The following is a 57362-nucleotide window of genomic DNA, read 5'->3' on the forward strand; positions in this document are numbered from 1 at the left end:
GGTTTCAGTAGATGTTTAGCATCTATCCCTTGGCGCATCGACGCCGTAGAAGGGAGAGGGAGGAGACCATCTCATCGGGTTACACCCGGCCAGCGATGGTGCGGCTGACGCCCTTGGTCGAGATGTAACGCGACCGCCCAGCCGGCCGCTGTCTCTGCGCTAACCCTCAGCGCTGCATGGCGGCCGCCAAACCCTGCGTCAGCGCCAGCGCAGCGGTTTCGCCGCCCTTGTGCATCGCCTCAACCAGCGCCGAGCCCACCACCACGCCATTGGCTGTACGAGCAAACGCCGCCGCCTGCTCGGGCGTACGTACGCCAAAGCCCACACAGATCGGCAGCGTGCTTTGCTGACGAATGGCAGCCAGCGCAGCATCTACCACGGCGTTGTCCGCCTGCCCCACACCGGTCACCCCATTGAGCGATACGTAGTAGAGAAAGCCGCTGGCCTGGGCCAGCACCCGGGGCAGGCGCTGGGTATCGGTGGTCGGGCTGGCCATGCGGATCATCTCGATACCCAGGTCACGCGCCATCGGGCCCAGCTCGTTGTCGTGCTCGGCCGGCAGGTCGACGATCAGCAAGCCGTCGACACCGGCGGCGTGGGCATCATTCAGAAAGGCTTCAGCGCCGTAACGGTGAATGGGGTTGTAGTAACCCATCAGCACCAGCGGCGTGGTCTGATCACCAGCGCGAAACGCGCGCACCATCTCCAGCGTCTTGCGCTGCGTCTGGCCGGCATCCAGTGCGCGCACCGCGGCCGCCTGGATGGTCGGGCCGTCGGCCATCGGGTCGCTGAAGGGCATGCCCAGCTCGATAATGTCGGCGCCCGCGCCCGGCAATTGCTGCAGCAGCGAGAGGCTGGCGTCATAGCCCGGGTCGCCGCCGCAGATGTAGGTCACCAGAGCGGCGCGATTCTGCTCGGCGCAGGTGGCAAAGCGTTGTTGCAGACGGTTGCTCATGCTTGTTCCTCCATCAGGCGCAGCACGGTGGGCATGTCCTTGTCGCCACGGCCGGACAGGCAGACCACCATCAGGTGATCACTGGGCAGGGTCGGCGCGCGGCGCGCTACTTCCGCCAGCGCGTGGGCAGTCTCCAGCGCAGGGATAATGCCTTCCATACGGCAGCAGTTGTGGAAGGCGTCGAGTGCCTCTTGGTCGGTCACGGCCACATATTCCACGCGGTTCACCTCATGCAACCAGGCGTGCTCTGGCCCGATGCCGGGGTAATCCAGGCCAGCGGAGACCGAATGCGCATCGGTAATCTGGCCATCTTCATCCTGCAGCAGATAGGTGCGGTTGCCGTGCAGTACGCCGGGTACGCCGCCCTTCAGGCTGGCCGCGTGCTTGCCGCTGTCCAGGCCGTGGCCGGCGGCTTCCACACCGACCATCTGCACCTCGGGGTAGTCGAGGAAATGATGGAACAGCCCTATGGCATTGGAGCCGCCACCGATGCAGGCCACCAGGCTGTCGGGCAGGCGGCCTTCGCGCTCCAGCATCTGGCCGTGCGTCTCGCGGCCGATGATCGCCTGAAAGTCTCGCACCAGCGTCGGATAGGGATGCGGGCCGGCCACAGTGCCAATCATGTAGAAGGTGTTGTCGACATTGGTCACCCAGTCGCGCAGCGCCTCATTCATCGCATCCTTGAGGGTGCCGGTCCCCGAGGTGACGGGCACGATCTCGGCGCCCAGCAAGCGCATGCGGGCCACGTTGTCACGCTGGCGCTCAATGTCGGTGGCGCCCATGTAGACCACACACTGCAGGCCAAAGCGCGCGCACACGGTGGCCGTGGCCACGCCGTGCATGCCGGCGCCGGTCTCGGCGATGATGCGGCTCTTGCCCATGCGCCGGGCCAGCAGGGCCTGGCCGATGCAATTGTTGATCTTGTGCGCGCCGGTGTGGTTCAGCTCTTCGCGCTTGAAGAAGATCTTCGCCCCGCCGTACTGCTCGGTCAGGCGCTCGGCGAAATACAGCGGGCTGGGCCGGCCGACAAACTCGGCGTTGAAGCGGTCCAGCTCGGCGATAAAGGCCGGCTCGCTGCGCGCAGTGTTATAAGCCTGCTCCAGCTCCAGAATCAGCGGCATCAGGGTTTCGGCAACAAAGCGCCCGCCGAACTGGCCAAACTGGCCCAGGGCGTCGGCATCGCGGCGGTATTTCTCTTGGCTAAGGGACATTTGCACCTCCAGATTGATGTCGCCACATTAGGGCAGGCGCGCGCCGAAAAAAATCGATATGATGGCCGCAACCTGTGAGAAAAAGTGACATGTCAATGGCCCGAGACCTGCCCTCGCTTAACGCCCTCAAAGCCTTTGAAGTCGCCGCCCGGCTGGAAAGTGTGAGCCAGGCGGCGGACGAACTGAGCGTGACCCACGGCGCAGTCAGCCGCCAGATACGGCAGCTCGAAGAGGAGCTGGGCGTGGCCCTGTTCGACAAACAGGGGCGCGGCATACAGCTCACCGCCGCCGGGCGACAGCTGCGTGACGCCTGCCGCGATGCCTTTGGCAGCTTGCGTGAGGTTTGCGCCAATATACGCCAGACCGAGCAGCAGGCGCCCTTTCTGCTCGCCTGCCCCGGCAGCCTGCTGGCGCGCTGGTTTATCCCACGGCTGGATCGGCTGAACCGTGAGTTGCCGGCACTTAACCTGCACCTGTCGGCCAGCGAGGGTGAGCTGGACCCTCGGCGTGCCGGCGTGAGCGCCACGCTGCTGTTCGCCGCGCCGCCCTGGCCGGCCGACATGCAGGTGTACCCACTGCGCCGCGAGCGCATTGGCCCGGTATTCAGCCCCAACTACCGTAGCGCGGCGAACTTGCAGGGCCAGCCGCCGAGCGCCCTGCTGGACGAGAGCCTGCTGCATACGCACTCGCGCACCCAGGCCTGGAGTGACTGGGCCCGGCTGCAGCAGCTCGATCCCGCACAATTATGCCAGGGCCAGGGCTTCGAGCATCTGTACTACCTGCTGGAAGCTGCGCTCTCGGGCCTGGGCGTAGCCATAGCGCCGCAGCTGCTGGTGGCCGATGACATTGCTGCCGGCCGCTTGCTGGCACCCTGGGGTTTTGTCGAGACGCAGCACCAGCTCGGCCTCTGGGTGCCGGCGCGCCAGCCGCAAGGCCCGGCGCAGCAACTGGCCGAGTGGCTGAGCGTGCAGATGCGCGAGCCAAGCGCATGAGAGCCCTCGCCTTGCTGTTGCTGATCGGACTCACCACCGGCTGCAGCTCGCTGAGCTATCTGCACCACAGCTGGCAGGGCCAGCGCGATCTGCTGGCGCGCGCCAAGCCGCTCGAGCAGGTGCTGCAGGACCCGGCCACCGACCCGCAGTTGGCCACGCGGCTGCGTCACGCGCAGCAGATCAGAGCCTTTGCCAGCGCCCATCTGCTGCTGCCGGATAACGCCAGCTACACCCGTTATGCCGACCTGCAGCGGCCCTATGCCCTGTGGAATCTGTTTGTCGCCGAGCCGCTGTCGATGGAGGCCGTGCCCCATTGTTATCCCTTCTTTGGTTGCATCGCCTACAAAGGTTACTTCGACCAGGCCAGTGCTGAGACCGCCGCCGAGCACTGGCGCGCCAAGGGCATGGAGGTGTATGTCGCCGGCATCCCCGCCTACTCGACGCTCGGCTGGTACGACGACCCGCTGCTCAACTCCATGCTGCACTGGAATGACGACTACCTCGCCGAGTTGCTGTTTCACGAGCTGGCGCATCAGCAGTACTACGTAAAGGACGACACCGCCTTCAATGAGTCCTTCGCCAGCTTCGTGGGCCAGCAGGGCCTGCGCCAATGGCGTGCCGCGCAGGGGCTGGGTGCGCTGCAAAGCGATCCGCGTGCGCTGGAGCGCGAGTTTGTGCAACTGCTGATGCAGGCGCGCGAACAGCTGGTGCAGTTGTACGCCAGTGATCTGGCCGATGCAGACAAGCTCGCCGGCAAGGCGGCGGTCTTTGCGCAGCTGCGTGATGATTATCAAGCCTGGCGCAATGCCCACTGGCAGGGCGCCGGCCCCTACGATCATTGGTTTGCTGGCGAGCTTAACAACGCTCGATTGCTGCCCTTTGGCCTTTACGATCAGTGGGTGCCGGCCTTCGCGCAGCTGTACGCGCAAAGCAGCGGCTGGGCCGACTTTTACCGCCGGGTGGCAGAACTGGGTGAGCTGGCGCCGGCCCAGCGCAGCGCGGCCTTGCGGCAGCTGCTGGCCGCGCCGCCACTCTGAGCCGCGCGCCCCGGCCGCAGCCCGCGCTACCGAATGGTTGTATTTTCACCGCCAGGCAAAACTGTTTAGCTAATACCCCGGTATTTCTGTGGTCACAGGCAGACAAGCTGTCTTGCAGCCATAACCTCTTTCCAGAATCAGGAGACGCATATGAAAGCAGTTGCCTACACCGAGGCCGGCGGCCTTGAGCGCGATAACGCGCTGATCGATATCGAACTGGACAAGCCCCAACCCGGCCCGCGCGACCTGCTGGTAAAAGTCGCGGCCATCTCGGTGAATCCGGTGGATACCAAGATCCGCAAGAAGCGCCCGGCCAGCGCCGACGAGCCGCAGGTAATCGGCTGGGACGCGGTGGGTGAGGTGGTTGAAGCCGGCGCCGAGGTGCAAGGCTTCAGCGTGGGCGATCGGGTGTTCTATGCTGGCGCCCTGGACCGTCCCGGCAGCAACGCCGAATACCAACTGGTGGACGAGCGCCTGGTCGGCATCGCCCCGACCGAACTCAGCGATGCCGAGGCGGCAGCCCTGCCACTCACGGCCATCACCGCCTGGGAGCTGTTGTTCGACCGACTCGGCGTTTCCGAGGGCGGTGGCGCCGGGCAGACGCTGCTGGTGGTTGGCGCTGCCGGCGGCGTCGGCTCGATGCTGGTGCAACTGGCGCGGCACCTCACCGACCTCACCGTGGTGGGCACCGCCTCGCGCGAAGAAAGCGTGGAATGGGCCAAGAGCCTGGGCGCACAGCATGTGATCGACCACAGCAAACCCCTGCTGGCGCAGTTGCAGGCCCTGGGCATTGAGAGCGTCGAGCTGATCGCCTCCCTCACCCACACCAAGGAGCACTACCCGCAGCACATCGAGTGCATCGCGCCGCAGGGCAAGCTGGCGGTGATCGACGACTTCGACGCGCTGGACATCACCCAACTGAAAAGCAAGAGCGCCTCCTTCCACTGGGAGTTCATGTTTGCCCGCAGTCTGTACCAGACGGCCGACATGGCCGAGCAGGGCAAGCTGCTGAACCGGGTTGCCGAGCTCATGGATGCCAGTGCGTTGCGCACCACTCTGGGGGAGCATTTTGGCACCATCAATGCGGCCAATCTGATGCGGGCGCATGCGTTGCTGGAGAGTGGTAAGTCGCGGGGCAAGTTGGTGCTGGAAGGGTTCTGAGCCCGGCCCGATAGGCTCGCACCGCCATTACCAGATTGTTCCCACGCTCCGCGTGGGAATGCAGCTCTGGACGCTCCGCGTCCATCACGTGCGCATGCTCAACCACGCAGCAGATTGGCATGATCCGCCTTTCGCCCTGATGGCGAGTCAGGGGAAATGCTTGGCCATTTCCCCCGACACCCCCTAGGCCACCCCAACTGCACGGCCCTTCGGGTTCGCTGCGTTGCTCGGTCTGGCGGGGACACTTGCAAACTCGCTTCGCTCAGACACCGCAAGCGTCTATTTCCCGCCAGCTCTGCGCTACTCGCCCGCGCAGACGGGGATTCGTAAGTCCGTGCAATGGTCATGTCCTGCGTCTGACCTACTCACGCTCAGCCCGATCGTTCCCACGCTCCAGCGTGGGAACGCAGCCTCGGACGCTCTGCGTCCATCTCACCCGCCTCAGCACAGCCACCCGCAGCTAGCAGCTTGCGCCCATCCCGCCCGACTGCTAGCCTTCCCTACGTTGCAACCACTCTTCACATGAGTCGCATGATGAACCATCACTTGAGCACCGCTGTTGTTGCCTGCGCCCCTCCCGGCGTGGTGTTCGCGTGCTCGCAGGCGGTGGTTCTGTCACCTCCAGGCGCCCCGCCGCGGGTTGCTGCTGTTGCTGCAGCGCCACCACGCGCGCGCTGAAACACCAAAACATCCTTTTTCCGTTCTTCGGCTGGTCTCCCTCTAACGGGCATTCACGCCGGGAACCTGTGTTTTGACAGGTGATTGTCATGCTATTCAAACAACTGAACTGGGCCGCTATCGGCCCGACCGTGCTCTTTGTGCTGCTCTGGAGTGCGGGCGCGATCTTCTCCAAATGGGGGCTGGAACACGCCTCGGCCTTTGCCTTTCTGCTGCTGCGCTTTGCGCTTGCCTGCGTGGCCCTGGGCCTGCTGGCGCTGTACCGTCGGCGCTGGTGGCCGCAATCCGGCACCCGCCGGCAGGTGGCGCTGGTGGGTGTGCTGATGACCGGCGGCTACACCATCTTCTACCTGCTCTCCCTCGATGCCGGCCTCACGCCGGGCGTGCTGGCGACCGTGCTGGGTGTGCAGCCGATCCTCACCTTGATGCTGCTGGAGCGGCGCGCCAGCTTGCTGCGTGTGCTTGGGTTGGTGATAGCCCTGGGCGGGCTGACGCTGGTGGTGCTCGATAGTTTGCTGGCGGCGCGCTTTACCCTGCTGGGCATTGGTCTGTCGCTGGCAGCGCTGCTGTGCATCACTCTGGGTTCGATCTTCCAGAAGGGCATTCAGCAATCGCCCATGGATGTGCTGCCGTTGCAATACGCCATCGGTCTGTTGATGTGCGCACTGGTTGCTCCCTTTCAGCCGTTCGAGGTGGGGTGGACGGTGGGCTTTGTTGTGCCGCTGCTCTACATGGGCGTGTTGATTTCAGTCGGTGCGACCCTGCTGCTGTATCGGCTGATTCGGATGGGCAATCTGGTGAATGTGACCAGTCTGTTTTATCTGATGCCGGGGTGTACGGCGTTGTTGGATTATCTGTTTTTGGGTAATCGGATGGCAGCGTTGAGTCTGTGGGGGATGGGGGCGATTGTGTTGGGGTTGGTGTTGGTGTTTCGGCAGAAGGCCTGAGCCTTCCTCTGATCGTTCCCACGCTCCGCGTGGGAATGTAGCCCCGGACGCTCCGCGTCCATCACGTGCGCATGCTCAACCACGCAGCAGGTTGGCATGATTCGTCTTTCGCCTTGATGGCGAGTCAGGGGAAATGCTTGGCCATTTCCCCCGACACCCCCTAGGCCACCCCAACTGCACGGCCCTTCGGGTTCGCTGCGTTGCTCGGTCTGGCGGGGCCCTGCGGAACTCGCTTCGCTCAGACAGTCCTCGAGCTTTTTCCCGCCCGCCCTGCGCTACTCGCCCGTGCAGAAGGGGATTGGGTCCGTGCATTCTGCTATTTGTACGCCCCCCCCTGAAGCAGCCGATACCTCTTTGCGGGCCGCAAATACCGCCAGTGGAACAAGGTTGGCAGCGCAAAAACTGTAGCAGTATGCTATCAACTACACTCTGGATAGCGCCTCACTACCACCAGCTGCGGGCTTGAATACCTAATGCATTCGATATAACACGTAGACATGAGCAGAGATAGAACATGGAAGGCATTGATATGTACGAGACGTCTTGTTAGACGTGCATCAATCCCAAAGCGTGCGATGTAGAAGCTTTCGATTTAATCAATGTTAGGCCTACCAAGCTTTGAGCTGAGTTAAAAGGAACGTATGGCGACAAACAAAAACCAGCACTATGTCCCAAGATGCTACTTGAAGGCGTTTACGTATAATTCGGAAGGTAAAGCTATTAATGTTTTTAATCTTGATAGAAGCAAATGCATACCCATGGCACCAGTTAAGAACCAATGCTCTAGAGACTATTTTTATGGGAATAATGAAAAATTAGAAAGTGCCATTCAGTTTGTCGAGCAAGCCTATGCATCTACATCAAGTGAATTGCTGGAATTCCCCCAAGCATTTAATAAAAAGCATGAGATTGTTTTAAAACGATTTTGGCTTCTTCAATACTTAAGAACCGAAGCATCGTCTAGGCGGTCAGTCGAAATGTCAAATGGCATTGGTGAGGCAGCAGGTATTAGTGCGGAAGAGTATAACCTCGGCATCAAAGAAGCCGTTCTAATAGCAATGAAAACCTATGCCGAATGTATGAGCATCATTGATGATTTAAAAGTATGCTTGGTGCTTAATAAAACAGAGTGCCCTTTCATATCTTCAGATGACCCTGCTGTTCTATCAAATAAATGGCATTTAAATGATCCGAGAACTAAATTTAAATCATTTGGTTTGAGATCGTCGGGGAATCTATTATTTCTACCCCTCAGTCCAAAGTTATTATGCCTGCTATATGATGGCGGCGTTTATAGTGTCAGCCATAAAAATGGCCTAGCGAGTATTTCAAAAAAAGATGATGTAAAGAGTTTCAATGAACATCAAATTCTAAATTGTAGGGCTAATGTTTATCTCAAAGACATAGAGCACGAAGTATTTGTTGTTGAATCTATAGCTGAATGTAGAGACAATAGACTTGTCGAAAGGCATCGAACGACCTATGCAGTTCTGGAGTCTTCAAATGGGGATTATTCACGCTATGTCGTAATTGATCCCACGGTTGCAGAAGAGCATGAAAAAGCAATAATACACTCGGAAACGATGCATTATCATCCTACATCGTGGCCTATTGTCATTAAATGGCGCAATAAAGGCACTGTATACACTAACGGAACAGGCGTAGGTTACGTAAGGAAGCATCATGCAGTCAGCGAGTTAGAGCGCTTCTATAAGGAGCCTGTAAGGCAAAATAGGCCGCGAGCCTAACAAGCGCATGTTCTCGGACTGGCTATCCGCTGCGCTCCAATCCAGCCGTAAATTCGGGCGTTAGCTACCAGTATGAAAACGAAAGACTTTAAAGCCGCTCACACAATTGACTCACTCACTGGAGAAGTAAGTCGTACTTATACGCACAAAGGAAAACAGTGTAAAGCCATCCCGCTGTCATCCAAGCTGTGCAATCAACTTGCTGGATATACACTCATAGAAAAGGACTTGAGAAGCGCACTAATCTGGCTAGATGAAATAGAAAAGCGCCACAATGAGTCTCCAAAAGACCCAAGTCATAGATTTGGGTACGGAACCAACAGAGAAAATTACACCATTATTAAAGGGCTTTTTGTTGCACTTCTAACATTTTATGGAAAGTGCTTCACAAAATGTGAGGGCCGCCCTGTTAAGCTTGAAAAGCACAACTAGACGCCAGCAACCATGAGACTCACGACGAGCTAATTACCTATCGACACAACTTTGCCGCGCATAGTGGTTCCGAAAGGGTGGAGCAAGTAGAAGTTGTACTCGTACACCCGCAAAAATTGACCTCTGAACTTCCGCTAATGATATTCATAGAACTTCAACAGCCAGATTTACTAGTCTCTGAAGATTCAGGTGCAAGTATCAGAGGAACCATAGAAAACGCGAGAGCAGTCGCAAATAAAAAAATTGAAAAACTATCAAAAAAAATCCTCAATGAGGAAGTCATACCAAACGCCAAATCACTTATTCTGGGCGAAATTGGGGTCATATGAGCATTTAATCGTGGTTTTCCACCGATTTTTACTCACTACAGATCACACTGATCGCTTCCCGCTTCCCGCTTCCCGCTTCCCGCTTCCCGCTTCCCGCTTCCCGCTTGACTCTCCAGCGTCTTCCGGCTTACCTTTACGTTAACGTAAAGCAGTCACAAAAGACGACCCATGACCCAGACCTACAGCATTTCTGACCTGGCCCGCGAGCTGGATATCACCACGCGGGCGATTCGTTTTTATGAGGAGCAGGACATGCTCTGCCCTGAGCGGCGTGGGCTGGAGCGGGTTTATAGCGCGCGGGACAAGGTCACGCTGAAGCTGATTTTGCGTGGTAAGCGCATTGGCTTTTCGCTGGCGGAGTGCAAGGAGTTGATCGAGCTGTACGACCCCTCTCACGGCAACCGCAAGCAGCTGGAAACCTTTATGGACAAGATTGCCCAGCGCCGTGCGCAGCTGGCGCAGCAGTTGCTCGATATTGAACAGATGCAGATTGAACTGGATACCGCCGAGGAGCGGTGCCGCACGGCGTTGGCGCAGACGCTCTGATCCGCTGCCAACCAAACGTCTACTGAATAAAAATAACTAGCAGGTGGAATCATGCATTATCCGTCGCTCAACTTCGGTCTTGGCGAGACCATCGAGATGCTTCGTGATCAGACGCGCAATCTGGTCAACGCCGAGCTGGCGCCGCGTGCGGCGGAGATCGACCGGGACAACCAGTTCCCGCAGGACATGTGGCGGCGCTTTGGCGACATGGGGCTGCTGGGCATTACCGTGCCGGAGGAGTATGGCGGCTCGGGGCTGGGGTATCTGGCGCATGTGGTGGCGATGGAGGAGATCAGCCGGGGTTCTGCTTCGGTGGGGCTATCTTACGGGGCGCATTCCAACCTCTGTGTGAATCAGATCAACCGCAACGGCACGCCGGAGCAGAAGGCCAAATACCTGCCCAAACTGATCAGCGGTGAGCATATCGGTGCGCTGGCGATGAGTGAGCCGAATGCGGGCTCGGATGTGGTCAGCATGAAGCTGCGCGCCGATAAGCGCGGCGATCATTACCTGCTCAACGGCAGCAAGATGTGGATCACCAACGGGCCAGACGCCAACGTCTACGTGATCTACGCCAAGACCGAGCCGGACAAGGGCGCGCACGGCATGACGGCCTTTATCGTCGAGCGCGACTGGGCCGGGTTCTCACGCAGCCCCAAGCTCGACAAGCTGGGCATGCGCGGTTCCAACACCTGCGAGCTGGTGTTCGATAACGTCGAGGTGCCGGCGGAGAACATCCTCGGGCAGTACAACGGCGGCGTGAAGGTGCTGATGAGCGGGCTGGATTATGAGCGCGTGGTGCTCTCCGGCGGCCCGACCGGCATCATGCAGAGCTGCATGGATGTGGTGGTGCCCTATATTCACGACCGCCAGCAGTTTGGCCAGAGCATCGGCGAGTTTCAGCTGATCCAGGGCAAAGTGGCGGATATGTACACCCAGCTGAACGCCAGCCGCGCCTATCTGTATGCCGTGGCGCAGGCCTGCGACCGGGGCGAAACCACCCGCAAGGACGCCGCCGGTGTCATCCTCTACACCGCCGAAGCGGCCACCCGCATGGCGCTGGATGCCATCCAGATTCTCGGCGGCAATGGTTACATCAACGATTACCCCACCGGCCGACTGTTGCGTGATGCCAAGCTGTACGAGATTGGTGCGGGCACCAGCGAGATTCGCCGCATGTTGATTGGGCGGGAGTTGTTTAATGAGACGCGGTGAAGCAGCGGCAAGCTGCAAGCTGCAAGCGGCAAGCCAACCCCGGCCACTTCACGGTTTTTACCCGACGAGAGTCCAACGCTTACCATGGTTCCGAGCCCAGAACGTTGATGCAGCTCCGAGCAGCTTGCAGCTTGTAGCTTGCGGCTTGCCGCTGCGCAGGGAGCGCGTCCGATGAGCGTCCTACAAACCCAAATCAACCCCACCTCCCCAGAATACGCTGCCAACGCCGACGCCATGCGCTCCCTGGTCACCGACCTGCAAAGCCTGCTGGCAGGCATTACCCAGGGCGGCGGCGAGAAGGCACAGGCGCGGCATCTGGCGCGGGGCAAGTTGCTGCCGCGCGAGCGGGTGGATGCGTTGCTGGATGCCGGCTCGCCCTTTCTGGAAATCGGCCAGCTGGCGGCGCATGAGGTGTATGGCGAGTCGGTCCCGGCGGCGGGCGTGATTGCCGGTATCGGTCGGGTCGAGGGCGTGGAGTGCATGATCGTCGCCAACGATGCCACGGTGAAGGGCGGCTCCTATTACCCGCTGAGCGTAAAGAAGCACCTGCGCGCGCAGACCATTGCGCAGCAGAACCGCCTGCCCTGTATTTATCTGGTGGATTCCGGCGGTGCCAACCTGCCGCGTCAGGACGAGGTGTTCCCGGACCGCGAGCATTTTGGCCGCATCTTTTTCAATCAGGCCAACATGAGCGCGCAGGGCATCCCGCAGATCGCCGTGGTGATGGGCTCCTGCACTGCCGGTGGCGCTTACGTACCGGCGATGGCGGATGAAGCCATCATGGTGCGCGAGCAGGCGACCATCTTTCTCGCCGGGCCGCCGCTGGTGAAGGCCGCCACCGGTGAGCTGGTCAGCGCCGAGGCCTTGGGCGGTGCCGATGTGCACTGCCGCACTTCGGGCGTGGCCGACCATTATGCCGAGAACGACGAGCACGCCCTGGCGCTGGCGCGGCGCAGCATCGCCAACCTGAACTGGCGCAAGCAGGGCGAGCTGAACGCCCGCGCGCCCATCGCGCCGCGTTACCCGGTGGACGAGCTGTACGGCATTGTGCCGGCTGATGCCAAGCAACCCTTCGACGTGCGCGAGGTGATCGCCCGCCTGGTGGATGACAGCGCCTTTGATGAATTCAAGGCGTTGTATGGCACCACCCTGGTCTGTGGCTTTGCGCATTTGCACGGTTATCCGGTGGCGATTCTGGCCAATAACGGCATCCTGTTTGCCGAGTCGGCGCAGAAGGGCGCGCACTTTATCGAGCTGGCCTGCCAGCGCGGCATTCCGCTGCTGTTTCTGCAGAACATCACCGGTTTCATGGTCGGCAAGAAGTACGAGGAAGGCGGCATCGCCAAGCACGGCGCCAAGCTGGTCACCGCCGTGGCCTGCGCGCGGGTGCCCAAATTCACAGTGATCATCGGCGGCAGCTTTGGCGCCGGCAATTACGGCATGTGTGGCCGCGCCTATGACCCGCGCTTTCTGTGGATGTGGCCGAACGCGCGTATTTCGGTGATGGGTGCAGAGCAAGCTGCTGGCGTGCTGGTGCAGGTCAAGCAGGAGCAGGCCGAGCGCAGCGGCGAGACCTTCAGCGCCGAGCAGGCCGACGCCCTGCGCCAGCCGATCCTCGACCAGTACGAACAACAGGGCCACCCCTACTATTCCAGCGCGCGGCTCTGGGACGACGGCGTGATCGACCCGGCGCAGACGAGGGATGTGCTGGGGTTGGCGATTTCGGCGGCCCTCAATGCGCCGATTGAAGCTACACGCTTTGGGGTGTTTCGGATGTAGTGGCGCGCAACGCGCGCCAGCTGGAAGCCTGAAGCTAGAAGCTGGAAGTAGTCCGCGCGATGCGGGGGTGTTAGGTGTTTTGGCATGCATCGCAGTTGTAAACCGACGTATAGCTCAACCGCTGCACGAGCTGCTTCCAGCTTCTAGCTTCCAGCCCGGCCGCCGCACAGAAACAAGCCGCCGTGTGAAAACCGGCTCCCATCGAGAAGAACAACATGAACAGTTACCAGACAGTCGAACTCGAGTTCACCAAAGAAGGCGTAGCCACCCTATGGCTAAACCGGCCGGAGAAAAACAACGCCTTCAACGCCCTGATGATCAGCGAGCTGCTGCAGGCGCTGGATGTGGTGGCGGCGGATGATTCGGTGCGTTTCATGCTGCTGCGCGGGCGCGGCAAGCACTTTTCCGCCGGGGCGGATCTGGAGTGGATGCGCGACTGCGCGGCGCTGGATTACAACGCCAACCTGAATGACGCCCGCGAGCTGGCGCAGCTGATGGCCAGTCTGGCGCAGCTCAAGGTGCCGACGCTGGCGGTGGTGCAGGGCGCGGCCTTTGGCGGGGCGCTGGGGCTGATCAGTTGCTGCGATATGGCGATTGGCGCGGTGGATGCGACCTTCTGCCTGTCCGAGGTACGCATAGGCCTGCTGCCAGCGGTGATCAGCCCCTACGTAGTGCAGGCCATCGGCGCCCGCGCGGCGCGGCGCTACACCCTGACTGCGGAGCGTTTCGATGGCCGTCAGGCACAGCAGCTCGGCCTGCTGGCCGAATGCTATCCGGCGGCCGAGTTGGACGAGCAATTGCAGCGCTGGATCGCGCAGCTGCTGCAGAACGGCCCGCAGGCCATGAGGGCCAGCAAGGCACTGCTGCAGGAGGTGGGCCTGGGCGCCATGAGCACGCCGCTGCGCCGCTACACCGAGGCCGCCATTGCGCGTATTCGCGTCAGCCCCGAGGGACAGGAAGGGCTCAACGCCTTCCTGCAGAAACGCGACCCGGCCTGGGTGCCGACCAAGCCCTGAGCCCTTACAACCACCATGGATATTTCTATGATCGACTCCCTGCTGATCGCCAACCGTGGCGAAATCGCCTGCCGCATCATGCGTACCGCCCGCGAGCTGGGCATCCGCACGGTGGCGGTACACAGTGACACCGACCGCAACGCCCGCCATGTGCGTGAAGCCGATACGGCGGTGAATCTGGGTGGCGCCAAACCGGCCGACAGCTACCTGCGCATCGAGGCGCTGATCACCGCCGCGCAACAGAGCGGCGCCCAGGCGGTGCATCCCGGCTACGGCTTTCTCTCGGAGAATGCCGACTTTGCCCGCGCCTGTGAGGAAGCCGGCCTGATCTTCGTCGGCCCGCCGGCCAGCGCCATCGATGCCATGGGCAGCAAATCGGCGGCCAAGGCGCTGATGCAGCAGGCCGGTGTGCCGCTGGTGCCGGGGTATCACGGTGAGGATCAGCAGCTGGATACCTTCGCCCGTGCCGCCGAGGCCGCCGGATATCCGGTGCTGCTCAAGGCCAGTGCCGGTGGCGGTGGCAAGGGCATGAAGGTGGTTGAGGCCCCGGCCGAGCTGGCCGACGCCCTGGCCTCGGCGCAGCGCGAAGCCAAGGCGGCCTTTGGCGATACGCGCATGCTGCTGGAAAAGTACGTGCTGCAGCCGCGCCACGTGGAGATTCAGGTGTTTGCCGATAGCCAGGGCAACGCGGTCTATCTGCATGAGCGCGACTGCTCGATTCAGCGCCGTTATCAGAAGGTGGTGGAAGAGGCCCCGGCGCCGGGCCTGTCGGCCGAGCTGCGCCAGCGCATGGGCGAGGCGGCAGTCAAGGCGGCGCAGGCGATTGGCTATGTGGGCGCCGGCACCGTGGAGTTTCTGCTGGATGCACGCGGCGACTTCTTCTTCATGGAGATGAATACCCGGCTTCAGGTCGAGCATCCGGTAACCGAGGCCATCACCGGACAGGATCTGGTTGCCTGGCAGCTGCGCGTGGCGGCCGGTCAGCCGCTGCCGCTGACCCAGGCGCAGATTCCGCTGCAGGGCCATGCCATCGAGGTGCGCCTCTACGCCGAAGATCCGGAGCAGGACTTTCTGCCCGCCAGCGGCCACCTGACGCTTTACCGCGAACCCGCTGCCGGCCCCGGCCGCCGGGTCGACAGCGGCGTGAGCGAAGGCGACAGCGTGTCACCCTTTTACGACCCCATGCTGGCCAAACTGATCGCTTGGGGCGAGGACCGCGAGACCTCGCGTTTGCGCCTGCTGGCCATGCTGAATGAACAACTGGTCGGTGGCCTGCGCAGCAACCTGCCCTTTCTCAAACGCGTGCTGGCGCACCCTGCCTTTGCCGCTGCCGAGCTGGATACCGGTTTTATCGCCCGGCATGCCGAGGCCTTGTTGCCGCCGCCCTCCGAGTTACCAGCCGCCTTCTGGGCGCTGGCCGGCCGTGCCTGGTTACTGACCGAGCCGACGACTGCGCGTAGCGATGATCCGCATTCGCCGTGGGCTGCCAATAACGGCCTGCGCCTCGGTTTGCCGAGCGCCCAGACACTGCACCTTTGCTGCGAGCAGGAGACCCGGCGCGCGTTGCCAGCAGAGGACGCGGTGCTGCAGGGCGAGCAACTACTATGGCAAGGCCAGCGCTACCCACTGCAGCGCCGTGGCGAACGGCTGTTTCTGGGTTGGGGTGGGCAACTGCGTGAACTGACCTGTGTTGATCCGATCAGCGCTGCGCAACGTGCGCAGGCGCCGCAGGGAGGTCTGACCGCGCCCATGAACGGCAGTATTGTGCGCGTCGCGGTGAAACCGGGCGACAAGGTGGCGGCCGGCGCCTTGCTGGTGGTGCTAGAGGCGATGAAAATGGAGCACAGTATTCGTGCCCCGTATGCGGGTGAAGTCATCGCGCTGGGTTGCGCCGAAGGTGATCTGGTTGAGGAAGGCCGGATGCTGCTCGAGCTGCAGCAAGAGGAGATTCCGGAATGACAATGCCACAACAGGTTCGCCTGGTTGAAGTCGGCCCGCGCGACGGCCTGCAGAACGAGAAACAGCCGATCAGCGTGGCCGACAAGGTACGCCTGGTCGATGACCTCAGCGCCGCCGGCTTGGGTTATATCGAAGTTGGCAGCTTTGTCTCGCCCAAGTGGGTGCCACAGATGGCCGGCTCTGCCGAGGTGTTTGCCGCCATACAGCAGCGCCCCGGCGTGACCTACGCCGCGCTGGCGCCCAACCTCAAGGGCTTTGAGGCCGCACTGGCGGCGGGCGTAAAAGAGGTCGCGGTCTTTGCTGCCGCCAGTGAGGGCTTCTCGCAGAAGAACATCAATTGCTCGATTGCCGAGAGCCTGCAGCGCTTCGAGCCGCTGATGGCGGCGGCCAAGGCCAACGGCGTGCGGGTGCGCGGCTATATCTCCTGCGTGCTGGGCTGCCCGATTGACGGTGCGGTGCCGCCGGAGCAAGTCGCGGCCATCGCTCGCGAGCTGCTCGACAGCGGCTGCTACGAGGTCTCTTTGGGCGACACCATCGGCGTGGGCACCGCCGGTGAAACCCGGCGGCTGATCGAGGTCGTCGGCCGCGATATCGACCGCAGCCTGCTGGCCGGACACTTTCACGATACCTACGGTCAGGCACTGGCCAACATCCACGCCAGCCTGCTGGAAGGCGTGGCGGTATTCGACAGCTCGGTCGCCGGGCTGGGCGGCTGCCCCTACGCCAAGGGTGCCACCGGCAATGTGGCGACCGAAGACGTGCTCTATCTGCTCAATGGCCTGGGCATTCAGACCGGCATCGATATGGCGGCGCTGGTGCAGGCCGGGCAGCATATCTGCAATGTGCTGGGCATCGATAACGGCTCGCGTGTGGCGCGCGCCCTGCTGGCGCGGGAGCAGGCATGAGTACGCCCTTGTGGTCGCCCTCAGCCGAGCGGGTGGCGGCCACGCAGATGGACGCCTTTCGCCATCTGGTCAATCAGCGGCATGGCCTGGCGCTGGCCGATTACGCGGCGCTGCACCAATGGAGTATTGATGATTCGGCGGCGTTCTGGCCGCTGCTGGCCGAGTTCTTTGCGGTCGATTTCAGCCGGCTGCCGCAGCAGGTGCTGGGTAACCCGGATGCCCTGCCCGGTGCTGAATGGTTTGCGGGCGCCGAGCTGAATTTCGCCGCGCATCTGCTGCGCCGCCGTGATGACCACCCGGCGCTGGTCGCCATCAGTGAAAACGGTGAGCGGGAGCAGCTCAGTTACGCCGAGCTGGCAGCGCGGGTGGCCGGGCTGCAACGGCATCTGCTGGCGCTGGGCGTGGCACCCGGTGACCGTGTGGCTGCGCTGATGCCCAATACCTGGCAGACGGTGGTGGGCATGCTCGCCGCCGCCAGCATCGGCGCTATCTGGTCCTCCTGCTCGCCGGATTTTGGCACCCAGGGCGTCGTCGACCGCTTCGGTCAGATCAAACCCAGGGTGCTGATCGCCTGCAGCGGCTACCGCTACGCTGGCAAGACGCTGGATATGAGCAGCAAACTGCGCGAGATACTGCCGCAGCTCGCGGGCCTGCAGCAGCTGATCCTGGTGCCCTACGGCGGCGTGCCGGTGGAGATAACGGATTTCGAATCCGTGCTGCCCAGTGTCACCTGGGGCCGCGCCTGTGCACCCGGCGGCGAACCGGTTTTCGCTGCCCTGCCCTTCAATCATCCGCTGTACATCCTCTACTCCAGCGGCACCACCGGGGTGCCCAAGTGCATAGTGCACGGCGCTGGCGGCACCCTGCTGCAGCACCTGAAGGAACACGGCCTGCATACCGATCTGCGCAATGACGATGTGCTCTTCTACTTCACCACCTGCGGCTGGATGATGTGGAACTGGCTGGTCTCCGGTCTGGCGCTGGGCGCGACCCTGGTGCTGTACGATGGCTCGCCCTTTGAGCCCTCTGCAGAGCGGCTGATCGACCTGATCGACGCAGAAAACATCAGCATTTTCGGCACCAGCGCCAAGTACCTGGCCGCGTTGGAGAAGGCCGGGGTCGAGCCCATCCGCACGCACCAACTGAGCCACCTGAAAGCCGTGCTCTCCACCGGTTCACCGCTGGCGCACGAAGGCTTTGATTACGTTTATCGCTGCTTCAAGAACGACCTCTGCCTGTCGTCGATTTCCGGCGGTACCGATATTGTCTCCTGCTTTGCTCTGGGCAACCCGACGCTGCCGGTCTGGCGGGGGGAGTTGCAGAGCAAAGGCCTGGGTATGGCGGTTGAGGTGTGGGATGACGAGGGTCAGCGGGTGAGTGACGGTAAGGGTGAGCTGGTGTGCACTCGGCCCTTCCCGTCGATGCCGCTGGGCTTCTGGCAGGACGAAGACGGCAGCCGCTACCGCGCGGCTTACTTCGAGCGCTTCCCCGGCGTCTGGGCGCACGGCGATTACGCCGAAGAAACCGCCCACGGCGGCATGCTGATCCACGGTCGCTCGGATGCCGTGCTAAACCCCGGCGGCGTGCGCATCGGCACCGCGGAGATCTATCGGCAGGTCGAGAAGGTCGAGGCGGTACTGGAATCGCTGGCCATCGGGCAGCAGTGGCAGGCTGATGTGCGGGTGGTGCTCTTTGTGCGGCTGCGCGATGGGGTTTCGCTGGATGAAGCGCTGGCAACCGAGATACGCCACGTGATCCGCAGCAACGCTACGCCGCGTCACGTCCCGGCGAAGATCATCGCCGTGGGTGATATTCCGCGTACCCGCAGTGGCAAGATTGTCGAACTGGCCGTGCGTAATGTGGTGCACGGCCAGCCGGTAAAAAACACCGACGCGCTAGCCAATCCCGAGGCGCTTGAGCTGTTTCGAGATTTACCGGCGCTGGCGGACTAGACCCAGCAGAGCCTGGTCAGCGAAAGGATTAATCCCACTCGGGGGCAAAATCCGGGTTGGCAATGCGCTCACCAGCGTCCAGTTCACGGATGAAGTTGAGGTCATCGGCGGTGAGTTTCACGCGGTCGGCCTCCAGGTTGCTCTCCAGATGCAGGCGCTTGGTGGAGGACGGAATCACCGCAATGCCCTGCAGCATCAGCCAGGCCATGACCACCTGCGGTGGCGTGGCGCCGTGCTCTTCGGCGATGCGGTCGAGGGTTGCATCCTTCATCACCTTGCCCACGGCCAGCGGCATATAGGCGGTCAGATGCAGGCCCTCTTCGCGGGCGAACTCGACCAGTTTGCGGTTCTGCAAAAAGGGGTGAATCTCCACCTGATTGGTGGCGATGTTGTCTGGGCCCACCAGTTCAAAGGCTTCGTTCAACTGATCAATAGTGAAGTTGGACACGCCGGTCAGCCGCGTCAGGCCCTGCTTGCGCGCCTTCATCAGTTCGCCCAGGTACTCCTGCATCGGCACCTTGCCGCCGGGCGAAGGCCAGTGAATCAGCGTCAGGTCCACCTGCTCCAGTTGCAGCTTGTCGAGGCTCTCGCGCAGGCTGGGGATCAGCTTGTCTTCGGTGAAGTTGTCGGTCCAGATCTTGGTGGTGACAAAGAGTTCGCTGCGCGGCACGCCGCTGTCGGCAATGGCGCGGCCCACGTCCTGTTCGTTGCCGTAGATCTGCGCGGTGTCGAGATGCCGATAACCCAGTTCCAGCGCGGTGCTGACGGCCTGGTAGGCGTCATCGCCCTTGAGTCGGAAGGTGCCCATACCGATAGGGGGAATAGGGTGCTCGACAGTCGAATTCGTCATACGGTGTTCTCCTTGCTGATGGCGTCGTCGGCGGCGCTAAGCTGTTGCGCTCGCTGGCTGAGTCAGAGCGGCGTCGCATCGGCCGATGTGGCCTTCGCGCCATTCAAGTGGTAAGCAAGAGACCGGGCTTGGCTGCAATAATTCCGCCTATTCGATATACGCACCAGCCCTTCACAGCCAGTTCTGCTGGCTGTGGTTGCAAACAATCCGCGTTATTGGCCGGCTTTTCTGATTGCCGATGTTTTTGCGACGTTGCCGGGCGGCCTTCTGAAGTGGTGTGAGCAAGATTTTGCACAGCTTGCGTCTGTTAGGATCAGTCACCCGAGCACACCCAAGGCTGAGGCTGTGCTGTTCCCACGTGATACTGTTTCAATCCTTCCAGCGGACGGAGGCATGGCTTTGATAGCAGCGCTATTTTTTGTATTTCACGCGTCTTATTTTTATGGACTTTGGTTGTTAATTGACTCTTCGGGGTTTGGCAGAACACATTTCATACTTTCGTGGAGTTGGGTTGGCGCGTTTCTGTCGCTTATCGCGGCCACCCACTTGCACGGCTATATGCGTACCCTTGGCTGTCGCTCCTGGAGTTTTGCGGTTCAAGCCTTCTGTTGCTACTTGGTGGTTCTGCTGCATTTTTCGTTCTTATTTTTCTTGTCATACATCTATGCCATGGCCAACGCTTTTTCCTTATGAAGAAGTAGCTATCCGGCGGTCTCTTTCGATGCGAATTGAACTCCTGCTGGATGCCTGTCTGTCGATCATCCATGCGCTCCTGGCGAGTGGCGTTGGAGGAGCCGGCGCACAACCGACCGGTATTGGCCTGTTGCCAGGGGGGTAAATCGCCAGGCAATGGAATTTATCGGCCTGCAAACGAGTCATTGAACAGTGGATCAAAAAACCTGTTCACCTCTGGCGGCTGACTTCAGCCAAGGATCGACCATGACTTTTTTCATATTTCTGCTGGCCTGCGGCGCGGCCGCCACCACCGGTATCATCTTCAAACCGGGGCAATGGTACGAAAACCTGGAAAAGCCCGCTTTTACGCCGCCCAACTGGGCGTTTCCGGTGGCCTGGACGCTGATCTATCTGCTGCTGGCCTGGGTTGGCCATCGGCTGGTGGCGATCCCTGGCAGCCAGGTTCTGCTGGCCCTGTGGGCCGCGCAAATTGCCCTTAACGCGCTCTGGACGCCGGTATTTTTCGGCGCGCATCGGCTGTTCGCTGCGATGCTCATCATCGCCCTGCTCTGGCTGGTGATCGCCCTGATGGCGCTGCTGGCGTTCAAGCTTGACGTGGTCAGCGGCCTGCTATTGCTGCCCTACCTCGGCTGGCTGTGCGTGGCGGCGGCGCTCAACTTCGCCATCATGCGCCGGAACAGCTGGTGATGGATGGCCAGCCGGCGTATCTGACGCGCTGGCCAGCCAGCCAGCAGGAGCTTAAACAACTTAAAGCCTTCAATCGCAAGCTGGCGCGCCTGCCGCGCCTGAAGCTGTTCAATCGCTGGGTGCTGCGCCTTACCCAGACCCTGCTGCGGGCCAGCCAGCTGGGGGGTGCGCGGCGGTTGCGCAAGCAGGGGCTCAGCGTTGAAACCCGGCTGATCAGCACGGGCGAGGTTAGGGTCCCGGTGCGTATCATCAGGCCGCCAACCCCGGCAAAAGGCGTGGTGCTGGACATTCACGGCGGTGCCTGGGTGATCGGCAACGCCCAGATGAACGACAAATTCAATAGCGCCATGGCGACAGCCTGCGATGTAACCGTGGTGTCGGTGGATTATCGGCTGGCCGTTTCAGCGCCCATTGAGGCCCTGATTGAGGATTGCCTGTGCGCCGCCCGCTGGCTGCTGGATGGCGCCAACAGCGAGTTTGCCGGCCTGCCGGTGACTCTGGTGGGTGAATCGGCTGGTGGTCACCTGGCGGTAGCCACCTTGCTGCAACTCAAGCGCTGGCCAGACTTGTTTGCGCGGGTGAAGGGCGCCCTGCTGTATTACGGTGTGTACGATCTGACGGGCACCCCGAGTGTGCGCGCAGCGCCGCCGGACACGCTGCTGCTGGACGGCCCCGGCATGGTCGAAGCCATGCGCGGGCTCACGCCCGAGTTGACTGACGAGCAACGCCGCGCGCCACCGGTGTCACCCTTGCATGGCGACTTTAAGGGCTTCCCGCCCGCCTTGATGTTTGCCGGCGAGCTGGACCCACTGTTGGATGACACCGCGTTGCTGGCCGAGCGCTGGAGTAACTACGCCGCGGTGGAGTTTCAACTGCTGCCCTCAACGCCCCACGGGGTTATTCATTTTCCTGTCGCGTTGGGCAGCGCCGTATTGGCCCACGCGCACCGTTGGATAGCGGCAACCAACGACGCCTTCTACCAGCCCGGTTGATAAGCCCCGGCAGTCCCCATCCGCGTGAGGGTTTGCCACGGCGGCAGTAAGCGGCTTGGCTTGCGGTCGCGGTATCAGCACAATGGGCGCACACCACGGCGTGCTCGCCGAGCGGCCCCCGCCCCCTGCGTTATAGGAGACTCCGATGCGTATTGAATCCCTGTTTGGCACCCGTCTGCCGATCATCCAGGCGCCCATGGCCGGCGTGCAGAACAGCGCGCTGACGCTTGCCGTATGCCATGCCGGCGGCCTGGGCTCGTTGCCCTGCGCCATGCTCAGCGCCGAGGCGCTGGTGGCCGAGCTCGAGGTGCTCAGCACTCAGGCAGAAGGCCCCTGGAATCTGAACTTCTTTGCCCATCAGAATCCGCCAGCGGATGACGCACGGGAGCAGCACTGGCGACAGGCGCTGGCACCCTTCTACGCCGAACTCGATCTCGACATCGGCAGCATCAAGGCTGGCGCTGGCCGGCGACCCTTCGATGCGCACACGCTGGAGCTGATCGCGCCCTTTCGTCCGCCGGTGGTGAGTTTCCATTTTGGTCTGCCCGAGGCGGCCATGGTCGCGCGTATCAAGGGTTGGGGCGGCAAGGTGCTGTCTACCGCCACCACCCTGGATGAAGCGCGCTGGTTGCAGGCCCATGGCGCCGATGCGGTGATCGCCCAGGGCCTGGAGGCCGGCGGGCATCGCGGGCAGTTTCTCAGCGCAGATCTGAGCTTGCAGATGGGTACCTTCGCGCTATTGCCGCAGCTGGTGGCGGCGCTGGACATTCCGGTGATCGCCGCCGGCGGTATTGCCGATGCGGCGGGCGTGGCCGCCGCCATGGCGCTGGGCGCGGCCGGCGTGCAACTGGGTACCAGTTACCTGCTGTGCCGGGAAGCCACCACCAGCGCGCTGCACCGCGCAGCGCTCAAGGGTGAAGGGGCGCAACACACCGCCATTACCAATCTGTTCTCCGGCGGACCGGCGCGCGGCATCGTCAACCGGGTGATGCATGAGTTGGGCCCGCTCAGCGCCTTGGCGCCGGCGTTCCCGCTGGCCGGCACGGCCATCACGCCGTTGCGTGCGGCGGCCGAACAGCGCGGCAGCAGCGACTTTTCGCCGCTCTGGTCGGGCCAGAACAACAGCGGTTGCCGGGAGGTGTCTGCGGCCGAGTTGACGCGTGCGCTGGTAGCACAGTTGCCCGCATAAGGGGCGAACTGGACTGCGTCGGTATCGCTTGTTGCCACCTGCCGTCAATCGGCGGAGTTACGCTGAGCCGGACCTATGATCTGATTGCGGCCAGCATGCTTGGCGCGGTAGAGGTTGCGGTCGGCGTGCTCAAGCAGATGGTCGCACTCCCACTCGGGCGCGACGCAGCCGCTGATGCCGGCGCTGAAACTGCAGTAAAAGCTCTGGTTGCCGGAGGAAAACTGCAGGGCGTGGAAAGCCTCGCGGATTTCCTCGAGGATCAGCCAGGCATCGCTGGTGGCGCAGTTGGGCAGCACGGCGACAAACTCTTCGCCGCCGTAGCGCCCCAGGCGGTCTACCTTGCGCAGGCGCTGGCGCAGCAGATTCGACAGCCCGCGAATCACGTTGTCGCCAACCGCATGGCCGTACTGGTCGTTGACCGACTTGAAATGATCGATATCGATCATGGCCACGGTCATGGGCTGCTGGCTGCGCCGCGCCCGCTCCACTTCTATTTCTACCTGTTCCTTGATGTCGGCGTGCTTGAGCAACCCCGTCAGGCTGTCGCGGGCCAGCGCCTCGCTGACCATGCGGGCGCGCTGGGCGCGGGCGTAGACGGTGGTCAGCAGGGCGTTGTCACTGATGGGTTTGGTGATGAAATCGTCGCCAGCCTTGAGCAGCGCCGACATCTGCCGTTCGGCGTTGGTCTCGGCCGAAAGGTAAACGATGGGCACGCGCAGCCAGTCGTCATTGAGGCGTATCACCTGAGCCAGTTCGGGCCCGTTGTAGTCGGGCATGTTGATGTCCATCAACACCACATCGGGCAGAAAATTGTGCATTTTCTCCAGCAGCAGATTGGGGTCGAAGGCGGTTTCCACCAGCATGCCATTGTTGCTCAGTACCAACTGATAGCGTGTCGCCAGTTCGGCGTCATCATCCACCACCAGCACCCGGAAAGGCCCCCCCAGGTGATTGTTGAAACAGCGTTCCAGGCGGCTTTCCAGCGAGGGCAGGTCGACCGGTTTGGTGAAAAAGCCGCGAGCGCCGGCGCGCACCGCCTGCAGGCGGCTGATGAAGTCGTCCTGGGAGCTGATGACCAGCAGTGGCGGCGCCTCGGTGGTGTTGTCGGCAAAGGGAGCCTGCAACAGCATGTTGTAGCCGTGCGGGCTGGTGTCTACCACCAGGGCGTCGAGCCTGGCAGTGGCCTCGCCGAGCTCGGCCTGCCGGCGAAACAGACTGACTTGGTAGCCGAAACTGGTCAGCGTCTGGCTCATCTGCTGCGCCAGGGCGCTGTCGGCGATCAGCAGGCCGATATGCCGACCACCGCTGCCCAGGCTGGTCCCTGCGCTCAAGGGTTGCGGCTGCGCTTTGTCCTGCCCCTGCTGGTTGCGCTGCAGTAATACGTGCAGATGCTGGGTGGCGACTGCCAGGGCGTTCAGTGCCGCCTGATTGCTGCCGCCGGCCCGGTCGATTTCGTTCTGCGCCTGGGTTTCCAGTTCACGGCAGCGACTGCCCAGTTCGCCGTAACCGAAGGTACCGGCCGAGCCGGCCAGCTTGTGCAGGCGGTCGCGTACCTCCAGCAGCGCCGCGTCCGCATCCGGCCCGCCTGCTGGCAGGCGAGCGGCGAGCTGCTTGAGGGTTTCCAGTTCCTTGTTCAGGCGTTCCCGAAAGCGGGCTTCCAGTGCGGCAAGCTGCGGCCCCAGCTGATCGTTATCATGCATGGTGCTCTCTCCAAATCTCGCGAATCTGGTCGGACAGGGCCATCGGGTCGAAAGGTTTGATGATGACCCCGGCGGCACCAAGTTCGCGATAGGCAGCGACTTCCTGGTTTTGTGCCTTGGCGGTCATGAACACTACCGGCACGCCGAGCATGCAGGGCAGCTTCTGGAGTTCGGCAAGGGTTTGCGGGCCATCCATGCCGGGCATCATTACATCCAGCAGCACCAGCTGCGGATTAAAGTCTGCGGCTTCCGTCAGACCGGTCATGCCGGAGTCACAGCTTTTGACGGTAAAGCCACCCACCAATTCCAGTGCTACGCGGGCAACCTCCTGAATCGACAGGTCGTCTTCAATATGCATGATGCGTTCGAGCTTGTTCATGGGACTCTGATCCATTGGTCGATTACTGCGGCGGAGCTGGGTATAGGCGTTGCGCTGGGCAAACCAACCCGCAAACGGCTGTTAGGGCCAGGCATGCAGTGTAGCCAATGCGGCCCGGTATGGCGCTTTCATCAGTCTCCTTCTGCAGCCGGCAAGGGTAGACGAAACCAGAAGCTGGCGCCCTCGCCAAGCCTGGACGAAACTCCCACCTCGCCCTGCATGCGCTCGATCAGCTCCTTGCAGATAGCCAGTCCCAGACCGGTGCCGCCGCGCTTGCGGGTGTCGCCCATATCCAATTGGGCAAATTTCTGAAACAGGGCACTGTGGTGCTTCGGATCTATGCCGATGCCCTGATCTATAACCCGTACCTCAACTCGTTCAGCCAGCTGCTCGCATTCGATACGCACCTCCCCCAGCTCGTGGGAAAACTTGGCGGCGTTGGACAGGTAATTGCTCAATACCTGCAGTAACCGGCGGGCATCCACCAGCACTATGGGGTTGGCGCAGGGTTCGGTCAGCTGCAAGCTGACCTTGAAGCGTTGTGCATAGGGCCGATTGTCTTCCAGCGCCTGTTCCAGCAGGGGGCGCAGCGGTTGCTCGTGGCATACCAGCGGCAGCTTGCCGGCTTCCAGCTTTTCCATGTCGAGTAGATCGTTGATCAGCTCGTTCAGTCGGCTGGCATTGTCATGCGCTATCTGCAGTAGCCGCTGCGCCGCAGCAGGCAGATCGCCCTGGGCCCCACCACGCAGCAGGCCAACAGCGCCGCTCAGCGACGTCAGCGGCGTACGCAGTTCATGGCTGACAGTGGCCAGAAACTGGCTTTTCTGCAGGGTGGCCTGGCGCAACTCGGTAATATCGTGCATCACCACCATGGCCGCCGAGCACCTCGAGTGCCGTTGTAGCGGGCCGCCGTTGCACAGCAGAATGCGCGGTGCCTGGGATTGGGCCTGCAGACATATTTCGGCGTTCTCCACGTGCTCCCCGCGCCAGGCACGCAGTAGCGGAATTTCCTCGATCGGCAGAGGCGTAGTGCAATCTGCGCGGTACAAATCGTAATAGTCTGCCCATTGTTCCGGCGGCATTTTGCGTACGTCCAGCCCGTGCCAGGCGCGCGCAGTATTGTTGAAGCGCGTGAGTTCCCCTTTGGCGTCGCACACCGCCACCCCGGCGTGCATGTTGTCCAGCAGGCCCTCTGCCAGCGCGCGCTCTTCCTGCAGCTCGTCTTCGCGCCTGGCGCTGTGCAGCAGGTTCAGGCGCAGCTGCAGCTGGTACTCGACCATGCGGGACAGACGTTCTAGTGTCTCGCGCTGGCGCGGTTCGAGCTGCCGCGGTTTGCTGTCGATGACGCAAAGCGTGCCTAAACGGTGCCCCAAGGGCGTGCTGATCGGCATGCCGGCATAGAAACGGACGTGGGGCGACTCGGTCACCAACGGGTTGTGGCTGAAGCGCGGATCAAGGCGCGCGTCGGGCACCTCCATCATCACGCCCTGCTCGATGGCATGCGCGCAGAAGGCCAGGTCGCGATAGGTTTGCTGGGCATCCAGCCCGACGCGACTCTTGAACCACTGACGCTGATCATCAACCAGCGATATCAACGCGATGGGCATGTCCAGCCACAGCGAAGCCAGCGCGGTGATATCGTCAAAAGCCTGCTCGCTGGCGCTGTCCATGATCTGGTACTGCGCCAGTGCGGCGAGACGTTGCTCTTCGTTGGCATCATGCGCCATGGCCATCACTGCGCCTCCCTGGGCGAAATCAGTGTACTGTCGGACTGGTAGGGTTGCAGCTCTGCTACCGGGAGGCAACACCAAAACCGTGAGCCAATCCCTGGCTGTGATTCAAAACCGATACTTCCACCCATGTGCTGTATCAGCTCCTGGCTTATTGCCAGCCCAAGACCGGATCCGCCCCTTGCTCTAGTAGTGGAACTGTCGAACTGGGAAAACTTGTGAAACAGCCGTGCATGGAAAGCCTGGGGAATGCCCGCACCCTGATCGATGACGCTGATGCACACCTGTCCATCCAGTAGTTCGCTGCTGAGCTGGACGTCGCCCCCGGGCTTGGAGAATTTGACGGCATTGGATAGAAGATTGCTCAACACCTGCCCCAGGCGCAGCGCGTCAACGGAGATAAAGGCATCGTCCTCACGGATCAGACGCTGACTGATCTGGTACTGGTCAGCGTAGCTCTGGTTAAGCTCCAGCGCCTTGTGCAGAATCGGTAGCAGCGGCTGCAGCCGCATCTCGAAGAGCATCTTGCCGGCAGCCAGCTTATCCATATCGAGCAAATCATTGATCAGAACGTTCAGGCGCTGACTGTTCTGCTCGGCGATGCCAAGGAGCTTCTGCATCTGCTCGGGTATCGGGCCCAGTGCGCCGCTGTTGACCAACCGCAGTGAGCCGGAAATGGCGGTCAGCGGGGTGCGCAATTCGTGGCTGACGGTAGAGACAAACTGCGATTTCAACTGCTCGACACGCGTCTGCTCGGTCACGTCCCAGATAAAACCGTCGTACCAGCGCAATTCGCCATTGCTGTGGTACTCCCCCCGCCCTTTTTCGCGCACCTGCACCTCATGACCTGCGGCATGCAAGATGCGGTAGGTGCGCTCAAAGCCGGTCTGGCCGTCGCTGCCGCTGCTACGGCCGGCCTTTTGAAGGTCGTGAGGGTGGATAATGCTCAGGTAGCTGCGGCGATGATTGTGGATGAAATCGCTGGCGGGATACCCAGTGATTTGTTCAATCTCATTGCTGAGGTAGGACATGGTCCAATGGTCATCCGCCTGACAGCGATATACTGCGCCCGGAAGGTTGCTGACCATTCCACGAAACCGCGACTCGCTCTTCTGCAACGCTCGGGTGGTCTGAATCAGGTCGGTAATATCGGTAGCCATGCCGAGGAAACCGCGCAGCTCGCTGGGCTCGTCTGCTATACGGGTGACGGTGAAATTGACCAGGCGCTGCTGGCCGTCCTTGCGCACGAAGGTCCAGGGCAGGGTATCGGAGTGACCCTGGCGCGCGCGATGGAAGAATATCTCGGCGCCTTCCACCGGGTGTCCAGCCTCGGCACTCAATACTTCCGCGTGCCGGCGGGTTTCACTCGGCAGATGAAAATGCAGAGGGGACAGTTTGCCCACCACTTCGTTGGCGGCGTAACCAAGCAATTTTTCCGCGCCGGAGTTGAACACCGTGATATTGCCTTGGGTGTCTGTCGCCATGATGGCTACTTCGGTGGAGGCGTCCACCAGCGCGGCCAGAAAGGAGCGCGCCTGGCGCATCTCGTCGGCACGCTGCATTTCCATGCTGATATCGGCGTGGGTGCCGCTCATGCGCAGCGGCGCGCCTTCAGCGGTGCGTTCCAGTACCTGGCCGCGATCCTGTATCCATACCCAGTTGCCACTGCGGTGTTGCAAGCGATAAGTGCAACTGTAAAGCTCTGTTGCACCCTGCAAATGCGCGGTCAACTGCTGCTGGAAGTCAGCACGGTCGTCGGGGTGCACCAGCGCGGTCCAAGAAGTGGTGGTAACAGGCATGAGCTCGCTCACCTGATATCCGAGCATCTGTGCCCAACGTTCATCGACCACCATCTGGTCGCTCGGCAAATCCCATTCCCAAGTGCCTATGCCGGTAGCATCTATCACTCGTGCCAGACGCTGTTGCTCGCTGGCCAGGGCAAGTTGGAAGCGCTTGCGCTCGGTGATGTCGGCGATAAATCCGTGCCAGACGATGTTGCCGTTGTCGAGCAGCTCGGGGCTGGCAAAGCCGGCCACCCAGATATCGCCCTTGAGCGGATGCCGCACGCGGTACTCGGTGCGCCAGGTCTGCAGTCGCAGGGCCGATTCGGTAATGCTTTCAATCAGCCCTTCCAGATCGTCAGGGTGCACCCGTTCCAGCGCCAACTGACCGCCACTGGCTGCCTGTTCGGGGGTGATGCCATAAATATCGTTGATGCCTGAACTGCTATAGGGAAACCAGGCTTCGCCATCGGCCGCCAGCTGATATTGATAGACCATGCCCGGCAGGTGGCGGGTCAACTTGTTCAAACGCTGCAATAGCTCTTCGCGCTGCTGTGCCGCCTGGTCTTGTTCCAGCAGCCTGCTGATCCAGCGGCCGCACAGACGCATGAATTCCAGATCGACCTCGTCAAAGGGCTGCTCCCGCCGCTGGGTGCTGGAAAAATTCAGCGTACCCCAACGCTTGCCGTCCACGTGCACGGCAACGCCAATGTAGGACTCCAGCCCGAACTGCTGATAACAGGGATGGGCGTGAAAACGCGAACTGCCCATGGCGTTGATCGCCAGCACATCGCTGTGCCGGTAGGTCAGGCTGCAATAGGTCTGCTCGAAATCGAACTGGGTGCCGGGTTCCGGCGCCGTATCCACAGCGTAGCCGGCCACCACGGTATAGCTGTTGTTTGCAATCTGGCTGATCAGGCCCAGGTCCAGTTGCAGGTGTTCGCAGCCCAGCTGCAGGGTGCGGGTCAGCCGCTCCAGCAGGTTGATGCCGCTGGCGGCCGCAATCTCGTTGAGTGACCGCAGGGTGTGCCGCTGGCGCTCCAGCCGCCGCTGGATCAGGTGCTTCTCCTGGTTTTGTTGCAAGGCGTTGATCAACTGACCCAGGGTTGCCAGTAAGGGCTCCAGAAAGCTCACCATCTCCTGGCTGTAGCCCTGGGCGCGGTTGCCCAACGCGAGCACGCCGAGCAGGCGCTCGCCATGGCAAATGGGCAGGCCGAGGAAGGAATGCAGGCCATCGTCGGCGCTGAGCACCGGGTCTATTATCACCTCGCTGCTGCAGGCCAGCGATTCGATCAGCGTCAGGTTATTTTCGAGCAGCCGCTGCGCCAGCCGCAGATCCGGCTGTAGTTCCTTGCCGGCGGCGCTCAGACTGCTCACCGCGTAGGGCACTAGTTGCGGTTGCCGGTCTTTGTCACGTACCTGCGCGACCACACCAAAGCGACTCTCGGTCAAGCGCAGAATCTGCTCCAGCAGCTCGTTGAAACCACGCTCGACCTGATCACGCTGAATATAGGCCGACTGCGCCCTGGCGATGATGGTCAGCAGTTGTCGGCTCAGTTCGCGTTGCTGGCTTTCTGCAAGTATTGCCCGTTGATGCACGGCGGACTGGCGTTGGGTCGCGCTGCGAAATGCCAACAGCAGTATGCCCAGCAATACCAGGGTGGCCAGGCAGGTCAGCAGCCAGTTGAGCAGCAGCCGTGACAGGTCCTGCTGATGCTGCGTGGCAGCGGCGGAAATATCCTGCCAGGTGACGATGCGCGCTGCCTTGTGGGTTTCAGTGATGGCGGCGTCCGGCTCGACCAGCGGCAACGAGGTAAACAGATATTCACGACCATCCAGATTGATCTGCTGGTGATCTGGGGTGTTGACCGTGGTGGGTAGTTCGGCGCGGTCCAGCCAGTCGTCGATGGCCATATTGGAATGACGCCCGAGCAACCAGCGGCCGTTGCTGGCCAGGCGCATCTTGCTGTGATCCGAGAGCGCGCCAGCGGGAATCAGCAGCGCAGTATCGATCTCGGCGCTGGCAGTGTCGCTGAGGTTGGGCGCCAGCGCATAGAAGCCCACGGTCAGGGTCGCGATGACCGGACCGTCAGGATTATCGCCACCATACACCGGCACCACCGCTGTCTGGCGCACCCCCAGAGGACCGCTCTCCAGCCCGAGCTGCGCCTGCCCCGCGCTCAGCGCCTGCGTCAGCAACGGGCGGTTGCTCTCTACCAAAGGCTCTATCGGATCCGGGTCCTGCTGCATGCGCAGCAGTGACAGCCGAGGCTCTGACAGTTGAACTTCCAGCACCTGGGCGCCGCCAGCCTGCAGTATGGTCCAGACCCCGTTCAGGTCAGCGCGCAGCTGCTCACGCAGGCGCAATATCTCTGTCTCGTCTTTGGGTTGCGCCTGGTTGAGGGTGTGCAGGCGCCGGATCAAGCGCCGGGTATCGGGGTCCTGCACCAGGCCGTTGGCTGCCATCTGCGCCTGATTGCGCAGGGTCAGCTGGCTCTGTTCGATGCTCAGTTGGGTAATCCTGGCCTGCATCTCCAACTGGCGCTGCCAATGCAGCTCGCGCTGCTGCCAGGCATTGGCGGCCAGATAGAGAAAAAACAGGCCAAGGGCGACGCCGCCGATCAGCACGATCAGTTGACCGGTCTTGGTATGGGTAGTTGTGGCCATTAAAACATCCGGGTTCCAATGGCCTGACAATAGCCTCTGCGCGGCTCGCCTGCCAGTCTGATGGCTGGCTTACAGGCTATTGCTCAAATGGCCACCATCTACATTCAGCACACTGCCGGTCATGAAGGCGCCGGCCTCACTGGCCAAGAGCAACAATGGCCCGTCCAGCTCTTCCAGTTGACCGAGGCGACGCATCGGCACCTTGCTGCGGATGTAATTCTGGCCGTGCTCGGTGTCGAAGTAGTCGGTATTCATCTCGGTACGGAAATAGCCGGGGGCGATGGCGTTTACGCGGATGTTGTCGCGTGCCAGCTCCAGCGCCATGGCCTTGGTCAGCTGCACGACACCGGCCTTGGCGACAGCGTAGTGGCTCAGAGCGGTGCCCACACGCAGGCCGAGAATGGAGGCGATATTGATCACGCTGCCGCCCTGCCCGCCCTTGGCCATGGCCACACAGGCACGGTGAGCAACGCGCCAGGCGCCGTCGAGATTGGTATCCAGCATGCTGCGCCAGTTGCCTTCCGTCATTTCCAGAAAGGGCACCGGATCGCCTATGCCGGCGTTGTTGACCAGAATGTCGCACACGCCGAAAGCCTGCTCGGCGGCGCTGAACCCGGCCTCCACGCTGTCGCTGTCGGTTACGTCCATGGTCACCGCCAGCGCTTCATGGCCCTGCTGCTTGAGCTCATCGACCAAAGCGCAGAGCCGCTCGGCCCGGCGGGCGGCAACCACCACGCGGGCGCCTGCGCTGGCCAGCAGGCGAGCAAAGTGGGCGCCCAGGCCGCTGGAGGCGCCGGTGATCAGGGCGGTCTTGCCGGTCAGGTCGAAGCGTTGCTGGGTCATGCCAATATCTCCTGTGCTGTTGGGGTGTGCGGCGAGTATCGGCCAAGCGGGCGCCGCGCACCAGCCAGGTGCGGCTCGGTGATGATGCCCGATTCAGCACAGATGAGTGGCTCAGCCCTTGAGCTGCTTGCCTTCGCTGTCGAATACCCTGAGCTGGATGGGTAGCGCAGCAACCACGCTTTGCGACACGGTGCAGAAACGCTCGAACTGATCGAGGATGCGATCCAGCCGTTGAAATGCGGCTGCCGGATGGCCCAGATGCAGGTCTACGTCCACGCCGACTATCCGCAGCAGGTTGTCGGCGTTGCGGCCAAGGTGACCCACGGCCTCGGTACGAATGCCGTCGTTGGGTTGATGGAACTTGCCAAGGGCAAACACCAGGCTGTCGCTCAGGCAATTGCCCAGTGCGGTAACCAGCAGTTGCGCCGGGCTGGGACCCTGGCCCGTGCCGAGCGGTGCCGGTTCATCGGTTATCAGTTGCGGGGTAGAACTCTCGGGATACTGCACCAGAAACCGAAAAGCTTCCTGTTGCTGCAGGGTTACGGCTACGCGGTCATCGCTCATGCGCTGCTCCGATTGGCTGTGTCGAGTTGCAATCAATCTATTTTTTTATATATTGTGTGTCAACTGAGGAATAGGGATTCCGTACCGTGAACGACCCGCTCGATATCAATCGCCTGTCGGTAGCAGCCGATCAGGCCCAGCAATTGCTCAAGGCGTTGGCCAATCGCGACCGTCTGCTGCTGCTGTGCCAACTGGTCGACGGCGAGCGCAATGTGGGCGAGCTGGAACAGTTGCTTGGCATACTGCAGCCGACCCTGTCGCAACAGCTGGCGGTGCTGCGCCGGGAAGGGCTGGTTGCCACGCGGCGCGAAGGCAAGCAGGTCTACTATCGCGTGGCCAGCCCGCAGGCACTGGCGATACTGCATACACTCTATGGGTTGTTCTGCGCCGAGGAGGCCAACGATGCAGATTGACTGGGTGGCTTTTACCCCGGGTACGGCCCTGGCCGGTGGGATGTTGATCGGCCTGGCTGCTGCGCTGTTGATGCTGTTCAACGGGCGCATCGCCGGCATCAGTGGGTTGCTTGGCCGCTTGTTGCAACCGCAAGCGGGCAATGGCGAGGGACTGTTGTTTATTGCCGGTCTGTTGCTGGCGCCCTGGTTGTATCTGCTGTTGGCCGGCGAGGTTCGGGTGCAGATCGAGGCAGGTCCGCTGGGGCTGATGGTGGCCGGGCTGCTGGTCGGCTTTGGCTCGCGCCTGGGCTCGGGCTGTACCAGCGGTCATGGTGTCTGCGGGCTGGCGCGGCTGTCGGCGCGCTCGCTGGTGGCTACGCTGAGCTTCATGGCGGCAGGCTTTGCCTGCGTTTTTGTGCTGCGACATTTATTGGGAGTCTGATCATGCGGCTGTTAATTGCACTGCTCAGCGGCCTGTTGTTCGGCGTCGGCTTGCTGCTGTCAGGGATGGCCAACCCGGCCAAGGTGCTGGGTTTTCTCGACCTGGCAGGCGCCTGGGATCCTTCGCTGGCGCTGGTCATGCTGGGTGCCATTGGCGTTGCGCTGCTGCCCATGCAGTGGATTCAGCGCAGCGGTCGCACCTTGCGCGGCGAGACGCCACAGCTTCCGGGCACGCGCCAGATCGATGCCCGTTTGATCGTTGGCAGCCTGCTGTTCGGCACTGGCTGGGGCATTGCCGGCTTCTGCCCCGGCCCGGCCCTGGTGGCTGCCGCCGCTTTGGTACCGCAGGCATTGCTCTTTGTCGCCGCCATGCTGCTGGGCATGTGGTTGTTCGGGCGCTTTGATCGGCGTGCTACCGCGTGAGCGACAATCCGCGGCTGCAGCCGCCCGGCGGACCGGAAATGCTGGCCTGGCTGCGCCATTATCGGCGCGCCTGGCTGGGCGGTGATCTGACCGCCGGTCTGGTGCTCAGTATCATGGTGATCCCGCAGAGCATGGCCTACGCCATGCTGGCCGGCATGCCGGTGCAAGTGGGACTGTACGCCAGTCTGTTGCCGCTGCTGGGCTACGCGCTGTTTGGCAGCAGCATGAGCATGTCGGTGGGTCCGGTAGCGGTCACCGGGCTGATGACCGCCACCCTGCTGACGCCGCTGGCTACGCTGGGTAGCGCCGATTACATGCAGCTGGCCATCTGGCTGGCGTTGTTGTCTGGCGTCATGCTGTTTGTGCTGGGGCTGTTGCGCCTGGGCTTTCTGGCCAACTTCCTCAGCCATCCGGTGATCAGCGGTTTTATCAGTGGCGCCGCCATTCTGATCATACTCAGTCAATTGCCGAGTCTGCTGGGCCGCGAGAATCTGCCGCACAGTCTGCGCGAGCTACTGAACGATTGGCATCTGAACAACACGCTGGTACTGGCCATGGGACTGGCGGCGCTGGCCTGGCTGCTGTATGCGCGCAGCCTGATGGCCAGCCACCTGCGAGCGGTGGGGTTGACGCCAGCAGTGGCGACGCTGCTGTCACGACTGGCGCCCATAGTGGTAGTGCTGGTGGCGGTGTGGGGCACCTGGTTCCTTGATCTGGCCAGCCACGGCGTGCCTGTGGTGGGCAATCTGCCGGCCGGGCTGCCCGCGCTGGTATGGAATACGCCCGGGCTGGGTGATCTGCGCCAGCTGTTGCTGCCGGCCGCGTTGATCAGTCTGGTGACTTTTGTCGAGAGCGTATCCATCGCCCAATCCCTGGCCAGGCGCAAACGGCAGAGCATCAACCCCGATCGCGAGCTGCTGGGCCTGGGGGCCGCCAATCTGGGCTCGGCGATTACCGGGGGCTTTGCCGTGGCGGGCGGTTTCTCCCGCTCCAGCGTGAATATCGAAGCTGGTGCCAACACCCCCCTTGCCGGCGGGATCGCCGCGCTGATGATCGGCCTGATACTGCTGACGGTGGCGCCACTGTTCGCCTATCTGCCGCTGGTGATGCTGGCAGCGGTAATCATGGTTGCGGTGACTCCGCTGATCGACCTGCGCAGCCTGACCCGCGCCTGGCGCTATGACCGCGCCGAGGGCCTGACGCTGCTCAGCACCCTGCTGGGTGTGCTGATACTCGGCGTAGAGGGCGGCATCATTCTCGGTGTCGGTCTGTCCATCGTCGCCCAGTTGTGGCGCGGTAGCCGGCCGCATGTAGCGGTGGTGGGCCGGGTGCCGGAGACCCATCACTTTCGCAATACCAAACGCCACCTGGTGGAGACGGTGCCGCAGTTGCTGGCGCTGCGGATTGACGAAAACATCTTCTTCGCCAACACCAAGGCGGTGGAACAGGCCATTTACCAGGCACTGGCGGATTATCCCGATACCCGCGAAGTGTTACTGATTCTGTCTGCGGTCAATCATATCGACAGTACGGGGCTGGACATGCTCAGTGAACTCACGCTGGGCTTGAGCGAGCGCGACATCCATCTGCATCTGGCGGAGGTCAAGGGCCCGCTGATGGACCACCTGGAACACACCGATTGGATTACCACCCAGATCGACGAGATATTCCCCAGTACGCATATCGCTTTCACCACGCTGGCGGAGCGCAAACGGCCGCAATAGAGCGGCCACCACCATGCGATAGCGCCGCTTGGGGTGCTATGCTGAGCCGGCATTGAGAATCAGCCTGATAAAAACACAAGAGAGAGAAACCATGAAATCCATGATTGTCGGCGCGCTGAGCGCCATTTTACTGGGCGGTGCCGTTACCTCGTTTGCGCAGGTGTCGCCAGAAGATCAGATCGAAATCCGCCAGTCGGGCTATCGCTACATGTCCTGGAACATGAGCAAGATCAAGGCTCAGGTAATTGATGGCAGCGTCGAATACAACCAACAGCAGGTCAGCGCTGCCGCCAACACTATTGCGGCCATCGCCAATTCCGGCATGGGCGCGCTCTTTGGTCCGGGTACCGACAAGGATATTGGCGATCTGCACACCCGCGTGGATCCGGCGTTATTCGACAACATGCAGGAGGTCGCGCAGCTGGCCGGCGATCTGAGCACGGCCGCCGATAATCTGGCTGCTACCGCGCAGAGCGGCGATAAGGATGCGGTACGGGTAGCCTTTGGCGAGGTGGGCAAGAGCTGCAAGGCCTGCCATGAAAAGTACCGCATGGATTGAGGCTGGTTGGTCCTGGCCTGTTCAGCCCGCAATGTCGGGCTGTGGCAGGCTTACCAGGCTGGCACCGCCGGCGCCGGTGGCGGGGCAGGAATCCAACTGCCCCATGCCAGCCAGACCATGCCAATGGCAATAATCAGCGCAATGCTCAGCGCCAGAGCCCCGCCGCTATGCGGATCGGGCTTGAGCGCCTGTTCTGACTCTTTGCGACCATGCAACATCGCGCCCACCAGCTTCTTGCCGCGCAGCCGGTAAATGACGATGGCCAGGATGTGCAGGCCGATCACGACGTAAATCAGCTCTTCGGTCGATCTGTGCCAACCACTCACCAGCGCGCCCACTTCGCTGGATACCAGTCGCGTCAGCGGACCGTAGAAGGCGACGTCATCATTGGTAATCAGGCCGGTCAGCGCTTGAAAGCTGAACAGCGCCAGCATGGCAAATACTGAAAAAGCGCCCAGCGGGTTGTGGCCCAGCTCATACCATTGGCCACGCAAATAGCAGGACACGCGCGAGGGGGTAGGAAAGAAATTGCTGAAGCGCGCGTAGGTGCCACCCACCAGCCCCCAAACCAGACGGAAGGTCAGCAATCCCAGCACGGCCAGACCGAATCGCTCATGCCAGACCATCCAGTTGCCACCCAGGCTCACCGTCACCAGAGCGCCAGTGACACATAGAGCCAGCAGCCAGTGAAACAGGCGAAGAGGAAGGTCCCAGACAACAACTTGCATGCAGTACTCATCAGGTTTTGGACACGGGTGCAGGCTACCCCCTGAGCCGGGGTGTCGCAACCCTGCCGGGCAGCTTTGCACGCCTTCGCATTGGCTTCGGCAGCCACGGCTGTGTCCGGGGCGCGCAGAGAGGGCTCCAATGCGCTAGCGAAAGCAGGGGCAGGCAGCACTGCTGAGCGGCACCCCGGCGCCCCGGTTGTGGGGTAAGTGCCGGAAAGTAAACCAGATATTCAAATATCATAATGACATTGCACAGAGCGCTGATTATGATCGGGCGGCGGTAACGGAAGTACATACTAATAAAATCAATGAAGAAGGATTCTTCTGAATGACAAGCATGAAAAAGCTCGCCCTGGCAGCGTCAGTCTCTGCCACATTGTTCGTCTCCGGTTGCGCCAGCATCGTGAGCGACTCGCAATATCCCGTGGTCGTGAAATCCGAGCCGCCAGGCGCTGAATATCAGATTCGCAACCGCAGCGGCAGCGTAATTCACCAGGGCACCACCCCCAGCACTGTCACCTTGAAGGCAGGCGATGGCTATTTCCGGGGGGCGCGTTACAACCTGCAATTCACCAAAGACGGCTATGAGCAACAAAGCCAGACCTTGGACTCCAGCATGGACGGCTGGTATTGGGGCAATGTGCTGATTGGGGGAGCAATCGGTCTGCTATTGGTCGATCCGGTTACCGGCGCCATGTACAAACTGCCTCCGGCCAGGACTGCCAACCTGGTTCAGGTGCCCATGGCACCGCCAGCGCAGCCTGACGCGGCCGAAGTAGTTAGTGCCGTGGAGGTAGACGCCGCCAGCAAGTAAACACGGCGACCCAGAAGGCAGGGGCGCATTGGCGCCCCTGTTGTGTTTCCGGCCGGCATCACGCTTGTGCCAGCGTCATACCTCCATGTGCCGCCCCAGTTTGTCGCGCAGCAGTTCCGGATTATCGCCAGCAGCCTTGTCCAGGCCGGCTAGGTCTTCCGGGATATACCAGTGCAATTGCTCGGAGTGGTAGCTGGCCCATACCACCTTGGCCACCTCCACAGCCTCGATCAGCCGGAACGGCCCCTGATCGGGCGCCTTGGCGAGAAACTCGTCAGAGGTCATGCCGGTTCGAATCAAGCCAGGCAGCGCGTCGGCGCAGCGAATATCAAAGCGCCGAAACTCATTCGACAGCGCCTCGGTAAGGCCTTTTACCGCATGTTTGCTGGCCGAGTACACGGCAATCAACGGCATGCCCATGGTCGCGGAAGAGGAAGAGGTGTTGAAGCAGAGCGCGTTGGGCGTGTCCTTCAGCAGCGGTAGCGCAGCGTGGGTGCCATTGAGCACGCCGATGAGGTTCACGTTGATGATCTTCAACTGATCCTCAAAGGACATCTCATCGAAGAAGCCGCGCATGATGATGCCGGCATTGTTGAACAGAATGTCCATGCGCCCACCGGTGGCTGCGCCAAAGGTTGCCACCGCCGCGTCAAACTGCGACTTGTCGCTCACATCCAGGGTCTGAATGATGCAGTTGACGGCGCCCAGCTCTGCCTGCAAGGCTGCCAGCCCCGCTGGATTCACATCAAAGGCGCCCACGAACCAGCCCTTCTCGTGAAACAAACGCGCTGTCTCGCGGCCCATGCCGGAGGCGGCACCTGTAATGAAGATCGACTGACGACCGGCGGCTTGAGACATGTATGCAGTCCTTTTACAGAGGTGATGGATGGGCTGAGAGTAGCAGCGTGGCTGCGCCTTGGGAGCCAAGCGGTAGTCTGATTGATTAGAGGGGAATCATTGGGGTGATGGAGAGGGCGCGCGCCTGCCGAAACAATTTCATACGAAAGCCCTAAAGCTGCGTAGGTTCAAGCCGAGCAGCTCTGGTCTGCTACCTGTAGGCGGACGCGCTCGCGCTTATGGCAACACCCATGCCGTGCCCGCTGAATTCTTGCTGAACACTGCGCCCCGATGACTAGACTAAAGCTCATGGGGCCTTTCCGTGCGGACCATTTGCGGGCTGACGCATGGCGTAGTGAACAAACACAAAGGAGAAAGAGCCGATGAACAGATTTGATCAACTACTACTCACTACGGCGCTGACCCTGGCGGCGGGTGCTGTCAATGCAGCGCAACTGGTCGCGCTCGACCAGCAAGGGGTGCTGCACCACATCGATATTGGCGACCTCAAGGTTACCGACAGCGTAACGGTGCGGGGTGCCGATCAACTGCGGGGTATCGATGTACGACCCTCGGACAACAAGCTTTACGCGCTGGGTAATGGCGTTCACCTGTATACGCTGGACATGCAGACAGGCCAGGCCACGGCGCTGGAAGATATGCGGACCGCCCTGCCGGGGAGCAAGCATGCTGTAGTGGACTTCAACCCGGTAGCGGATCGTTTGCGCCTATTGTCGGAAGATGGCACCAACTTGCGCGTCAATGTCGACACCGGAGAGGTGGTGACCGATGGCAGTGTGGCTTATGTGGAAGATTTTGAGCGCGGCGAATACATGGAAGAGATAGTCGCCGGTGCCTATACCAACGCCTATTCCGGTGCGCAGGAGACCACGCTTTACACCATTGACGTGGATAGCGGCATGCTGATGCGCCAGGAGCCGCCGAATGAAGGTACGCAGAAGCCGGTAGGGTTGATCGCCGAGGACATGGACACCGCCGCCATGGATATCGCCAGTGACGGCCAGGGTGGAAATACCGCTTTTGTATTGTACAACGGCACCTTGCACACGGTGGAGTTGCGCAGCGGTCAGGCCAACGCCATCGGGCTGATCGCCGATCTGCCGGAGAATATCATCGACATCGCCATATTGCCGCAGAGCCAGGGCGCCTCGGCAGGCGAGTAACGGCTCCAACGTGCTAAGCAAGCCGGGCGTAACGCGTCCGGCTTTTTTGTGGCCGTTGGCACTGCTGAAACAATTGCACACTAATTCCGGCGATAAATTGCCTGCCCGACATCCATACCGCCCCTTCGCGGGTATAGCCTGCAGGGACGCAAAAAAGGATGGAGTACAGGACGGCGCATGGCAGACAGCGACTTTGATTATGAAGCAACCCTGGAGGCTTGCGCCCGCGGCGATCAGAGCGCCTTTCAGCGCCTGTATCAGCACGAGGCCGGCCAATTGCTTGGCCTGGCTATCACTCTGCTGGGGCGTCGCGATCAGGCCGAGGACTGCGTGCATGATGCGCTGGTCAAGGTCTGGCACAACGCTGACCGGTTTGATCGCAGCCTTGGTCACGGCCGCGCCTGGATCTACAGCATCCTGCGTTATCGGGCGCTGAACCAGTTGCGCGACCGAGGTCGCCTGGTCCAGACCGACGATGCTTTTATCGAGCAGATGGCGGATGACAGCGCGCAGGCCGAGGACCATGCCAGTGAACAGTCTGAAGGCCGCCACCTGCGCCGGTGTTTGCGCCAGCTGGAAAGACCGCGACGGCACCCCATTCTGCTGGCCTTTTACCGCGGCCTGACCCATGAACAGATTGCCAGCCGGCTGACCACGCCGCTGGGCACCATCAAGGGACGTATCCGCGCCGGACTGCGCGCTTTGCAGGAGTGCTTGCAGGCATGATTCCAGAAGCAGCTGAGCCGCGTCGGGCCTTGATCGGCGAATATGTGCTGGGCCTGCTCGAAGAGCCAGAAGCCAGCGAAGTGCGCGCGCTGATCGCGCAGGACCGTGACGCCGCGCGCATGGCGCTGGAGTGGGAGCAGCACCTGCTTGAACTGGCAGACGAACTGCCGCCACAGAGCCCTTCGCTACAGTTATGGCAACGTGTACAGCAGAGCCTGGGATGGGCGCCGCCACCATCGGCTGCCGCTTCAGGGCTGACACCTTGGTGGGACAGCCTTGGCCTCTGGCGTTTGACCAGCGGCGCGCTGGCGCTACTAGTCTTGCTCAGCTGGCTGCCCGCCGTCCTGCGCGACGCGCCTGCAGGGCCGAGCTATACCGCCGTATTGCAGGTGCCGGGGGAAAGTGCCAGGCCTGGCTGGGTGGTCAAGGTCGATAGCGACGGCGCGCTCACCCTGGAATCGCTGGTGGCAGATCAGATACCAGCGGACCGCGCTGTCCAGTTCTGGACCCTGATTGATCCCAAGGACGGCCCGCGGTCGCTCGGGCTGATCGAACCGGGTAAGGGGGTTACCCTGAATGCCGAGCAGATCGGTGCTGTGCAGGCCGGGCAGCTGTTTGAGCTGACGCTGGAGCCGCAGGGCGGATCGCCGTTGGATCGACCTACCGGGCCGGTGCTCTATATCGGGCGGGCAGTGCTGATCGCGAGTAATTAAGCGAGATAGCCCGACCGAACGCACGGCGGACTTTATGTAGGGTGGAGGGCCGAAGCCCTCCACCACGGTGGCCAAGCCTGCGGCGTTGACCACCCTACGCAGAAACATGCGTGGTGATCACGTGCGCTTGTGCCTTGCCGGTCGGGGCCGAAGATTTCGCTCAGAGAACTCGCCACGCTATGTCGCGCGACCTCCGCATTGTTCAAAGCTTGGAAGACAACCAAAGGTCGGAGCGCTGCACGGCTCTTAGGTTTCGCTGTTTAATCAGGGCCGCAAAAAGCAAACAACCGCACGGACTAAAACTCCCATCTGAGCGGGCGAGCAACGCAGCGAACCCGAAGGGCCGCGCAGCTGGGTGCCCGAGGGGGTCGTTAGGGGGAGATGGGCAAGCATCTCTCCCTGACTCGCCTGGAGGCGAAACCGGAAATCAACTAATCACATAATCTCCGGGTAGAATTCGCTGCCAGTATCCACCAAGGGCTTGGCTCTTATAAACGAGCCCAAAAAATTTATTTTCATCCCCCGACATCCAAACCCAAACCTCGCGGGTATTAGCTAACAGGTGACTTACAAAGCACCCAGCTGGATGGGCCAAGCCCGTCATCATTTGAATGCGAGGAATCACAAATGAACACGCTCAACAAACTGATCCTGACCACATCACTGACCCTGGCCGCCGGTACCGCCAGCGCCGCACAGCTGCTGGCGCTGAGTGAAGATGGCATGCTGCACAAGATTGAGACCGAATCGCTTAGCGTGGCTGCCAGCATGAACGTGGAAGGCGCGAGTAACCTGCGCGGCATCGACGTGCGTCCGGCCAATGGCATGCTTTACGCGCTCGGTGGCGGCGACCAGCTTTACACGCTCGACCCCACCACCGGCAAAGCCACCGCCGGCGCCAAGCTGAACTCCGCCCTGCCGGGCAGTGAGCACGCCGTGGTCGACTTCAACCCCAAGGCTGACCGCCTGCGCCTACTGGCTGCCGACGGCACCAACTACCGCGTCAACGTCGAAACCGGTGAAGTTGCCACCGATGGCAGCGTCGCCTACGCCAAGGACTTTGAGCACGGCGATATGATGGAGAAAGTGGTCGCCGGCGCCTACACCGATTCCTACGCTGGCACCGAGAAGACCGAGCTGTACACAATCGATCTGTCCAGCGGCATGCTGATGCTGCAAGATCCGCCGAACGATGGCGTACAGAAGCCAGTAGGTGAGCTGGCCAAGGGCCTGGACGCCGCCGCGATTGACATCGCCAGTGATGGCAAAGGCGGCAACACCGCCTATGTTCTGGCCAACGGCAAACTGCATACCGTCGACCTGAAAACCGGTAAGCCGACCGTTCTGGGTGAAGTAGATGGCCTGTCAGACGACATCATCGATATCGCCGTGTGGCCAAAAATGTAATCCGACCCTGCGTCAGTAGTTCAAAGCCCTGCGCCTAGCGCGGGGCTTTTTGTTTGCAGTCGGTCATTCGATAGGAAGCACCAGATAGTTACTACGCCAGACGATGGCGATCAGAAACGTGAGTCGTTCTCGCAGGGTATGCCATCTCGGTCACCGTCCATCTTGGTGTTTGGACAGCTTGCGACGAAAAATTCAGCCTCAGCTCGAGACCGCATCTGGCTGCAATGCTGCCGTCCATCGCAGCTGAAGTTGATCGCTGGCGCGGCGGGTTTGGCCCGGATCCCGGCCGAAGAGCTGATCTGGCTGTCACTATACCCTGTCAGTTGAGGGTCCTGTGGTTGCAGTTTGTCGGTATATATTTTCCACCCTGCAAAAATAATGAGAACAAAAAACAGGAGTTTTTTCATTGGCTTACTCAGAGGTATCGGAGTCAAGGAAGGTTGGGTGCGTGAATAGCCCGCGCTGATGCAGGTGCCGTGGCAGCGCCGAGCAAGACAAGAGTGTAGGAATGCAATAGGCAGGCATCCATGCCTCCGGTAGGAGAGCTGCAAGACAGCAACAAATACGATAGTGCAATTAAACCAACAGCATGCCAACAGCTTTTGAAATCTGGCTGGGAGCCGTATTCGGCTCAATGCGTGAGCCGAATAGAGTGTTTGATCGGCTCACGTGCTGGAGAAGAGGGCTGGTTACACCACCGCCTTGCCCAGCAATAACACCCCCGTCACCACCAGCAACGAGTAAATCACCTGACGAAAGCGTTGCTCGTTCAGACGGTGATGCAGATACTCGCCCAGCAGCACGCCGATCACCAGTAGCGGCAGGTAGCTGAGGATATGCGGCACGCTGGGCAGCAGGCTACCGTCGAGCAGGAAGAGGATGGTCATGCTGCTGTTGAGGCCAAACCAGACGCTGATCAGGGTGGCGCGCAGCTTGCTCTTGTCCAGCGTGGTGCCGGCCAGGGCGTAGACCAGCAGCGGGCCGCCGGAGGCGAACAGACCGTGGGTGACGCCGGCGCCGAGGGTCAGGATGCGGCTGAGCCAGCTGGGGTGGGCCCTGCTTTCGTGACCGCGAAACATGCGCAGCAGCTCACGGCCAGCGAACCAGAGCACCAACAGGCCGAACAGCGCCTTGAGCACCTGGCCGTCGAGCCAGGGCCGCAGGCCATAGCCCAGCAGCATGCCGATCAGCATCAACGGTAGAATCAGCTTCAGCAGCAGCGACCACTGAATGTGCTGGCGGTTGCGCCAGGCCAGGTAACCGCTCATGAAGATATTGAGCGGCACCAGCACCGGCAGCATGGCTGGAATGGGCAGCAGCAATGCACCGAGTGACAGGGCAATGACGATGCTGCCGAACCCGGTGATGGCTTCGATGGTGTAGGCCAGCAGGATGAATACACCCAGCCAGATCCAGGGGTCGATCATTAAGTCCTCAACTTAGCTCTGCGGCAAAACGTTTGCGTACCTGACGCAGATACAGCGCCGGTGCAAAGCGCCAGAGCAGGCTGCCGAATTTAGATACCGGCTCGGGCAGCAGCCAACGTTGCCCGTTTGCGAGGGCTTTGTCGATCAGTTCTACCATCCATTCCGCGCTGCGCATGCCGCCGACCATCGAGCGCGCATGGCTGGCGGGCTTGCCGTCCTTGCCCAGTGCGTTGTGTTCAATGGGTGTGTCGAGAAAGCTGGGATAGACCATGAGCACATGAATGCCGTCGACTTCCAGCTCCAGCCGCAGCACCTCGAAGAACTGCGTCAGCGCACCCTTGGCGGCGCAATAGGCAGCGCGCCCCGGCACCGGCATCCAGCCGGCCATGGAGCCGATGCAGAGAATCTCGCCACGGCTGGCGCGCAGCAGCGGCAGCGCCGCCATGGTCAGCTCCACCGGGCCCTGCCAGTCGACTGCCATGACCTTGCGGAATACGGCGGGGTCGGTCTTGTGCGCGGGAGAGCGGTGGGTAATGCCGGCGTTGTTGACCAACCGATCCAGCCGGCCGAACTGCTGCTCGGTCGCGCTGATCAGGCGCTGGATGTCGTCCGCCTGCGTGATGTCGGCGACCACCGTGAGCACCCGCTCGGGGGCGTTGAGGGTGGTGGCACGCTCGGCCAGCAGTGGAGCATTGACGTCGGCCAGCACCAGCTTGTGGCCGGCGGCAAACCAGTGTTGCGCCATGGCCCAGCCAAGGCCGGAAGCGGCGCCGGTAATAAGAGTGACGGTCATTTGTGGCTCCCGTTGGTCGCAGCGGCAAGCTTTGAGCTTCAAGCGCCAAGCCGTGCGTAGCGACGGTTGATTATTGTTGTTAGCTTATGGTCGCTGTGCCGCAAGCTGTTGCTTGCAGCTTGCAGCTTGCAGCTGCGCGTCAGCGCCGCAACCCCCTGGCTTCGACAAAAAACTCGAAGGTCTCGGCGGAGGTTTTCTGCAGCTGATAGCCAAACTCTTCCTTCAGCCGGCGGTTGCTCAGTACCGGGCGGTAGCGCAGGAAGTTGATCTGCTCGGGGCCGGTGGGTTTGCCCAGCCACTTGGCCACTTGCAGGGCGCTTTTCAGCATCCAGGGGGCGAGGTTCAGGGTGGGCTTGTTCAGCCGCTGGGCGATCTCGCGCATGGTCAGAGCGCCATCGCCGGCCATGTTGTATATGCCGCGTTTGTCTTCGCGGATGCCCATTTCCATTGCGGCAAGTACGTCCTGATCCCAGATGAATACAAAGGGCGAGTCGCTGCCCTTGATGGTGAGGATGCGCTCGGCTTCAAACAGGCCGGTGATCTGGTTGCGGGTGTCGGTACCCAGCACGGTGCCGGGGCGGAATATCAGCTGCTGCAGCTCTGGGTGGTTGCTGCGGAAGGTAGCCAGTAACTCTTCAACCTGACGCTTGTGATCGGAGTAGGCAAATTCGGCATTGCCACGGATGGCGTCGGCCTCATCTATCCACTCCGGGTTGTCGGCGTAATAACCGTAAGCCGCGCCCGAACTGGTGACCGTCAGGTGCTGCACGCCGGCCTCGATACAGGCGCGCAGTACGTTGCGGGTGCCGTTTACGTCGATATCAAAGTCGCGTTCACGGTCTTTTGAGGCCTGCAGTACCGAGGCCAAATGCACCACGTGGGTGATCTGCCGCTGTTTCATCAGCGTGGCCAGCTCGCGATCGCGGATCTCCATGACCTGCAGCGGAAAGTTCAGGTCACTGCGGCTGCGCAGGTCGGTACCCAGCACGTGATAGTCCTGCGCCAGGCGGTTGCCTAATTGATGGCCGATATAGCCGGCGGCGCCGGTAATGAGAATGCGTTTGCTCATGGATTACAGGCTCTGCTTGGCGCCGCGCTGGGCGGCAAGGTGTTGTGCGTGTTCGGCGCGTTTGCTTTGGCGCGCCCAGATCTGGGACAGGGTCAGCCCGGAGACCAGATGCCAGGTGCCCCAGAAGGCGGTAATCAGCATCATGCCGCCGGCCTCGGGGAAGAAGGTGAAGAGGATCACCAGCCCCAGGCCGGAGTTCTGAATGCCTACCTCCATGGTGACTGCGCGGCGGTCGGCGACTGGCAGCTTCATCAGCCTCGCCATGCCGTATCCCAGCGACAGCGCCAGCAGGTTGTGCGCCACCACCAGCCAGAAAAAGCTGTTGAAGCGGTCGATAAACAGCTCGAAGTTGTTGCCAAAGGCAATGCCGACAAAGCCCAGGAACACCATTAACGAGATCACCCGCAGCGGCTTTTCACTGCGCTGGGCCAGTAGCGGCCAGCGCCGGCCTACCGTCATGCCCAGCACCAGCGGCACGGCTAGCACCAGCAGCACTATCAGCAGGATACTGCCCGGCTCCAGACTGATCTGCGTGAGGTATTCGCGGGTATGCGGGTTAAGCCAGCCGTAGAAGGCGAAATTGAGCGGCGTGAGCACGGTGGCGGCCAGGCTGGAGACCGCCGTCATGCTGACCGAGACTGCCACGTTGCCCTTGCCCAGCCAGGTCATCACGTTGGAAAAACTACCGCCGGGGCAGGAGGCGACCAGGATCATGCCCAGGGCCAGCTCGGGGTCGATGTGCAGCACCCAGGTCAGCAGACAGGTAGCCAGCGGCAGCAGCAGAAACTGTGCGAAGAGGCCGGCCACCGGCGCCACTGGCGCCTTGAGGATGCGCTTGAAGTCTTCCAGCTTGAGCGTCAGCGAAACGCCAAACATCATCGCGGCCATGATGATGTTGAGCAGAATCAGGCTGGCCGGATCAAACTGGATCGGCAGCGCGCCACTCATGTGGCCGCGACCGGTTGCGGCGCAGTTTGCTCAAGCCCGGCTTCCAGTTCGGCAATGTGCTGCCTGAGCGCGCCCAGATAGGCGTCCTTGTTGACGTAATAGGCCATGCGCGCCAGCTTGATGTAGTCGTAGCCGCCGTCCAGGTGGGTGGTGGCCTGTTCACGCTTGGTCTGGTCAAACTTCAGCGCGGCCGGGCTGCACTGCTGGCGCTGGGCAATATAAAGCGCAGCCAGGCGCGCCTGCAGATTGCGGCCTTCCCAGCCCAGGCCGGCGGCCTCGATCATGCCCATCATGAACAGGTTGTGATGCTCCGGATGAAACACGTTGAGGTAGAGCTGCGGTGCATCGACCTCGGCCGGCCAGTTGAGGTGCTCACGGTTAATGAAGGGATAGTCGAGCTGATACCCGGTAGCCAGCAGAATCAGGTCGTACTCGCCGCTTTCGCCATCGACAAAGCTCACCTGATTACCGTCCATGCCCTGAATATCGCGTCGCGCGCGGATGTCGCCGTGGCCCAGATGATGCAGGATCAGCGAGTTGACCACCGGGTGCGACTCATACATGCGGTAGTCCGGGTCGGGCAGTCCGTAATCAGACGGTTTGCCCATGATCAGACGAATCAGCGCGGCATCCATCCGCTGCTTGAGTTTGCGCGGCAGCTTGAGCTTGCCGCCCAGGCTGTCGGTCGGCTTGCCCTTAATGAATTTGGGCAGGAAGTAATAGCCGCGACGCAGGCTCATATCCACCGATTGGGCGTGGTGCACCGCATCCACCGCTATGTCGGCACCGGAGTTGCCGCAGCCGACGATCAGCACGCGCTTGTCCTTGAACACCGAGGGGTCGCGGTATTCGTTCGAGTGCATGATGCGGCCGGCAAACTCGCCCGGCAGTTGCGGCCGGTTGGGCGTGTGCAGCGTGCCGTTGGCAATCAGCACGCCATCCACATGGCGAATCTGTTGCTCGCCGTCGCGTTCGGTTATCAGCTTCCAGCCGCTGTTTTCCGGACTGATGCTGATCACCCGGGTGTTGAATTCATAGTGGCGGTACAGATCAAAGTGCGCGGCGTAGTCGCGGAAATAGCGCTTGAGCTCGCTGTGGTGCGGGTAGGTGGCTACCTCCTCGCCCATCGGAAACTCGGCGAACTCGGTCATGCGCTTGGAGGAGATCAGGTGCGCGGTTTGGTACATGGTGCTGTGCGGGTTGTCGATATCCCACAGCCCGCCCACATCGCTGCTGAGCTCCAGACCGATAAAGGAAATGTCCAGCTTCTGCAGATTGCGGGCCGTGGCCAGACCCATGGGGCCAGCGCCGATGACAGCGTACATGGCGTACTCCTCGTTGTTATTATTTTGCCGGTCAGGCCTGGGGCGAATCCTGCTGACGTTCCCCGTACCCGCACACAGCGTTATGATGCTGAGTCTAGCCAAGCACCGGGTGCGCGTAACGCACCAAACGGGACAAGGAACCGGCAATTCACGCCATGCCAAGCGACCAGCACAGCGTTACCCCGCTTTACACTCAGGCCCTGCTGCAATCGGCCGAGCGCCACGGCATTGCCTTGCCGGCGCACCTGCGTGAGCTGCTGCACAGTCGCGAGCGCATTCCACTGGCGCTGCAGGATGAGCTTTGGGAGAGCTACTGCAGCCTGCGTCAGGAGCCGCTCGCCGGCTTGCAACTGGGGCTGGATATCCAGGTGGGCCATCTCGACAGCGCCGGCATGTTGCTGGTGACCTGCGATACCCTCGGCGAGGCGCTGGAACAACTGGTGGAATATGCCCCGGTCATTGGTGCCGGCGGCGACTTCAGTCTGCAACAGCAGGGTGCCCTGGCCTGGATCGAATATCAGTCGCAGCTGCCGGTGCGCCAGGCCGAGCGGGTAGAGGCCGTGCTGGCCTCGCAGCTGAATCTTACCGCCTGGTCGACCGGCGGGCGCTTCAAACCGCACAGCGTCAGCTTTGCCCATGCGCCCTTGGCAGAGCTGGCCCGTTATCGGGAGCTGGTCGACTGCGAGCTGCAGTTCAACGCCGGCCACAATCGCCTGAGTTTCAGTGTCGATCAATTGTCGCTACCGCTGATTCAGGCCAACAGCGCCTTGCGTGAGCACCTGCGGCAACTGGCGGACCAGACCCTGGCCAGCCTGGGCCAACACAGCCTCAGCGCCGAAGTGCAGCGCGCCGTGCGGTTGCAGCCGCGCTGGGGCAAGGAGCGCATTGCCGAGCAGCTGGGCATCAGTGGCCGCCACCTAAACCGCAAGTTGGCAGAGGAAGGCCTATCGTTCAAGGCGCTGCGTGAAACCGTGCTGCAGGAGATGGCCTGCCAGGCGCTGCAGGGTCGCCAAAGCGTGGCGCAGATTGCCGAGCAACTCGGCTTCTCGGATGAAAACGCCTTTGTGCGTGCCTTCCGCCGCTGGCAGGGCACAACGCCGGCACGTTACCGGCAAGGCTGATCGGCGCTGTGCAGTTTTGCCGGGAAGGTGGAATCTCGGCCATCGCCCTTGTGCCTCGATAGAAACCGACACACTCGGGGCTGAGTGCAGGCGGGGCAATAAGCGCAGCGGCTTGCATTTAATAACCACTGGCCTATGGTATGTCTTCACGCGATAACCGAGTTACCTCATGCTCTGGCTTCACCCCTACTCCGATAGCTACTTCGCCTTCCTGAATTAAGCCGGGACGGTTTCACCGTACCCGGCGTTGTTTACTTGCCCCCTTGTTTGATTTTTCTGTCGGAGAGAGATGTCGTCTATGGTCGATGTGAACCGGCGCCCGCGCGGCCTGACCCGCGGTGCCGCTGTATGGCACACAACGGGCCCGCATGAGCTGGCCAGTGTGATCGGTAAGCTGGAACTGCTGGAACGTGATCGGGTTACGCTGCGGGCCCGCGTGGGCAGCGCGTTGCTGCTGCTGGATATGAATACGCAGGAGCTTATCGAGGTGCGCCTGACGGAACGCAGCTGCAGCGCCAGCACCGAGATTTCGATCTTCTCGCCCTTGGGCGCGCGTTTGCTCGCCGCGTGCCCCGGCGACATGCTGACCCTGGGCGGCTTCAGCGGCGGCTATCGGCTATTGCTGGTGCGAGTTGAGCCCGCGCCAAGCTGACGGGCGGTTCAGTCCTTCCAGAAATCCGCATGCACCTGCACAGACTCTTCTTCCAGCAGCGGGCCCACCACCTCGACTTTGCGCTGGCCGGCGTCAAATACCGTGCGGCACGGCAGGTCGAGGGTCGGGTTTTCCGGGTGGTTGCCGGTCAGTTCCTTCAGGCGCTTTTCGCTGGCGCCGTAGACCACCCGGCCAACGCCGGCCCAGTACACCGCGCCGGCGCACATGGCGCAGGGCTCGGCAGAGGTGTACATGGTGCTGCCAGCCAGTACCTCTGGGGAGAAGGTGATGTTGGCGCGGGTCATCAGCACGCGTTCGGCGTGGCCGGTCATGTCGTGGTCGGGCAGAAAGGCGTTGAGCTGCTCCATCAGCACCTTGCCATCAGCATCCACGAGGATGGCGGCGAAGGGGTGGATGCCCTGCTTGGCGGCTTCTTCGGCCAGGCGGAAGCTGTCGCGCAGAAAACTGATATCGCGTTCGGTATGGCTCACAAAAATAGTCCTTGTTGCGGTTGCTACGGGTGTATGACGTGGCCGGGCAGTGCTGGGGCTGCCCGGCGGCGACTTATTTCTTCTTCGGCAGGCTCCAGGCAAAGAAGATCTGCTGGGTCCACTGCACCGACTTGAACAGCAGCAGGCTGACGGCGGCGAGGAAGAACAAGCCGGCAAAGGCCTGTGGAATCTTGAAGAAGGAGGTCGAGAACTGGATGAAGTAGCCCAGGCCCTCTTCGGCGGCGACAAACTCGGCCACCACGGCGCCAATGATCGCCAGGGTGATGGCCACCTTGAGGCCGCTGAAGATGTGCGGAATCGCATAGGGAATGCGGATCTGCCAGGTTTCGCGGCGGGTCGGCGCATCCAGCGAGCGGCTCAGCTCGATCAGCTCGGCGGGCGTTTCGTTGATCCCGGTGGCGGTGGAGACCACCAGCGGGAAAAAGGTCAGCAGGCAGGTGATCAGTACGCGTGAGGGATCGTCCGAGCCCATCATCACGATGATCAGCGGGGCAACCGCGACCACCGGCGTGGATTGCACTACCACCAGCAGCGGGTAGAGGGTGCGCGAAAGAAACTCCGAGCGCATCATCGCAATGGCCAGCGGAATGCTGATCACGATCGACAACGCAAAGCCCATCAGCGCGACGCGCAGGGTGGCCCACAGGTGCATCATCCAGCGGCTGAATTCCACGTCGAAGAAGGCGCTGAATATCGCGGTGGGTGCCGGCAGCACGTAGGCTGGCAGGTCGAACACGCGGCAGACCAGTTCCCAGAGCACGATCAAACCGACAAAGAACAGCCAGGGCGAGAGGTTCAACAGCAGCGCGCGGCGCGCGGCGGCGTCAGTGGGCGTCTGGCTCATAGATATGTTTCCTTATGCGGTCAGTCAGCTCGCTGAAGCGGGGATGTTTGATGGTCTCGGGACTGCGTGGGCGCGGCAGATCGATGTCGATGAGGTCGAGCACGCTGCCCGGGCGCTTGCTCATGACCAGCACGCGGTCGGCCAGCAGCACGGCCTCGGAAATGGAGTGGGTAATGAACAGCACCGTCTTGGGCTGTTCGTCCCAGATTTTCAGCAGATCGAAGCCGATCTGTTCACGGGTCATGGCATCCAGCGCCGAGAACGGCTCGTCCATCAGCAGGATGTCGGGGTTGAGCAGCAAAGCGCGGACAATGCCCACGCGCTGTTGCATGCCGCCGGACAGCTCGTCCGGCATCTTGTCGGCAAAGGCCTCGAGTCCGGCCATGGCCAGCAGCTCGTTGGCGCGCTTTTCATCCTGCGCGCCATAACGGCCAAACTTGTGCTTGAGCGGAAAGAGCACATTCTTGCGAACGCTCAGCCACGGCAGCAGGGTCGGCTTTTGAAACACGATGCCAACGTCGTCACGGGGGCCGTTGACCTGCTTGCCGAATACGCTGACTTCACCCTCGCTCGGTACCAGCAGGCCGGACACCATGCGCAGCAAGGTACTCTTGCCGCAGCCGGAGGGGCCTACCACCGCCACAAACTCGTGGCGGTTGATGTCGAGGTCGATGTTTTGCACCGCCAGCGGACTGCCGGGGGTGGGGTCATAGCGATGACCCACTCCCGCCATCCGCACGAAGGCGCGTTCGCTAGTGTGCTCCATGTATTACTCCGCAGCAGGCATGAAGTCGCGGTTGACGATTACTTCGGGGTCCAGTGAATCGACGCTCAGCTCGTTGGCCTCGGCGACCCATTTCCAGGTAGTGGCGATGCGCTCCGGCGTCATGGCGCCCAGACCGTCAGCCTTGCTGATGTCGTTGAACACCAGTTCCATGGAGTCGCCGATTTGCGCGGTGGCTACCGCAGCGTCAACTTCGGGCACCATGGTGTGCAGGTCGGCTGCAGCCTGTTCCGGGTGCTCATTGCTGAAGCGCAGGGACTTGTCGAAGGCGCGCATGAAACGCTTGGCCACGTCGGGCCGCTCGCTGAGGAACTTGTCGCTGGCGACCACGGCGGAGCTGTACAAAGACAGGCCGGCGTCGGACCAGCGGATCACGTTGATGTCCTTGCCGGCGCTGGCGGCCTGCTGCTTGAACAACGCGATATTGGTGACCCAGGCGATGATGGCATCGGTGTTGCCGGTCACCAGCATGGGCCCCAGGGCGCCCGGATCGGATTTAGTCAGGCTGACCGCATCAGCGGGCATGTCGTTGGCTTGCAGCACCAGCGGCAGAAAGGCGTTGGACGAGGTGAAGGGCGAGGTCGCAACCTTCTTGCCGGCGATGTCGCTGAAGCTGTTGATGCCACTGTCGCTCAGTGAGAAGAAGGCGTGCGGGCCCTGGTTGAAGATCATGTAAACGGCGCTGACCGGCACGGTATCCTGTGCGCGAGCGGCCATCAGGGCGCCAATGTCGGCGCTGCCGATGTCGGCCTGGCCGGTGGCGATCTTGGTGATGGCATCGGTGGAGCCACGGCCGCTGGCGATACTGACCTCAAGGCCTTCATCAGCAAAGAAACCCTGCTGCACACCGGTGTACACCGGAGCCTTGTCGCCACCGGGCAACCAGTCCAGCTGGTAGGTGACCTTGTCGGCTGCTGCTGCCATACCGCTGGCAGACATGGCGATGACCATCGCCAGAACGCCGGATGCTTTCTTCAACATAGTCTTACTCCACAGGGTTTTAGTGTTTGGCTTTATATCCTGACCACTTGGGCAGGTTTTAAGGATCAGGAGCAAATTGCGGGCCAGCTTGGCCTTGTGCCAGCAAATACGTTGCAAAGCCCTGCAATTAAAGGGCCCTGTAGGGCGATTGCTGCTGTGCCTGGAGGCCAGCGGGCGGCAAGGTCAGGATTTGTGCACGGACTTGGTGCGTCGCCCCAATACCGGGCGCAACAGGGGTGCGCCCGGCTGTGCGACGGTTCTTTCAGCTGCTGGCGGTTTCGGCTTCACGCCGGCTGCGCAACGCCTGGCGGCGATCCGCCAGCCCTACCACCAGAATACCGGCGGCGATCAGGGCAAAGCCGGCCAGGTCGGTGGTGGTGGGCTGCTCGTGCAGAAACAGGCTGGAGGTGACCAAGCCTACCGCGGGTACCGCCGCTGAACTGAGCGACAGGCTGACCGCCGGTAATGAGCGAATGGCCGCCACCTGGGCCGCTACACACAGACCCGAGGCCACTGCACCGCTGAACAGCAACTGCCAGGCGAAGGCCGGTTGCCAGATAATCTTGGCCGGATCTTCAAAAAACAGCGCTATGGGGGCCAGCACCAGCACGGAGATGAGTACCTGCCAGGGAATCAGCGAGAGCACATCGCCTTGCCAATGATGCTTGCGCACATGGATCAGCCCGACGGTCCAGACCAGGGTGGCGAGCATGATCAAGCCGCCACCGATAAACACATCGGTGTTGTCCCAGCCAATCGACAGCGGGTTGAAGACCGTCAGCAGGCCGGCGAGCCCCAGCCCTACCCCCAGCGCACGCGGTGCGGTAAAGCGCTCACCGAGAAAGAGTGCGGCGGCCGGCACCACCCAGATTGGCGTGGTGTAGGCCAGAATGGCCGCCCGCCCGGCAGGCAGAAACTGCAGCCCGAGGGTCACCAGCGAAATAAAGGCCATGTTCTGCAATACGCCGACCGAGAACAGCACCGGCCAGTCGGCGCGGGGTGGCAGGCGGAGTATGCCCATGGCCGCGGCAATACTGAACATGGTGATGGCGCCCAGCGCCATGCGCATACTGGTGAACAGTAGCGGCGGGCTGTTTTCCAGCCCCAGCTTGAGAATCGGAAAATTCAGTCCCCAGGCCAGGGCGGTAAAGCCCAGCAGCAGGTAACCCAGGCCCCAGGCGTAGCTGTGCGGGGCCGGAGTGGCGCGGCTCAATGTTCTACTTCCAGCGCGCTCTCGTGCCAGTTGCGCAACGCGCGATCAGACAGCCAGACCATCAGCGCGAACAGGGCAATGCCGGTCAGGGTGATCAGCACCAGGGCGGCAAACATGCGTGGAATCTGCAGGTTGTAGCCCGATTGCAGAATCAGGTAGGCCAGGCCGGCCTTGGCACCGCCAGTGCCGGCCACAAATTCCGCGACTACGGCACCGATCAACGCCAGACCGCAACTGATGCGCAGACCACCGAAGAAGTACGGCAGCGCGCCGGGGATGCGCAGGCGAACCAACTCCTGCCAGCGGCTGGTGCGGTACATGCGGAACATGCTGAGCAGATTGGGATCCACGCTGCGCAGCCCCAGAGTGGTGTTGGAGATGATCGGAAAGATCGCAATGATCACCGCGCACACGGTCAGCGCCCAGGTAGTGTCATCGACCCAGATGATGATCAGCGGCGCAATGGCCACCACCGGCGTCACCTGCAGCAGGACGGCATAGGGAAACAGGCTCAGCTCGATCCACTTGCTCTGAATAAACAGCAGCGAGGCGGCTACACCCAGCACCACAGCAATGACGAAGGCCAGCAGGGTGATCTTCAAGGTCATCATCAGCGCATTGAACAGGGTCGCCCAGTCGGTGACCAGGGATTTCATGATCTCGATCGGCCCCGGCAGAATGTACTTGGGCATTTCAAAGGCGACCACGGCGATCTGCCAGAACAGCAGAAAAAACACACCGACTACTAGCGGCGCGGCGATCTTGACGAAATTCTCATTCTGAATCAGCGGCGCTTTCATGCCTTGCTCTCCTGGTCAGCCATTGGTTCGCCCATTGCACTGGCGCGTTCCAGTGCCTGCGAGACCTGACGGCAGTAACCGGCAAATTCGGTGGACACGCGAAAATCGGCATTGCGCGGAAAGGGCTGATCGATCTTGATGTCGTCGACAATGCGGCCGGGCCGTGCCGCCATAACGACCACGCGGCTGGACAGGTAAACCGCCTCGTAGACGCTGTGGGTGACAAAGACGATGGTCCAGCCGTTCTTCTGCCACAGCTTGAGCACGTCGTCGTTGAGTTTGTTGCGGGTCATCTCGTCCAGCGCGCCGAAGGGTTCATCCATCAGCAACAGGTTGGGCTCGGTGACCATGGCGCGGGCAATCGAAGCGCGCATCTGCATGCCGCCGGAGAGTTCGCGCGGAAAGGCGTTGTCGAAACCCTTGAGGCCGACCATATCCAGCGCCTGGTCAATCTTCTGTTCGGTTTCCGGGCCGCTCTGGTGCTCCAGATCCAGCGGTAGGCGCACGTTCTTGCGCACCCGTGCCCAGGGCATCAGGGTCGCGTTCTGAAACACGAAGGCCAGCTTGCGGCCCTTGTCGCCGACGACGCCGTAGTCCTGTTCCCAGAACCTGATGCTGCCGGTAGTCACATCGCCCAGTCCGGCCATGATGCGTAACAGGGTGCTCTTGCCGCAGCCGGACGGGCCCAGCAAACTGACGAATTCACCTTGGCGCACGGTCAGGTCGGCGCCCTTGAGCGCCACAGTGCCGTTGGCGTAGATCTTGTTCACGCCTTCAACCTGCAGTACCGGCCGGCCCTGGCCGCCGCCGGCCTGTACAGGCGCGTCAGCAGCAGGCTCTAGCGTGCTGGGTTTCAGCGGGGTGACTCTGGAAGAGGTCATCTTGTGCTCCCGTGAGCGACTTGCGTTGCAAGCCGCTGTTGTCTGGAAAGGTTGAGAGGGACTGCCGATCAGGGCAGAACCGGCTCCTTGGGCAGGAACTCGAGGCTGTAGACGTCCTTGATGTCCAGGTCATCGTCGACCAGGCCGGCAGTCAGCATGAACTCGTGAATCTTGGCCCAACGCGCATCTGTCATCACGCCAATGCCGCCGGTCTCGGCGTCGCCGCCGGTGACCAGGCCGTATTCCTTCATCTTCTCGATACCGTAGGCGATCTGCTCATCGGTCATCTCCGGGTTGGCTTCCTGGATCAGCTTGTTGCCCGGCGCCGGATCATTGAAGTAGCTGGCCCAGCCTTCCATGCTGGCCTGCACGAAGCGGCGTACCAGGTCCGGATTCTGCTCGATCATCTTGTCGGTGGTTTCAATGGTGGTGGCGTAGGCCGGGTAGCCGTAGTCCGCCAGCAGGAATACGGACGGCTTCACGCCGGCCTTCTCCATGGCGAAGGGCTCGGATGAGAGGTAGCCCTGTTGCACAATGCTCTTGTCCGCCAGGAAGGGCGCCACGCTGAAGGTGTAGGGGCGAATCATGTCATCGGTGTAGCCGTACTTGGTCTTCAGCCAGGGCCAGAACGTGGTGTTGGCAAAGGCCGCGATATAGACCGGCAGCCCCTCTTCCTTGATCTGCTCCAGCGAGGTGATGTGCGGGTGCGCAATCAGCGCTTGCGGGTCGCCCTGGAAGGCGGCCGCCACTGTCTTAACCGGCAGACCCTGCTCCACCGCCTTGATGTTGCCGATCGGGTAGCCCATCGAGAAATCGCGCTTGCCGGCGACCAGCAACTGCATCCCGTTGACCTGCGGGCCGCCCATCTCGATGGACACATCCAGACCGTACTTTTCATAGATGCCGGCCGCCTTGGCCTGATAGAAACCGCCGTGCTCGGCCTGGGCATACCAGTTGGTACCAAAAACCACTTCATCCAGCTCGGCTGCCGAAACGGTGGCGCTGAGGCTGCCGGCAGCCGCCAGCGAACCAGCCAGTACCGACAGGCAGCGCTTGGCGGAAGAGATCAGGGGCTTACGTATATCGCGCATATGCATACTCCAGAGGATTTTATTAGCTGACCA

At 61.6% G+C, this 57362-nt stretch carries 54 protein-coding genes; 29 read left to right on the top strand and 25 right to left on the bottom strand.

Features of this window, described 5'->3' with window-relative positions:
* Positions 1-166: 166 nt before the first annotated feature.
* Both trpA and trpB read right to left on the bottom strand, forming a co-directional pair.
* Complete coding sequence (gene trpA, locus V7756_RS15905; RefSeq protein WP_335611182.1) at positions 167-955, bottom strand: tryptophan synthase subunit alpha; 789 nt, start codon at positions 953-955, stop codon at positions 167-169.
* Positions 952-2166 carry a tryptophan synthase subunit beta gene (trpB, locus tag V7756_RS15910; protein WP_335611183.1) on the bottom strand — a complete coding sequence of 405 codons (1215 nt, stop codon included), beginning with the start codon at positions 2164-2166 and terminating at the stop codon, positions 952-954. The genes trpA and trpB overlap by 4 nt, the downstream gene beginning before the upstream one ends.
* A gap of 95 nt (positions 2167-2261) precedes the next feature.
* Here trpB and V7756_RS15915 point away from each other — a divergent pair, with 95 nt between their 5' ends.
* The 13 genes from V7756_RS15915 to V7756_RS15975 all read left to right on the top strand — a co-directional run bounded on the left by V7756_RS15915 (position 2262) and on the right by V7756_RS15975 (position 18862).
* Positions 2262-3158: a LysR family transcriptional regulator gene (locus V7756_RS15915; RefSeq protein WP_335611236.1), complete on the top strand. Its 897-nt coding sequence runs from the start codon at positions 2262-2264 to the stop codon at positions 3156-3158.
* Positions 3155-4195 carry an aminopeptidase gene (locus V7756_RS15920; protein ID WP_335611184.1) on the top strand — a complete coding sequence of 347 codons (1041 nt, stop codon included), beginning with the start codon at positions 3155-3157 and terminating at the stop codon, positions 4193-4195. The genes V7756_RS15915 and V7756_RS15920 overlap by 4 nt, the downstream gene beginning before the upstream one ends.
* Before the next feature lie 150 nt (positions 4196-4345).
* Entirely contained in the window at positions 4346-5356 is a 1011-nt protein-coding gene (locus V7756_RS15925) for a zinc-binding alcohol dehydrogenase family protein (RefSeq protein ID WP_335611185.1), read from the top strand.
* A 767-nt stretch (positions 5357-6123) separates the two neighbouring features.
* Positions 6124-6981, top strand: coding sequence for a DMT family transporter (locus V7756_RS15930; protein WP_335611186.1), 858 nt, complete (start codon positions 6124-6126; stop codon positions 6979-6981).
* Between the two features lie 641 nt (positions 6982-7622).
* Positions 7623-8729 carry a DUF4238 domain-containing protein gene (locus V7756_RS15935; RefSeq protein ID WP_335611187.1) on the top strand — a complete coding sequence of 369 codons (1107 nt, stop codon included), beginning with the start codon at positions 7623-7625 and terminating at the stop codon, positions 8727-8729.
* A 509-nt stretch (positions 8730-9238) separates the two neighbouring features.
* Entirely contained in the window at positions 9239-9490 is a 252-nt protein-coding gene (locus V7756_RS15940; RefSeq protein ID WP_335611188.1) for a hypothetical protein, read from the top strand.
* A 168-nt stretch (positions 9491-9658) separates the two neighbouring features.
* The gene (locus V7756_RS15945; protein ID WP_335611189.1) at positions 9659-10036 is read left to right on the top strand and encodes a MerR family transcriptional regulator; all 378 of its coding nucleotides are present in this window, start codon (positions 9659-9661) and stop codon (positions 10034-10036) included.
* A gap of 51 nt (positions 10037-10087) precedes the next feature.
* Complete coding sequence (locus V7756_RS15950; RefSeq protein WP_335611190.1) at positions 10088-11251, top strand: isovaleryl-CoA dehydrogenase; 1164 nt, start codon at positions 10088-10090, stop codon at positions 11249-11251.
* 171 nt (positions 11252-11422) lie between these two features.
* Complete coding sequence (locus V7756_RS15955) at positions 11423-13030, top strand: carboxyl transferase domain-containing protein (RefSeq protein ID WP_335611191.1); 1608 nt, start codon at positions 11423-11425, stop codon at positions 13028-13030.
* A 215-nt stretch (positions 13031-13245) separates the two neighbouring features.
* Positions 13246-14046, top strand: coding sequence for a gamma-carboxygeranoyl-CoA hydratase (locus tag V7756_RS15960; RefSeq protein ID WP_335611192.1), 801 nt, complete (start codon positions 13246-13248; stop codon positions 14044-14046).
* A gap of 15 nt (positions 14047-14061) precedes the next feature.
* Positions 14062-16005: an acetyl/propionyl/methylcrotonyl-CoA carboxylase subunit alpha gene (locus V7756_RS15965; RefSeq protein WP_442909018.1), complete on the top strand. Its 1944-nt coding sequence runs from the start codon at positions 14062-14064 to the stop codon at positions 16003-16005.
* Positions 16002-16910 (top strand): hydroxymethylglutaryl-CoA lyase, encoded by a 909-nt coding sequence (locus V7756_RS15970; protein WP_335611194.1) that lies wholly within the window; start codon positions 16002-16004, stop codon positions 16908-16910. Before V7756_RS15965 ends, V7756_RS15970 begins: the two co-directional genes overlap by 4 nt.
* A complete protein-coding gene (locus tag V7756_RS15975; RefSeq protein ID WP_335611195.1) occupies positions 16907-18862 on the top strand; it encodes an acetoacetate--CoA ligase in 1956 nt (651 codons plus the stop codon). Before V7756_RS15970 ends, V7756_RS15975 begins: the two co-directional genes overlap by 4 nt.
* 28 nt (positions 18863-18890) lie before the next feature.
* Here V7756_RS15975 and dkgB read toward each other — a convergent pair whose 3' ends face one another.
* Positions 18891-19712, bottom strand: coding sequence for a 2,5-didehydrogluconate reductase DkgB (dkgB, locus tag V7756_RS15980; RefSeq protein WP_335611196.1), 822 nt, complete (start codon positions 19710-19712; stop codon positions 18891-18893).
* A 192-nt stretch (positions 19713-19904) separates the two neighbouring features.
* Between dkgB and V7756_RS15985 the strand changes: the two genes are divergently transcribed.
* The 4 genes from V7756_RS15985 to V7756_RS16000 all read left to right on the top strand — a co-directional run bounded on the left by V7756_RS15985 (position 19905) and on the right by V7756_RS16000 (position 23276).
* Positions 19905-20405 (top strand): hypothetical protein, encoded by a 501-nt coding sequence (locus V7756_RS15985; RefSeq protein WP_335611197.1) that lies wholly within the window; start codon positions 19905-19907, stop codon positions 20403-20405.
* Positions 20406-20651: 246 nt separating this feature from the next.
* Positions 20652-21095, top strand: a complete 444-nt coding sequence (gene tspO / locus V7756_RS15990) for a tryptophan-rich sensory protein TspO (RefSeq protein WP_335611198.1) — start codon at positions 20652-20654, stop codon at positions 21093-21095.
* Complete coding sequence (locus V7756_RS15995) at positions 21095-22087, top strand: alpha/beta hydrolase (protein ID WP_335611237.1); 993 nt, start codon at positions 21095-21097, stop codon at positions 22085-22087. Before tspO ends, V7756_RS15995 begins: the two co-directional genes overlap by 1 nt.
* Positions 22088-22232: 145 nt before the next feature.
* Complete coding sequence (locus tag V7756_RS16000; protein ID WP_335611199.1) at positions 22233-23276, top strand: NAD(P)H-dependent flavin oxidoreductase; 1044 nt, start codon at positions 22233-22235, stop codon at positions 23274-23276.
* Positions 23277-23320: 44 nt separating this feature from the next.
* On the opposite strand, the gene V7756_RS16005 is transcribed toward V7756_RS16000, so the two are convergent.
* The 6 genes from V7756_RS16005 to V7756_RS16030 all read right to left on the bottom strand — a co-directional run bounded on the left by V7756_RS16005 (position 23321) and on the right by V7756_RS16030 (position 32940).
* Complete coding sequence (locus V7756_RS16005) at positions 23321-24976, bottom strand: diguanylate cyclase (RefSeq protein WP_335611200.1); 1656 nt, start codon at positions 24974-24976, stop codon at positions 23321-23323.
* Positions 24969-25355, bottom strand: a complete 387-nt coding sequence (locus V7756_RS16010; RefSeq protein ID WP_335611201.1) for a response regulator — start codon at positions 25353-25355, stop codon at positions 24969-24971. Before V7756_RS16010 ends, V7756_RS16005 begins: the two co-directional genes overlap by 8 nt.
* 131 nt (positions 25356-25486) lie before the next feature.
* Positions 25487-27088, bottom strand: coding sequence for a sensor histidine kinase (locus V7756_RS16015; protein WP_335611202.1), 1602 nt, complete (start codon positions 27086-27088; stop codon positions 25487-25489).
* Positions 27088-31533, bottom strand: a complete 4446-nt coding sequence (locus tag V7756_RS16020) for a PAS domain-containing protein (RefSeq protein ID WP_335611203.1) — start codon at positions 31531-31533, stop codon at positions 27088-27090. The genes V7756_RS16015 and V7756_RS16020 overlap by 1 nt, the downstream gene beginning before the upstream one ends.
* Before the next feature lie 69 nt (positions 31534-31602).
* The gene (locus V7756_RS16025) at positions 31603-32376 is read right to left on the bottom strand and encodes an SDR family NAD(P)-dependent oxidoreductase (RefSeq protein ID WP_335611204.1); all 774 of its coding nucleotides are present in this window, start codon (positions 32374-32376) and stop codon (positions 31603-31605) included.
* A 111-nt stretch (positions 32377-32487) separates the two neighbouring features.
* Positions 32488-32940 carry an OsmC family protein gene (locus V7756_RS16030; RefSeq protein ID WP_335611205.1) on the bottom strand — a complete coding sequence of 151 codons (453 nt, stop codon included), beginning with the start codon at positions 32938-32940 and terminating at the stop codon, positions 32488-32490.
* An 86-nt stretch (positions 32941-33026) separates the two neighbouring features.
* Here V7756_RS16030 and V7756_RS16035 point away from each other — a divergent pair, with 86 nt between their 5' ends.
* From V7756_RS16035 to V7756_RS16055, 5 genes are all read left to right on the top strand, one after another.
* Positions 33027-33353, top strand: coding sequence for an ArsR/SmtB family transcription factor (locus V7756_RS16035; RefSeq protein ID WP_335611206.1), 327 nt, complete (start codon positions 33027-33029; stop codon positions 33351-33353).
* Positions 33343-33774, top strand: a complete 432-nt coding sequence (locus V7756_RS16040) for a YeeE/YedE family protein (protein WP_335611207.1) — start codon at positions 33343-33345, stop codon at positions 33772-33774. The genes V7756_RS16035 and V7756_RS16040 overlap by 11 nt, the downstream gene beginning before the upstream one ends.
* 2 nt (positions 33775-33776) lie before the next feature.
* Entirely contained in the window at positions 33777-34196 is a 420-nt protein-coding gene (locus V7756_RS16045) for a DUF6691 family protein (protein WP_335611208.1), read from the top strand.
* Positions 34193-35920: a SulP family inorganic anion transporter gene (locus V7756_RS16050; protein ID WP_335611209.1), complete on the top strand. Its 1728-nt coding sequence runs from the start codon at positions 34193-34195 to the stop codon at positions 35918-35920. Before V7756_RS16045 ends, V7756_RS16050 begins: the two co-directional genes overlap by 4 nt.
* 91 nt (positions 35921-36011) lie before the next feature.
* Positions 36012-36479, top strand: coding sequence for a c-type cytochrome (locus V7756_RS16055; protein ID WP_335611210.1), 468 nt, complete (start codon positions 36012-36014; stop codon positions 36477-36479).
* A 50-nt stretch (positions 36480-36529) separates the two neighbouring features.
* On the opposite strand, the gene V7756_RS16060 is transcribed toward V7756_RS16055, so the two are convergent.
* A complete protein-coding gene (locus tag V7756_RS16060; protein WP_335611211.1) occupies positions 36530-37207 on the bottom strand; it encodes a cytochrome b/b6 domain-containing protein in 678 nt (225 codons plus the stop codon).
* 328 nt (positions 37208-37535) lie between these two features.
* On the opposite strand from V7756_RS16060, the gene V7756_RS16065 reads away from it, so the two are divergent.
* The gene (locus tag V7756_RS16065; protein ID WP_335611212.1) at positions 37536-38021 is read left to right on the top strand and encodes a hypothetical protein; all 486 of its coding nucleotides are present in this window, start codon (positions 37536-37538) and stop codon (positions 38019-38021) included.
* Positions 38022-38096: 75 nt separating this feature from the next.
* Here V7756_RS16065 and V7756_RS16070 read toward each other — a convergent pair whose 3' ends face one another.
* Positions 38097-38879, bottom strand: a complete 783-nt coding sequence (locus tag V7756_RS16070) for an SDR family oxidoreductase (protein WP_335611213.1) — start codon at positions 38877-38879, stop codon at positions 38097-38099.
* Between the two features lie 362 nt (positions 38880-39241).
* Between V7756_RS16070 and V7756_RS16075 the strand changes: the two genes are divergently transcribed.
* The 4 genes from V7756_RS16075 (at position 39242) to V7756_RS16090 (ending at position 42888) form a co-directional block, all read left to right on the top strand.
* Entirely contained in the window at positions 39242-40042 is an 801-nt protein-coding gene (locus V7756_RS16075) for a DUF4394 domain-containing protein (protein WP_335611214.1), read from the top strand.
* A 177-nt stretch (positions 40043-40219) separates the two neighbouring features.
* Positions 40220-40768 (top strand): sigma-70 family RNA polymerase sigma factor, encoded by a 549-nt coding sequence (locus tag V7756_RS16080; RefSeq protein ID WP_335611215.1) that lies wholly within the window; start codon positions 40220-40222, stop codon positions 40766-40768.
* Positions 40765-41481, top strand: coding sequence for an anti-sigma factor (locus V7756_RS16085; protein WP_335611216.1), 717 nt, complete (start codon positions 40765-40767; stop codon positions 41479-41481). Before V7756_RS16080 ends, V7756_RS16085 begins: the two co-directional genes overlap by 4 nt.
* 627 nt (positions 41482-42108) lie before the next feature.
* Complete coding sequence (locus tag V7756_RS16090; protein WP_335611217.1) at positions 42109-42888, top strand: DUF4394 domain-containing protein; 780 nt, start codon at positions 42109-42111, stop codon at positions 42886-42888.
* A 110-nt stretch (positions 42889-42998) separates the two neighbouring features.
* Here V7756_RS16090 and V7756_RS16095 read toward each other — a convergent pair whose 3' ends face one another.
* The 6 genes from V7756_RS16095 to V7756_RS16120 all read right to left on the bottom strand — a co-directional run bounded on the left by V7756_RS16095 (position 42999) and on the right by V7756_RS16120 (position 48450).
* Positions 42999-43295 (bottom strand): excalibur calcium-binding domain-containing protein, encoded by a 297-nt coding sequence (locus V7756_RS16095; protein WP_335611218.1) that lies wholly within the window; start codon positions 43293-43295, stop codon positions 42999-43001.
* Between the two features lie 282 nt (positions 43296-43577).
* Positions 43578-44315 carry a sulfite exporter TauE/SafE family protein gene (locus V7756_RS16100; protein ID WP_335611219.1) on the bottom strand — a complete coding sequence of 246 codons (738 nt, stop codon included), beginning with the start codon at positions 44313-44315 and terminating at the stop codon, positions 43578-43580.
* A gap of 7 nt (positions 44316-44322) precedes the next feature.
* Positions 44323-45108, bottom strand: a complete 786-nt coding sequence (locus tag V7756_RS16105; RefSeq protein ID WP_335611220.1) for an SDR family oxidoreductase — start codon at positions 45106-45108, stop codon at positions 44323-44325.
* Between the two features lie 139 nt (positions 45109-45247).
* Entirely contained in the window at positions 45248-46177 is a 930-nt protein-coding gene (locus V7756_RS16110; RefSeq protein ID WP_335611221.1) for an SDR family oxidoreductase, read from the bottom strand.
* A gap of 3 nt (positions 46178-46180) precedes the next feature.
* Positions 46181-47125, bottom strand: a complete 945-nt coding sequence (locus V7756_RS16115; RefSeq protein WP_335611222.1) for a bile acid:sodium symporter family protein — start codon at positions 47123-47125, stop codon at positions 46181-46183.
* Positions 47122-48450 carry a flavin-containing monooxygenase gene (locus tag V7756_RS16120; RefSeq protein WP_335611223.1) on the bottom strand — a complete coding sequence of 443 codons (1329 nt, stop codon included), beginning with the start codon at positions 48448-48450 and terminating at the stop codon, positions 47122-47124. Before V7756_RS16120 ends, V7756_RS16115 begins: the two co-directional genes overlap by 4 nt.
* A 155-nt stretch (positions 48451-48605) precedes the next feature.
* On the opposite strand from V7756_RS16120, the gene V7756_RS16125 reads away from it, so the two are divergent.
* Positions 48606-49571, top strand: a complete 966-nt coding sequence (locus tag V7756_RS16125; protein WP_335611224.1) for an AraC family transcriptional regulator — start codon at positions 48606-48608, stop codon at positions 49569-49571.
* Positions 49572-49860: 289 nt separating this feature from the next.
* A complete protein-coding gene (locus tag V7756_RS16130; protein WP_335611225.1) occupies positions 49861-50223 on the top strand; it encodes a hypothetical protein in 363 nt (120 codons plus the stop codon).
* A gap of 8 nt (positions 50224-50231) precedes the next feature.
* On the opposite strand, the gene V7756_RS16135 is transcribed toward V7756_RS16130, so the two are convergent.
* The 8 genes from V7756_RS16135 to V7756_RS16170 all read right to left on the bottom strand — a co-directional run bounded on the left by V7756_RS16135 (position 50232) and on the right by V7756_RS16170 (position 57329).
* Positions 50232-50714, bottom strand: coding sequence for a nucleoside deaminase (locus V7756_RS16135; RefSeq protein WP_335611226.1), 483 nt, complete (start codon positions 50712-50714; stop codon positions 50232-50234).
* Positions 50715-50787: 73 nt separating this feature from the next.
* Complete coding sequence (locus tag V7756_RS16140) at positions 50788-51579, bottom strand: ABC transporter permease (protein WP_335611227.1); 792 nt, start codon at positions 51577-51579, stop codon at positions 50788-50790.
* The gene (locus V7756_RS16145) at positions 51560-52345 is read right to left on the bottom strand and encodes an ABC transporter ATP-binding protein (protein WP_335611228.1); all 786 of its coding nucleotides are present in this window, start codon (positions 52343-52345) and stop codon (positions 51560-51562) included. Before V7756_RS16145 ends, V7756_RS16140 begins: the two co-directional genes overlap by 20 nt.
* A gap of 3 nt (positions 52346-52348) precedes the next feature.
* Positions 52349-53344, bottom strand: coding sequence for an ABC transporter substrate-binding protein (locus V7756_RS16150; protein ID WP_335611229.1), 996 nt, complete (start codon positions 53342-53344; stop codon positions 52349-52351).
* A 262-nt stretch (positions 53345-53606) separates the two neighbouring features.
* Positions 53607-54557: a DMT family transporter gene (locus tag V7756_RS16155; protein ID WP_335611230.1), complete on the bottom strand. Its 951-nt coding sequence runs from the start codon at positions 54555-54557 to the stop codon at positions 53607-53609.
* Positions 54554-55357 carry an ABC transporter permease gene (locus V7756_RS16160; protein ID WP_335611231.1) on the bottom strand — a complete coding sequence of 268 codons (804 nt, stop codon included), beginning with the start codon at positions 55355-55357 and terminating at the stop codon, positions 54554-54556. The genes V7756_RS16155 and V7756_RS16160 overlap by 4 nt, the downstream gene beginning before the upstream one ends.
* Positions 55354-56238, bottom strand: a complete 885-nt coding sequence (locus V7756_RS16165; RefSeq protein WP_335611232.1) for an ABC transporter ATP-binding protein — start codon at positions 56236-56238, stop codon at positions 55354-55356. The genes V7756_RS16160 and V7756_RS16165 overlap by 4 nt, the downstream gene beginning before the upstream one ends.
* Before the next feature lie 68 nt (positions 56239-56306).
* Positions 56307-57329, bottom strand: coding sequence for an ABC transporter substrate-binding protein (locus tag V7756_RS16170; RefSeq protein WP_335611233.1), 1023 nt, complete (start codon positions 57327-57329; stop codon positions 56307-56309).
* Positions 57330-57362 lie beyond the last annotated feature (33 nt).

The organism is Halopseudomonas sp. (assembly GCF_036961105.1).
Classification (GTDB): domain Bacteria; phylum Pseudomonadota; class Gammaproteobacteria; order Pseudomonadales; family Pseudomonadaceae; genus Halopseudomonas.

Coding starts and splice junctions, on each gene's coding strand:
- trpA (WP_335611182.1), bottom strand. CDS start 955: ATGAGCAACCGTCTGCAACAACGCTTTGCCACCTGCGCCGAGCAGAAT.
- trpB (WP_335611183.1), bottom strand. CDS start 2,166: ATGTCCCTTAGCCAAGAGAAATACCGCCGCGATGCCGACGCCCTGGGC.
- V7756_RS15915 (WP_335611236.1), top strand. CDS start 2,262: ATGGCCCGAGACCTGCCCTCGCTTAACGCCCTCAAAGCCTTTGAAGTC.
- V7756_RS15920 (WP_335611184.1), top strand. CDS start 3,155: ATGAGAGCCCTCGCCTTGCTGTTGCTGATCGGACTCACCACCGGCTGC.
- V7756_RS15925 (WP_335611185.1), top strand. CDS start 4,346: ATGAAAGCAGTTGCCTACACCGAGGCCGGCGGCCTTGAGCGCGATAAC.
- V7756_RS15930 (WP_335611186.1), top strand. CDS start 6,124: ATGCTATTCAAACAACTGAACTGGGCCGCTATCGGCCCGACCGTGCTC.
- V7756_RS15935 (WP_335611187.1), top strand. CDS start 7,623: ATGGCGACAAACAAAAACCAGCACTATGTCCCAAGATGCTACTTGAAG.
- V7756_RS15945 (WP_335611189.1), top strand. CDS start 9,659: ATGACCCAGACCTACAGCATTTCTGACCTGGCCCGCGAGCTGGATATC.
- V7756_RS15950 (WP_335611190.1), top strand. CDS start 10,088: ATGCATTATCCGTCGCTCAACTTCGGTCTTGGCGAGACCATCGAGATG.
- V7756_RS15955 (WP_335611191.1), top strand. CDS start 11,423: ATGAGCGTCCTACAAACCCAAATCAACCCCACCTCCCCAGAATACGCT.
- V7756_RS15960 (WP_335611192.1), top strand. CDS start 13,246: ATGAACAGTTACCAGACAGTCGAACTCGAGTTCACCAAAGAAGGCGTA.
- V7756_RS15965 (WP_442909018.1), top strand. CDS start 14,062: ATGGATATTTCTATGATCGACTCCCTGCTGATCGCCAACCGTGGCGAA.
- V7756_RS15970 (WP_335611194.1), top strand. CDS start 16,002: ATGACAATGCCACAACAGGTTCGCCTGGTTGAAGTCGGCCCGCGCGAC.
- V7756_RS15975 (WP_335611195.1), top strand. CDS start 16,907: ATGAGTACGCCCTTGTGGTCGCCCTCAGCCGAGCGGGTGGCGGCCACG.
- dkgB (WP_335611196.1), bottom strand. CDS start 19,712: ATGACGAATTCGACTGTCGAGCACCCTATTCCCCCTATCGGTATGGGC.
- tspO (WP_335611198.1), top strand. CDS start 20,652: ATGACTTTTTTCATATTTCTGCTGGCCTGCGGCGCGGCCGCCACCACC.
- V7756_RS15995 (WP_335611237.1), top strand. CDS start 21,095: ATGGATGGCCAGCCGGCGTATCTGACGCGCTGGCCAGCCAGCCAGCAG.
- V7756_RS16000 (WP_335611199.1), top strand. CDS start 22,233: ATGCGTATTGAATCCCTGTTTGGCACCCGTCTGCCGATCATCCAGGCG.
- V7756_RS16005 (WP_335611200.1), bottom strand. CDS start 24,976: ATGCATGATAACGATCAGCTGGGGCCGCAGCTTGCCGCACTGGAAGCC.
- V7756_RS16010 (WP_335611201.1), bottom strand. CDS start 25,355: ATGAACAAGCTCGAACGCATCATGCATATTGAAGACGACCTGTCGATT.
- V7756_RS16015 (WP_335611202.1), bottom strand. CDS start 27,088: ATGGCCATGGCGCATGATGCCAACGAAGAGCAACGTCTCGCCGCACTG.
- V7756_RS16020 (WP_335611203.1), bottom strand. CDS start 31,533: ATGGCCACAACTACCCATACCAAGACCGGTCAACTGATCGTGCTGATC.
- V7756_RS16025 (WP_335611204.1), bottom strand. CDS start 32,376: ATGACCCAGCAACGCTTCGACCTGACCGGCAAGACCGCCCTGATCACC.
- V7756_RS16030 (WP_335611205.1), bottom strand. CDS start 32,940: ATGAGCGATGACCGCGTAGCCGTAACCCTGCAGCAACAGGAAGCTTTT.
- V7756_RS16040 (WP_335611207.1), top strand. CDS start 33,343: ATGCAGATTGACTGGGTGGCTTTTACCCCGGGTACGGCCCTGGCCGGT.
- V7756_RS16045 (WP_335611208.1), top strand. CDS start 33,777: ATGCGGCTGTTAATTGCACTGCTCAGCGGCCTGTTGTTCGGCGTCGGC.
- V7756_RS16055 (WP_335611210.1), top strand. CDS start 36,012: ATGAAATCCATGATTGTCGGCGCGCTGAGCGCCATTTTACTGGGCGGT.
- V7756_RS16060 (WP_335611211.1), bottom strand. CDS start 37,207: ATGCAAGTTGTTGTCTGGGACCTTCCTCTTCGCCTGTTTCACTGGCTG.
- V7756_RS16065 (WP_335611212.1), top strand. CDS start 37,536: ATGACAAGCATGAAAAAGCTCGCCCTGGCAGCGTCAGTCTCTGCCACA.
- V7756_RS16070 (WP_335611213.1), bottom strand. CDS start 38,879: ATGTCTCAAGCCGCCGGTCGTCAGTCGATCTTCATTACAGGTGCCGCC.
- V7756_RS16075 (WP_335611214.1), top strand. CDS start 39,242: ATGAACAGATTTGATCAACTACTACTCACTACGGCGCTGACCCTGGCG.
- V7756_RS16080 (WP_335611215.1), top strand. CDS start 40,220: ATGGCAGACAGCGACTTTGATTATGAAGCAACCCTGGAGGCTTGCGCC.
- V7756_RS16085 (WP_335611216.1), top strand. CDS start 40,765: ATGATTCCAGAAGCAGCTGAGCCGCGTCGGGCCTTGATCGGCGAATAT.
- V7756_RS16090 (WP_335611217.1), top strand. CDS start 42,109: ATGAACACGCTCAACAAACTGATCCTGACCACATCACTGACCCTGGCC.
- V7756_RS16095 (WP_335611218.1), bottom strand. CDS start 43,295: ATGAAAAAACTCCTGTTTTTTGTTCTCATTATTTTTGCAGGGTGGAAA.
- V7756_RS16100 (WP_335611219.1), bottom strand. CDS start 44,315: ATGATCGACCCCTGGATCTGGCTGGGTGTATTCATCCTGCTGGCCTAC.
- V7756_RS16105 (WP_335611220.1), bottom strand. CDS start 45,108: ATGACCGTCACTCTTATTACCGGCGCCGCTTCCGGCCTTGGCTGGGCC.
- V7756_RS16110 (WP_335611221.1), bottom strand. CDS start 46,177: ATGAGCAAACGCATTCTCATTACCGGCGCCGCCGGCTATATCGGCCAT.
- V7756_RS16115 (WP_335611222.1), bottom strand. CDS start 47,125: ATGAGTGGCGCGCTGCCGATCCAGTTTGATCCGGCCAGCCTGATTCTG.
- V7756_RS16120 (WP_335611223.1), bottom strand. CDS start 48,450: ATGTACGCTGTCATCGGCGCTGGCCCCATGGGTCTGGCCACGGCCCGC.
- V7756_RS16125 (WP_335611224.1), top strand. CDS start 48,606: ATGCCAAGCGACCAGCACAGCGTTACCCCGCTTTACACTCAGGCCCTG.
- V7756_RS16130 (WP_335611225.1), top strand. CDS start 49,861: ATGTCGTCTATGGTCGATGTGAACCGGCGCCCGCGCGGCCTGACCCGC.
- V7756_RS16140 (WP_335611227.1), bottom strand. CDS start 51,579: ATGAGCCAGACGCCCACTGACGCCGCCGCGCGCCGCGCGCTGCTGTTG.
- V7756_RS16145 (WP_335611228.1), bottom strand. CDS start 52,345: ATGGAGCACACTAGCGAACGCGCCTTCGTGCGGATGGCGGGAGTGGGT.
- V7756_RS16150 (WP_335611229.1), bottom strand. CDS start 53,344: ATGTTGAAGAAAGCATCCGGCGTTCTGGCGATGGTCATCGCCATGTCT.
- V7756_RS16160 (WP_335611231.1), bottom strand. CDS start 55,357: ATGAAAGCGCCGCTGATTCAGAATGAGAATTTCGTCAAGATCGCCGCG.
- V7756_RS16165 (WP_335611232.1), bottom strand. CDS start 56,238: ATGACCTCTTCCAGAGTCACCCCGCTGAAACCCAGCACGCTAGAGCCT.
- V7756_RS16170 (WP_335611233.1), bottom strand. CDS start 57,329: ATGCGCGATATACGTAAGCCCCTGATCTCTTCCGCCAAGCGCTGCCTG.